This window comes from Pseudomonas sp. NPDC088368, assembly GCF_044753445.1.
Classification (GTDB): Bacteria; Pseudomonadota; Gammaproteobacteria; order Pseudomonadales; family Pseudomonadaceae; genus Aquipseudomonas; species Aquipseudomonas bambusae.
In genome coordinates this window covers 1-55,998 of sequence record NZ_JBIVNG010000018.1, presented here as the reverse complement: position 1 = coordinate 55,998, position 55,998 = coordinate 1, and the positions used below count along the sequence as shown (strand labels likewise).

At 59.4% G+C, this 55,998-nt stretch carries 52 protein-coding genes and 1 rRNA gene (1 of these 53 only partly in view); 19 read left to right on the top strand and 34 right to left on the bottom strand.

Annotated features, from left to right (window positions below; translation table 11 throughout):
* Window positions 1–857, top strand: partial view of a homoserine kinase gene (locus ACIQAL_RS29855; RefSeq protein ID WP_401151934.1) — the 3' portion only. The gene continues 94 nt to the left of window position 1, outside the view; the window shows 857 of its 951 coding nt (coding positions 95–951); its start codon lies beyond the left edge, outside the window; its stop codon occupies window positions 855–857.
* A 163-nt stretch (window positions 858–1,020) separates the two neighbouring features.
* Here the strand turns inward: ACIQAL_RS29855 and ACIQAL_RS29850 are convergent, their stop codons facing one another.
* Complete coding sequence (locus ACIQAL_RS29850) at window positions 1,021–1,944, bottom strand: zinc ABC transporter substrate-binding protein (RefSeq protein WP_401151931.1); 924 nt, start codon at window positions 1,942–1,944, stop codon at window positions 1,021–1,023.
* A 66-nt stretch (window positions 1,945–2,010) separates the two neighbouring features.
* On the opposite strand from ACIQAL_RS29850, the gene ACIQAL_RS29845 reads away from it, so the two are divergent.
* The 4 genes from ACIQAL_RS29845 to ACIQAL_RS29830 all read left to right on the top strand — a co-directional run bounded on the left by ACIQAL_RS29845 (window position 2,011) and on the right by ACIQAL_RS29830 (window position 4,948).
* The gene (locus tag ACIQAL_RS29845; protein WP_166593871.1) at window positions 2,011–2,493 is read left to right on the top strand and encodes a Fur family transcriptional regulator; all 483 of its coding nucleotides are present in this window, start codon (window positions 2,011–2,013) and stop codon (window positions 2,491–2,493) included.
* A complete protein-coding gene (gene znuC, locus ACIQAL_RS29840; protein WP_401151928.1) occupies window positions 2,493–3,302 on the top strand; it encodes a zinc ABC transporter ATP-binding protein ZnuC in 810 nt (269 codons plus the stop codon). The genes ACIQAL_RS29845 and znuC overlap by 1 nt, the downstream gene beginning before the upstream one ends.
* Window positions 3,295–4,077, top strand: coding sequence for a zinc ABC transporter permease subunit ZnuB (gene znuB / locus ACIQAL_RS29835; RefSeq protein ID WP_401151926.1), 783 nt, complete (start codon window positions 3,295–3,297; stop codon window positions 4,075–4,077). Before znuC ends, znuB begins: the two co-directional genes overlap by 8 nt.
* Window positions 4,078–4,234: 157 nt before the next feature.
* Complete coding sequence (locus ACIQAL_RS29830; protein WP_401151923.1) at window positions 4,235–4,948, top strand: PA5502 family lipoprotein; 714 nt, start codon at window positions 4,235–4,237, stop codon at window positions 4,946–4,948.
* A gap of 148 nt (window positions 4,949–5,096) precedes the next feature.
* Here the strand turns inward: ACIQAL_RS29830 and katE are convergent, their stop codons facing one another.
* Entirely contained in the window at window positions 5,097–7,256 is a 2,160-nt protein-coding gene (gene katE, locus ACIQAL_RS29825; protein WP_401151921.1) for a catalase HPII, read from the bottom strand.
* Window positions 7,257–7,650: 394 nt separating this feature from the next.
* Here katE and ACIQAL_RS29820 point away from each other — a divergent pair, with 394 nt between their 5' ends.
* The 3 genes from ACIQAL_RS29820 to ACIQAL_RS29810 all read left to right on the top strand — a co-directional run bounded on the left by ACIQAL_RS29820 (window position 7,651) and on the right by ACIQAL_RS29810 (window position 10,185).
* Entirely contained in the window at window positions 7,651–8,658 is a 1,008-nt protein-coding gene (locus ACIQAL_RS29820; protein ID WP_401151918.1) for a methionine ABC transporter ATP-binding protein, read from the top strand.
* Window positions 8,658–9,332: a methionine ABC transporter permease gene (locus ACIQAL_RS29815; protein WP_166593865.1), complete on the top strand. Its 675-nt coding sequence runs from the start codon at window positions 8,658–8,660 to the stop codon at window positions 9,330–9,332. Before ACIQAL_RS29820 ends, ACIQAL_RS29815 begins: the two co-directional genes overlap by 1 nt.
* Before the next feature lie 79 nt (window positions 9,333–9,411).
* The gene (locus ACIQAL_RS29810) at window positions 9,412–10,185 is read left to right on the top strand and encodes a MetQ/NlpA family ABC transporter substrate-binding protein (RefSeq protein ID WP_401151915.1); all 774 of its coding nucleotides are present in this window, start codon (window positions 9,412–9,414) and stop codon (window positions 10,183–10,185) included.
* Between the two features lie 342 nt (window positions 10,186–10,527).
* On the opposite strand, the gene ACIQAL_RS29805 is transcribed toward ACIQAL_RS29810, so the two are convergent.
* From ACIQAL_RS29805 to ACIQAL_RS29790, 4 genes are all read right to left on the bottom strand, one after another.
* Window positions 10,528–11,160, bottom strand: coding sequence for an SCO family protein (locus ACIQAL_RS29805; protein ID WP_401151912.1), 633 nt, complete (start codon window positions 11,158–11,160; stop codon window positions 10,528–10,530).
* A 146-nt stretch (window positions 11,161–11,306) separates the two neighbouring features.
* Window positions 11,307–12,362, bottom strand: a complete 1,056-nt coding sequence (locus tag ACIQAL_RS29800) for a heme A synthase (RefSeq protein ID WP_401151909.1) — start codon at window positions 12,360–12,362, stop codon at window positions 11,307–11,309.
* A 13-nt stretch (window positions 12,363–12,375) separates the two neighbouring features.
* Window positions 12,376–12,969, bottom strand: a complete 594-nt coding sequence (locus ACIQAL_RS29795) for a hypothetical protein (protein ID WP_401151906.1) — start codon at window positions 12,967–12,969, stop codon at window positions 12,376–12,378.
* Window positions 12,935–13,699, bottom strand: coding sequence for an SURF1 family protein (locus ACIQAL_RS29790; RefSeq protein ID WP_401151903.1), 765 nt, complete (start codon window positions 13,697–13,699; stop codon window positions 12,935–12,937). The genes ACIQAL_RS29795 and ACIQAL_RS29790 overlap by 35 nt, the downstream gene beginning before the upstream one ends.
* A 71-nt stretch (window positions 13,700–13,770) precedes the next feature.
* On the opposite strand from ACIQAL_RS29790, the gene ACIQAL_RS29785 reads away from it, so the two are divergent.
* A complete protein-coding gene (locus tag ACIQAL_RS29785; protein ID WP_401151901.1) occupies window positions 13,771–13,974 on the top strand; it encodes a twin transmembrane helix small protein in 204 nt (67 codons plus the stop codon).
* A 13-nt stretch (window positions 13,975–13,987) separates the two neighbouring features.
* On the opposite strand, the gene ACIQAL_RS29780 is transcribed toward ACIQAL_RS29785, so the two are convergent.
* The 4 genes from ACIQAL_RS29780 to coxB all read right to left on the bottom strand — a co-directional run bounded on the left by ACIQAL_RS29780 (window position 13,988) and on the right by coxB (window position 18,501).
* Window positions 13,988–14,872 (bottom strand): cytochrome c oxidase subunit 3, encoded by an 885-nt coding sequence (locus ACIQAL_RS29780; protein ID WP_401151898.1) that lies wholly within the window; start codon window positions 14,870–14,872, stop codon window positions 13,988–13,990.
* Window positions 14,873–14,899: 27 nt separating this feature from the next.
* Window positions 14,900–15,463: a cytochrome c oxidase assembly protein gene (locus ACIQAL_RS29775; protein ID WP_401151896.1), complete on the bottom strand. Its 564-nt coding sequence runs from the start codon at window positions 15,461–15,463 to the stop codon at window positions 14,900–14,902.
* 1 nt (window position 15,464) lies between these two features.
* Window positions 15,465–17,060 carry a cytochrome c oxidase subunit I gene (ctaD, locus tag ACIQAL_RS29770; protein ID WP_401151893.1) on the bottom strand — a complete coding sequence of 532 codons (1,596 nt, stop codon included), beginning with the start codon at window positions 17,058–17,060 and terminating at the stop codon, window positions 15,465–15,467.
* A gap of 313 nt (window positions 17,061–17,373) precedes the next feature.
* Entirely contained in the window at window positions 17,374–18,501 is a 1,128-nt protein-coding gene (gene coxB, locus ACIQAL_RS29765) for a cytochrome c oxidase subunit II (protein ID WP_401151890.1), read from the bottom strand.
* Window positions 18,502–18,854: 353 nt separating this feature from the next.
* On the opposite strand from coxB, the gene ACIQAL_RS29760 reads away from it, so the two are divergent.
* Window positions 18,855–19,505, top strand: coding sequence for a hypothetical protein (locus ACIQAL_RS29760; protein ID WP_401151888.1), 651 nt, complete (start codon window positions 18,855–18,857; stop codon window positions 19,503–19,505).
* Between the two features lie 136 nt (window positions 19,506–19,641).
* Here ACIQAL_RS29760 and ACIQAL_RS29755 read toward each other — a convergent pair whose 3' ends face one another.
* From ACIQAL_RS29755 to ACIQAL_RS29745, 3 genes are all read right to left on the bottom strand, one after another.
* Window positions 19,642–21,171: a SulP family inorganic anion transporter gene (locus ACIQAL_RS29755; RefSeq protein ID WP_401151886.1), complete on the bottom strand. Its 1,530-nt coding sequence runs from the start codon at window positions 21,169–21,171 to the stop codon at window positions 19,642–19,644.
* Between the two features lie 147 nt (window positions 21,172–21,318).
* A complete protein-coding gene (locus ACIQAL_RS29750; protein WP_401151883.1) occupies window positions 21,319–22,053 on the bottom strand; it encodes a carbonic anhydrase in 735 nt (244 codons plus the stop codon).
* 240 nt (window positions 22,054–22,293) lie between these two features.
* Window positions 22,294–23,352 (bottom strand): PA0069 family radical SAM protein, encoded by a 1,059-nt coding sequence (locus ACIQAL_RS29745; protein ID WP_401151880.1) that lies wholly within the window; start codon window positions 23,350–23,352, stop codon window positions 22,294–22,296.
* 250 nt (window positions 23,353–23,602) lie between these two features.
* Between ACIQAL_RS29745 and ACIQAL_RS29740 the strand changes: the two genes are divergently transcribed.
* Together ACIQAL_RS29740 and ACIQAL_RS29735 are read left to right on the top strand one after the other, a co-directional pair.
* Window positions 23,603–25,294, top strand: a complete 1,692-nt coding sequence (locus ACIQAL_RS29740) for a hypothetical protein (protein ID WP_401151878.1) — start codon at window positions 23,603–23,605, stop codon at window positions 25,292–25,294.
* Between the two features lie 165 nt (window positions 25,295–25,459).
* On the top strand, window positions 25,460–26,134 hold the full coding sequence (locus tag ACIQAL_RS29735) for a dual specificity protein phosphatase family protein (RefSeq protein ID WP_401151875.1): 675 nt from the start codon (window positions 25,460–25,462) through the stop codon (window positions 26,132–26,134).
* Window positions 26,135–26,220: 86 nt separating this feature from the next.
* On the opposite strand, the gene ACIQAL_RS29730 is transcribed toward ACIQAL_RS29735, so the two are convergent.
* Both ACIQAL_RS29730 and prlC read right to left on the bottom strand, forming a co-directional pair.
* Window positions 26,221–26,508 carry a YheV family putative zinc ribbon protein gene (locus ACIQAL_RS29730; RefSeq protein ID WP_166593850.1) on the bottom strand — a complete coding sequence of 96 codons (288 nt, stop codon included), beginning with the start codon at window positions 26,506–26,508 and terminating at the stop codon, window positions 26,221–26,223.
* Window positions 26,505–28,592 (bottom strand): oligopeptidase A, encoded by a 2,088-nt coding sequence (gene prlC, locus ACIQAL_RS29725; protein ID WP_401151872.1) that lies wholly within the window; start codon window positions 28,590–28,592, stop codon window positions 26,505–26,507. The genes ACIQAL_RS29730 and prlC overlap by 4 nt, the downstream gene beginning before the upstream one ends.
* Window positions 28,593–28,668: 76 nt before the next feature.
* Between prlC and ACIQAL_RS29720 the strand changes: the two genes are divergently transcribed.
* The 3 genes from ACIQAL_RS29720 to ACIQAL_RS29710 all read left to right on the top strand — a co-directional run bounded on the left by ACIQAL_RS29720 (window position 28,669) and on the right by ACIQAL_RS29710 (window position 31,415).
* Window positions 28,669–29,214 (top strand): gamma carbonic anhydrase family protein, encoded by a 546-nt coding sequence (locus tag ACIQAL_RS29720; protein ID WP_401151870.1) that lies wholly within the window; start codon window positions 28,669–28,671, stop codon window positions 29,212–29,214.
* A 182-nt stretch (window positions 29,215–29,396) separates the two neighbouring features.
* Complete coding sequence (locus ACIQAL_RS29715) at window positions 29,397–30,050, top strand: HAD family hydrolase (protein WP_401151867.1); 654 nt, start codon at window positions 29,397–29,399, stop codon at window positions 30,048–30,050.
* Between the two features lie 126 nt (window positions 30,051–30,176).
* Window positions 30,177–31,415 (top strand): nucleoside recognition domain-containing protein, encoded by a 1,239-nt coding sequence (locus tag ACIQAL_RS29710; protein ID WP_341961192.1) that lies wholly within the window; start codon window positions 30,177–30,179, stop codon window positions 31,413–31,415.
* Here ACIQAL_RS29710 and ACIQAL_RS29705 read toward each other — a convergent pair.
* The 9 genes from ACIQAL_RS29705 to ACIQAL_RS29665 form a co-directional block, all read right to left on the bottom strand.
* Window positions 31,388–32,038 (bottom strand): ABC-type transport auxiliary lipoprotein family protein, encoded by a 651-nt coding sequence (locus tag ACIQAL_RS29705; protein ID WP_401151864.1) that lies wholly within the window; start codon window positions 32,036–32,038, stop codon window positions 31,388–31,390. The genes ACIQAL_RS29710 and ACIQAL_RS29705 overlap by 28 nt on opposite strands.
* Window positions 32,035–32,973, bottom strand: coding sequence for an MlaD family protein (locus tag ACIQAL_RS29700; protein ID WP_401151998.1), 939 nt, complete (start codon window positions 32,971–32,973; stop codon window positions 32,035–32,037). The genes ACIQAL_RS29705 and ACIQAL_RS29700 overlap by 4 nt, the downstream gene beginning before the upstream one ends.
* Window positions 32,973–33,779, bottom strand: coding sequence for an ABC transporter ATP-binding protein (locus ACIQAL_RS29695; RefSeq protein ID WP_401151862.1), 807 nt, complete (start codon window positions 33,777–33,779; stop codon window positions 32,973–32,975). The genes ACIQAL_RS29700 and ACIQAL_RS29695 overlap by 1 nt, the downstream gene beginning before the upstream one ends.
* The gene (locus ACIQAL_RS29690; RefSeq protein WP_401151860.1) at window positions 33,776–34,945 is read right to left on the bottom strand and encodes an MlaE family lipid ABC transporter permease subunit; all 1,170 of its coding nucleotides are present in this window, start codon (window positions 34,943–34,945) and stop codon (window positions 33,776–33,778) included. The genes ACIQAL_RS29695 and ACIQAL_RS29690 overlap by 4 nt, the downstream gene beginning before the upstream one ends.
* A 10-nt stretch (window positions 34,946–34,955) precedes the next feature.
* Window positions 34,956–36,131 (bottom strand): DUF5924 family protein, encoded by a 1,176-nt coding sequence (locus ACIQAL_RS29685; protein WP_401151858.1) that lies wholly within the window; start codon window positions 36,129–36,131, stop codon window positions 34,956–34,958.
* Window positions 36,132–36,251: 120 nt separating this feature from the next.
* Window positions 36,252–37,634 (bottom strand): M16 family metallopeptidase, encoded by a 1,383-nt coding sequence (locus tag ACIQAL_RS29680; RefSeq protein WP_401151856.1) that lies wholly within the window; start codon window positions 37,632–37,634, stop codon window positions 36,252–36,254.
* Window positions 37,635–37,701: 67 nt separating this feature from the next.
* Entirely contained in the window at window positions 37,702–39,345 is a 1,644-nt protein-coding gene (locus ACIQAL_RS29675; RefSeq protein ID WP_401151853.1) for a Na/Pi cotransporter family protein, read from the bottom strand.
* A gap of 267 nt (window positions 39,346–39,612) precedes the next feature.
* Window positions 39,613–40,380 (bottom strand): TerC family protein, encoded by a 768-nt coding sequence (locus tag ACIQAL_RS29670; RefSeq protein WP_166593840.1) that lies wholly within the window; start codon window positions 40,378–40,380, stop codon window positions 39,613–39,615.
* A gap of 66 nt (window positions 40,381–40,446) precedes the next feature.
* Entirely contained in the window at window positions 40,447–41,754 is a 1,308-nt protein-coding gene (locus ACIQAL_RS29665) for a CitMHS family transporter (RefSeq protein WP_401151849.1), read from the bottom strand.
* A gap of 326 nt (window positions 41,755–42,080) precedes the next feature.
* Here ACIQAL_RS29665 and ACIQAL_RS29660 point away from each other — a divergent pair, with 326 nt between their 5' ends.
* A complete protein-coding gene (locus tag ACIQAL_RS29660) occupies window positions 42,081–42,482 on the top strand; it encodes a GFA family protein (protein WP_401151846.1) in 402 nt (133 codons plus the stop codon).
* Between the two features lie 302 nt (window positions 42,483–42,784).
* Here the strand turns inward: ACIQAL_RS29660 and ACIQAL_RS29655 are convergent, their stop codons facing one another.
* The 10 genes from ACIQAL_RS29655 to ACIQAL_RS29610 all read right to left on the bottom strand — a co-directional run bounded on the left by ACIQAL_RS29655 (window position 42,785) and on the right by ACIQAL_RS29610 (window position 52,727).
* On the bottom strand, window positions 42,785–44,746 hold the full coding sequence (locus tag ACIQAL_RS29655; protein ID WP_401151843.1) for a DUF4105 domain-containing protein: 1,962 nt from the start codon (window positions 44,744–44,746) through the stop codon (window positions 42,785–42,787).
* Window positions 44,743–45,063, bottom strand: a complete 321-nt coding sequence (locus tag ACIQAL_RS29650; RefSeq protein ID WP_401151840.1) for a DUF2388 domain-containing protein — start codon at window positions 45,061–45,063, stop codon at window positions 44,743–44,745. The genes ACIQAL_RS29655 and ACIQAL_RS29650 overlap by 4 nt, the downstream gene beginning before the upstream one ends.
* A gap of 36 nt (window positions 45,064–45,099) precedes the next feature.
* The gene (locus ACIQAL_RS29645; protein ID WP_166593835.1) at window positions 45,100–45,405 is read right to left on the bottom strand and encodes a DUF2388 domain-containing protein; all 306 of its coding nucleotides are present in this window, start codon (window positions 45,403–45,405) and stop codon (window positions 45,100–45,102) included.
* A 106-nt stretch (window positions 45,406–45,511) separates the two neighbouring features.
* Window positions 45,512–45,829, bottom strand: coding sequence for a DUF2388 domain-containing protein (locus ACIQAL_RS29640; RefSeq protein ID WP_166593834.1), 318 nt, complete (start codon window positions 45,827–45,829; stop codon window positions 45,512–45,514).
* Window positions 45,830–46,263: 434 nt separating this feature from the next.
* Window positions 46,264–46,479 (bottom strand): DUF1127 domain-containing protein, encoded by a 216-nt coding sequence (locus ACIQAL_RS29635; RefSeq protein ID WP_166593833.1) that lies wholly within the window; start codon window positions 46,477–46,479, stop codon window positions 46,264–46,266.
* 319 nt (window positions 46,480–46,798) lie between these two features.
* Entirely contained in the window at window positions 46,799–48,292 is a 1,494-nt protein-coding gene (locus ACIQAL_RS29630) for an acetyl-CoA hydrolase/transferase family protein (RefSeq protein WP_401151836.1), read from the bottom strand.
* Window positions 48,293–48,480: 188 nt separating this feature from the next.
* Complete coding sequence (locus ACIQAL_RS29625; RefSeq protein ID WP_401151834.1) at window positions 48,481–49,926, bottom strand: NAD(P)(+) transhydrogenase (Re/Si-specific) subunit beta; 1,446 nt, start codon at window positions 49,924–49,926, stop codon at window positions 48,481–48,483.
* Entirely contained in the window at window positions 49,923–50,261 is a 339-nt protein-coding gene (locus tag ACIQAL_RS29620; protein WP_166593830.1) for an NAD(P) transhydrogenase subunit alpha, read from the bottom strand. Before ACIQAL_RS29620 ends, ACIQAL_RS29625 begins: the two co-directional genes overlap by 4 nt.
* Window positions 50,262–50,272: 11 nt before the next feature.
* Window positions 50,273–51,394 (bottom strand): Re/Si-specific NAD(P)(+) transhydrogenase subunit alpha, encoded by a 1,122-nt coding sequence (locus ACIQAL_RS29615; RefSeq protein WP_401151830.1) that lies wholly within the window; start codon window positions 51,392–51,394, stop codon window positions 50,273–50,275.
* 436 nt (window positions 51,395–51,830) lie between these two features.
* Window positions 51,831–52,727 (bottom strand): LysR family transcriptional regulator, encoded by an 897-nt coding sequence (locus tag ACIQAL_RS29610; RefSeq protein ID WP_166593828.1) that lies wholly within the window; start codon window positions 52,725–52,727, stop codon window positions 51,831–51,833.
* A gap of 174 nt (window positions 52,728–52,901) precedes the next feature.
* Here ACIQAL_RS29610 and ACIQAL_RS29605 point away from each other — a divergent pair, with 174 nt between their 5' ends.
* From ACIQAL_RS29605 to ACIQAL_RS29595, 3 genes are all read left to right on the top strand, one after another.
* On the top strand, window positions 52,902–54,083 hold the full coding sequence (locus ACIQAL_RS29605) for an acyl-CoA dehydrogenase (RefSeq protein WP_341961209.1): 1,182 nt from the start codon (window positions 52,902–52,904) through the stop codon (window positions 54,081–54,083).
* A gap of 10 nt (window positions 54,084–54,093) precedes the next feature.
* Window positions 54,094–55,314 (top strand): CaiB/BaiF CoA transferase family protein, encoded by a 1,221-nt coding sequence (locus tag ACIQAL_RS29600; protein WP_401151826.1) that lies wholly within the window; start codon window positions 54,094–54,096, stop codon window positions 55,312–55,314.
* A gap of 600 nt (window positions 55,315–55,914) precedes the next feature.
* A 16S ribosomal RNA gene (locus ACIQAL_RS29595) occupies window positions 55,915–55,998 on the top strand; the annotation flags it as partial.

Genomic DNA, 55,998 nt, shown 5'->3' with positions numbered 1-55,998 from the left:
CCGGAAGTGAAAACACCAACTTCTTCATCAGCATGGAACAGGGCGAGTTCGTGCTGACATTGGTCGAGCGCGGCCCGGTGCAGGAGATGCCGTTTTTCATCGAACTGCTGGACGTGCTGCATGACGCCAATTTGCCTGTGCCCTACGCCCTGCGTACCACCGACGGTCATGCATTGCGTGAGCTGAAAGGCAAGCCGGCGCTGTTGCAACCGCGCCTGTCGGGCAAACACCCGACCGATCCGAATACCCAGCATTGCGTGCAGATCGGCGAACTGTTGGCGCACATGCATCTGGCGACACGCGAGAAGATCATTGAGCGCCGCACCGACCGGGGCCTGGACTGGATGCTGAAAGAGGGCGGCAACTTCATTTCGCATCTGGGTGAAGCAGAAGGCGCGCTGTTGAAGGCTTCAGTGGAAGAGATCGCCCGCGAGCAGGCGAAAATCATGGCCCTTCCACGGGCCAACGTGCACGCCGACCTGTTCCGCGACAACACGCTGTTCGAAGGCACACACCTGACCGGCGTGATCGACTTCTACAACGCCTGTTCGGCGCCGATGCTGTACGACGTGGCGATTGCAGTGAATGACTGGTGTTCGTTCGAAGACGGCAAGATCGATGCGCCACGGGCCCGCGCCTTGCTGGGCGCTTATGCGGCACTGCGCCCGTTCACGGCGGCTGAGGCTGAACTGTGGTCGACGATGTTGCGCGTGGGTTGCGTGCGGTTCTGGCTGTCTCGGTTGATCGCGGCCGAGAGCTTTGCCGGGCAGGACGTGCTGATCCATGACCCCGGCGAATTCCGCAAGCGTCTGGAACAGCGTCAGGTAACGCACATTCCGCTGCCGTTTGCCCTGTAACACCTGACCTGCAAACTCCGATCACCTGTGGGAGCGAATTCATTCGCGATGCCATCTCCCAGCCGACACATTTGTTGCGAATGTACCGGCCTCTCGCGAATGAATTCGCTCCCACAGGGGAATCGCGTTTCATTGTCGGAACGCGCATGAGGTTCATCAGGCGCTAAAGGCTCTCCAGACACCCCGCCAGATCGTCCGCCAGCTTGCTCAACAACTGCTCATATCCTTGCGCCGTCGCAGGTGTGTAGCCGCCCAAACCGTCCAGCTCCGCCAGTTTCACCGGTAATCCGGCGCTCAGGGTGTCAGCCAATTTCGGGCGAAGGGGCGGTTCGCTGAACACGCAGGTCTTGCCGTATTCGGCCAACCGCGCACGCATGGCCGCGACGTGCTGCGCGCCGGGCTGGACTTCGTGGCTGACCGCGAAAACACCGGCGTGCTTCAAGCCATAAGCCTCTTCGAAATAATCGAACGCCTCATGGAACACGAAATATTTCCTGTCGGAGATGCCCGCCACGCGCTGCTTGATCTTCGCGTCCAGTGCGTCCATCTGCGCGTCAAAAGCTTTGACGTTGCTGGTATAGCGAGCGGCATTGGTGGGATCGATCTGACTCAAATCCGCGGCCATCTTCGCGGCGATCACCCGCGCATTGACGGTCGAGAGCCACAGGTGCGCATCGATGCTGCCGGGGCGGTGATCATGATCGTGCTCGTCGTCATCGCCATCGTCGTGATGTTCGGCATTGGCAGTGAATGTCCGCAGATGCATGCCTGGCAACGACTGAACCGGCACCGAGGCTTTGGTGCGACCTGCCAGGACCCGTGGCAGGAAAGTTTCCATGTCAGGACCGATCCAATAGAGCAGATCGACCTCTTGCACGCGCCGTACGTCGGAAGGGCGCAGCGCGTAGTTATGCGGCGAAGCCCCCGGTGGCAGCAACACTTCCGGCACGGCGATTCCGTCCTGCACCGCTGCTGCGATCAGCTGTAGCGGCTTGATGCTGGTCAGCACTCGAACGTCGGCCTGGGCGGCGGCAATGGCAGAAAAACCGGTGATAAAAACGACAAAAAGTAAAAAAAGTCGGGACACGATGACCACTCATGGGGGCAGGAACGGGTAACATAATAACGTCTCTCACAAAAGCCGTCGCCGCCCATGTCTAAAACACCGCTGGCCAGTCGCCCCCACGATCATTCTCACTGCGTGCACAGCGCACTCACTGAAGCCGATGCGCTCTGCACTGGCAAAGGCTTGCGCCTGACCGCTTTGCGTCGTCGCGTGCTGGAACTGGTCTGGCAAAGCCATAAGCCACTGGGCGCTTACGACATCCTGGCTGTCCTGAGCGAGGAAGACGGCCGTCGTGCCGCGCCGCCGACGGTCTACCGTGCGCTGGATTTCCTGCTGGAAAACGGCCTGGTGCATCGCATCGCATCGCTCAACGCCTTCGCGGGCTGCAACCACCCGACGCACGCGCATCAGGGCCAGTTCCTGATCTGTCGCGCCTGTCACGCCGCCATCGAATTGCAGCACGGCGCCATCAGCTCAGCCATCGTCAGCGCCGCCAACGAAGTCGGCTTCGATGTTGAAACCCAGACCGTCGAAATCGTTGGGGTGTGTGCTGGCTGCAAGGCCGCTTGATGAGCGACGCACTGATCCGTCTGCAAGGCGTCAGCGTCACTCGCTCGGGCCAGAACGTGCTCGACAACATTCAGTTGAGCGTCAGCTCCGGCGAAATCGTGACCCTGATCGGCCCCAACGGCGCGGGCAAAACCACGCTGGTGCGCGCCGTCCTCGGATTGCTCAAGCCGGACGCGGGCGATGTCTGGCGCAAGCCAAAGCTGCGTGTGGGCTACATGCCGCAAAAACTGCACGTTGATGCGACGCTGCCGCTCTCGGTTCTGCGTTTTCTGCGTCTCGTGCCGGGGGTCGATCGCAGCACTGCACTCGCCGCATTGGTGGAAGTCGGCGCCGAGAAAGTCATCGACAGCCCGTTACAAGGCATTTCCGGCGGCGAGATGCAGCGGGTCCTGCTGGCCCGTGCGTTGCTGCGTGAGCCCGAACTGCTGGTCCTCGACGAACCCGTGCAGGGCGTGGATGTGGCCGGACAGGCCGAGCTGTATGCGCTGATCACTCAATTGCGCAATCGTCACAAATGCGGCGTGCTGATGGTGTCCCACGATCTGCACCTGGTGATGAGCACGACCGATCAGGTGGTCTGCCTCAATCGCCATGTCTGCTGCTCCGGCCATCCCGAGCAAGTCAGCAACGATCCGGCGTTCGTTGAGCTGTTCGGCCAGAACGCGCCGAGCCTGGCGATTTATCACCACCATCACGACCACGCTCACGACCTGCACGGCGAAGTCTGCCAGCCCGCCGAGCACGCACACGATCACACCCATCCACACGCCCACAACCATGACCACGGGGACAGCTGCAAGCATGGCTGATTTTCTTCTCTACGCCTTGCTCGCAGGCCTCGCGCTGGCCGTGGTTGCAGGCCCCTTGGGTTCGTTTGTGGTCTGGCGGCGCATGGCCTATTTTGGCGATACCCTGTCCCACGCCGCCCTGCTCGGCGTCGCGCTGGGGTTTCTGCTGGACATCAGCCCGACCATCGCTGTGACCGTGGGCTGCCTGCTGCTCGCGATTCTGCTGGTCACGCTGCAACAGCGTCAGCCGCTGGCCTCGGACACCCTGCTGGGGATTCTCGCGCCGAGTACATTGTCTCTTGGGCTGGTGGTGCTGAGTTTCATGCGCGAAGTCCGCATTGACCTGATGGGCTACCTGTTTGGCGATCTGCTGGCGATCAGCCCCACCGACCTGGCCTGGATTCTCGGCGGTAGCGCGGCCGTGCTGGTGTTGATTTGCGCGCTGTGGCGCCTACTGCTGGCGATTACTGTGCATGAAGAACTGGCGACCGTCGAAGGCCTGCCTGTTGCCGCGCTGCGCATGACGCTGATGTTGTTGATTGCCGTGGTGATCGCTGTGGCGATGAAAATCGTCGGTGTGTTGCTGATCACCTCGCTACTGATCATCCCCGCCGCTGCGGCACAACGTCACGCCCGCTCACCGGAGCAAATGGCCCTCGGTGCCAGCGTGATCGGTGTTCTGGCAGTTTGCGGCGGACTGGCGCTGTCGTGGTTCAAGGATACGCCCGCAGGCCCCTCGATCGTGGTTTGCGCCGCTGCGCTGTTCCTGCTCAGCTTCCTTTTGCCCAAGCGGTAGAACCTTGTTCCGAAAGTCGAGTCATACTCCGCAATCATTGAATGGCGGCAATGTGCAATGATTCGGTTCAGCGCCGCCGATGGTGATCTGTTATTTTCGGTGCAAGTCACTTATGTGTAGACTTGCTCGTTTTTTGCGCAAATAGAGAATCGCAGGAATGAAGCCGTTCGCATCCCGTTATCTGCTGCTTGCTGCATTTTCCATTCTGTTGGCCGCTTGTCAGAGCAAGCCCGTCGAGCAGCCCGCGCCCGTCGCGGCGCCCGACGCCTATCAACAGTTGGAACAGAACATCGCCAGCAGCGAATTGGCCACCGCTGAAGATCAGCTCGCCGCTCTGCAAAGCAAGAATGCCGATGATCCGCGTCTTGAGCAGTATCAACGTCAATTGGCCGAGGCTTATCTGAGCCGCAGCCAGATCGTCTTGCAGAAAGGCGACGTTAACGCTGCCGCCACCGCCCTGAGCCGCGCCCGCGCACTGATGCCGAAGGCCCCGGCGCTGACCAGCGGCGTCAACGGCGCCATCGCCAATGCGCGCAAAGCCGAGCTGGAGAAAGCCGAAGCTGAGCTGCGTGCTGCCGAAGCAAAACGCAGCGCCAAAATCATCGACCCGACCGTTGAAAGCACGACCATTGCGCTGAAAATCACCGATTCGAAGCAGCTGCGTCGCCAACTTAACGACATCGCCGCCGATGTGACTGCGTTCAACTGTGACGTAACGGTCCAAGTGCCTCGCACCGACGATTACCCATGGCTGGCAACGCTGTTGACCAAGCGCGTGGCGAAGATCAACCCGGATTTCGAATTGCAGATTCAGCGCGAGATCGAGAAGACCGAGCCTGCGCAGATCATTTTGAAACCTGCGAAGCTCTGATCGCTTTTTAACCAAGCGAGAGGATCAAAAGAAAGGCGTTGCCCTCGCAGGCAACGCCTTTTTTATTCGCAAGACCGGCTTATGACTTCACTGTGGCAGCGAATTCATTCGCTCCCACAGGAGCACTCCGCATCCTCGCAATCTCAACTCACGCTGGAATCGCCTTGGCCTTCGGCTCACGCGCCCAGACCCGATGCTGTTTGATCGCATCGAAGAAGGCGTTGAACGACTTGCTGTCCGAGACCGCCAACAGCCCCGCATCCGCTTCAAGACGCAGTAGGTCGATCAGCTCTTTCGCTTCCCCTGCGTAGGAAATGGCCTTGAGATGTTTGTACGCCTCCAACACGTAATGCAGCGCCACCCCGTTGCCGCTCAACGCTTTGATCGACGCCGCCCCGCCCGGAATGAACACAGCATCGAAGGCAATCGAAGGCAGCCCTTCGATCGACGCATCCACAGCCAACGTTTTGCCGCCCGCCGTTTTGACTGGCGCCGAGGTTGGGCCGAGGATCTTGGCATGCGCCGCTTCGGCTTCAAGCGCCGCTTTCATCGCTGCGACGGCTTTGTCGTCCACACCGTCCGCGACGATGATCGCCACTTTGCGCGAGGCGATGTCGCCCGACAGCAGATTCGTCTGACTCAGCAGCGGGGATTTATCCACTGTCGGTTTGCCCGTTTTCTGCGCTTTGACGGTCGGGCCTTTCGGCGCGGGCAGACCCAGATTGGCAGCCACGCGACTCGCCAGCGTCATGTCGATATTCGCTAGAATCTCGTTCACCTGACGCGCACGAATATGTTCGCGCTCGACCTTACCTAGTTCGAAGCTGTACGCCGCGATGATGTGCTCTTTCTCGTGCTCGCTCATGCTGTTGAAAAACAGCGTGGCTTGGGAGAAGTGATCGGCAAATGACGGGCTGCGTTCACGGACCTTGTGCGCTTCGACGCGCTCCTGGTAGGTCTCGAAGCCGCCATCTTCCGGGCCTGCCGGTGTTTCTTTCGGCCAGCCGCCATCAATGGAATTCGGCTCGTAAGCAGCGCGGCCCTTGTCGATGGTCATGCGGTGTTGCGCGTCACGCTGGCCACTGTGATTTGGCGAGACCGGACGGTTGATCGGGATCTCGTGAAAGTTCGGTCCACCGAGTCGGCTGATCTGCGTATCGGTGTAGGAAAACAGACGACCTTGCAGCAGTGGGTCGTTGGAGAAGTCGATGCCCGGCACCACATGACCCGGGCAGAACGCGACCTGCTCGGTTTCGGCAAAGTAATTGTCCGGGTTGCGGTTGAGCACCATTTTGCCTAACGGCGTTACAGGCACCATCTCTTCAGGGATGATCTTGGTTGGGTCCAGCAGGTCGAAGTCGAACTTGTGCTCATCCTCTTCGGGAACGATCTGCACACCCAATTCCCACTCGGGATAGTCGCCCGATTCGATGGATTCCCACAGGTCACGACGGTGGAAATCGGTGTCTTTACCGGCAAGCTTTTGTGCTTCATCCCACAACAGCGAACAGGTGCCGTACTTGGGTTTCCAGTGGAATTTCACGAACGAAGATTTACCCTCGGTATTAATCATGCGGAAGGTATGAATGCCGAAACCCTGCATGGTGCGCAGGCTTTTCGGGATCGCACGGTCGGACATGGCCCAGATCACCATGTGCGCCGACTCCGGCACGAGCGAAACGAAGTCCCAGAAGGTGTCGTGTGCCGAGCCGCCTGTAGGAATCTCGTTGTGCGGCTCGGGTTTTACGGCGTGCACGAAGTCAGGAAACTTGATCGCGTCCTGAATGAAAAATACCGGCATGTTGTTGCCGACCAAATCGTAGTTCCCTTCGCCGGTGTAGAATTTCACGGCGAAACCGCGCACGTCACGCACGGTATCGCCCGAACCGCGTGGCCCTTGAACGGTGGAAAAGCGCACGAAGACCGGTGTCTTTTTCCCCGGATCACGCAGGAACTCGGCTTTGCTCAGCTTCGAGTGATTTTCATAGCTCTGGAAATAGCCGTGGGCCGCCGTGCCGCGAGCGTGGACGATGCGCTCTGGAATGCGCTCGTGGTCAAAGTGCGTGATTTTTTCACGCATGATGAAGTCTTCAAGCAGCGAAGGGCCGCGATTGCCGACCTTGAGCGTGTTCTGGTTATCGGAGACCTTCACGCCCTGATTGGTGCGCAGGGCCTGGCCCGTGGCATCGGAGCGAAACTGTTCGAGGCTGTCGAGCTTTTCGTTGGTGTTGCCCCGATCCAGAGTGTCGGTGCCTGCCATTTCGCTTTTGGGGGTGCTGCTTACAGGTGTCATTTTTTTCGTGGCCATCAGTCAAAGACTCCTCGGTTCAGGCAGCTCTTTTCTCGTTCTTCCGTGGGGAAAGGCGGTATGAGCTTGGTAAGCAGGAAATTTCCTGACAAAAGACAGGGGGAAATCCCGGCGCTTACTTAGTGACTGAAGATAAAAATGGCCGTTCCGTGTTTTTTCAGACCTTTGGTCTACCGTTGCATCATCTGACCGATCCGCGCGATATGACCGTTCGGCAGGTGACCCACCAAATAAATGCTAAGAATTCTCGGCCTAATCCCGGCCCGACAGGCTAAAATGCGCGCCCGGTTTTACCCAGCCGAGGCGATAGACGGCGCCATTTCGCGTATCGCCCAGTAGCGTTCGAGATTGATCTCACGCTGAATTTCCAACGCGCCCCCACAAGGTTCGCTACGTGATCGAGTTTCAAAACGTCCATAAAACCTATCGGGTTGCCGACAGGGAAATCCCAGCGCTGCATCCCACCAGCCTGCGAATCGAAAACGGCCAGGTCTTTGGCCTGATTGGCCATTCCGGCGCGGGCAAAAGTACGATGCTGCGCCTGATCAACCGCCTGGAGGCCCCAAGTGGCGGCACGATCCGCGTCGATGACGTCGACGTCACTTCATTGGACGCAGACGGCTTGCGAGGCTTTCGCCGTCAGGTCGGGATGATCTTCCAGCACTTCAACCTGCTGTCGTCCAAGACCGTGGCCGACAACGTCGCCATGCCGCTGACGCTGGCCGGGGACATGTCCCGGGCGCAGATCGACCAGCGCGTGGCCGAGTTGCTGGCGCGAGTTGGCCTGTCCGACCACGCGAAGAAGTACCCGGCGCAGCTGTCGGGCGGCCAGAAACAGCGCGTCGGCATTGCCCGTGCGTTGGCGACCAAGCCGAAAATCCTGCTGTGCGACGAGGCCACCAGCGCCCTCGACCCGCAAACCACCGCCTCGGTCCTACAACTGCTGGCCGAAATCAACCGCGAGTTAAAGCTGACCATCGTGCTGATCACCCATGAGATGGACGTGATTCGTCGCGTCTGTGATCAGGTGGCGGTGATGGACGCGGGCGTGATCGTCGAGCAAGGCGCTGTGGCCGATGTGTTCCTGCACCCAAAGCACCCGACCACGCGCCGTTTCGTGCAGGAAGACGAACAGGTCGATGAGAACGATCAGAACTCCGACTTCGCCCACGTTCAAGGCCGCATTGTGCGTCTGACGTTCCAGGGCGACGCGACCTACGCGCCGCTGTTAGGCACTGTCGCCCGGGAAACGGGTGTGGACTACAGCATCCTGGCCGGTCGTATCGACCGCATCAAGGACACTCCCTATGGGCAACTGACGCTGGCCATCACTGGCGGCGACATGGACGCCGCGTTCGCTCGCTTTACCGCGGCTGACGTTCACATGGAGGTCCTGCGCTGATGGAAACTCTGGCTGCTCTGTTTTCCAACGTCGACTGGTACGAAATCTGGGTCGCGACCGGCGACACCCTGATCATGCTCGGCATTTCCCTGGCCTTCACCGTGCTGCTGGGCCTGCCCCTCGGCGTGTTGATGTTCCTGACCTCCCCGCGCCAACTGCTCGAAAACAAGCCGGTCTACGCCACCATTGGCCTGATCGTGAACATGTTGCGGGCGCTGCCTTTCATCATTCTGTTGATCGTGATGATGCCGTTGACCGAAATCATTACCGGCACTTCGCTGGGGATTCTCGGGACGCTGCCACCGCTGATCGCAGGTGCGACGCCGTTCTTCGCCCGTCTGGTAGAAACCGCGCTACGCGAGGTGGATCGCGGGATCATCGAAGCGACGCAAGCGATGGGTGCCACGACGCGGCAGATCATCGTCAAGGCGCTGCTCCCGGAAGCACGTCCGGGCATTCTGGCGGCCATCACGGTCACCGCCATTGCGCTGGTGTCGTTCACGGCCATGGCGGGTGCAGTGGGTGCGGGCGGCTTGGGCGACCTGGCGATTCGCTACGGTTACCAGCGCTTCCAGAACGATGTGATGTTCGTGACGGTCGTATTGCTGCTGGTGCTGGTGCAGATCCTGCAAACCGTGGGCGATCGTCTGGTTGCGCACTTTTCACACCGTTAACCGTATTCGCCGGTCCTGCTCAACGGTATGGACCGGCACATGCCCGCCGCCCGGCGTGCATTTCAAGGAGTCGATACACATGAAGAAGCTGTTGGCCGTATTCGCTGCTGTGGCTGCACTGTCCGCCCACGCCGATGAAACCCTGACTGTCGCTGCCACTGCCGTGCCGCACGCCGAGATCCTCGAGTTCGTGAAACCGGCACTCGCCAAAGAAGGCGTGACGTTGAACGTGAAGGTGTTCAACGACTACATCCAGCCAAACGTGCAGGTCGATCAGAAGCGCATGGACGCCAACTTCTTCCAGCACCAGCCGTATCTGGATGAGTTCAACAAGGGCAAGGGCACGCACCTGGTAAGCGTGGCCAAGGTGCACGTCGAGCCGTTTGGCGCGTACTCGGACAAGATCAAGAACCTGGCCGACCTGCCGGATGGCGCGACCGTGGCGCTGCCGAACGATGCCACCAATGAAGGCCGTGCGTTCCTGCTGCTCGTGAAAGCGGGTCTGATCACCCTGAAAGACCCGACCAGCATCACCGCCAAGCCAAGCGATGTGCTGCAGAACCCGAAAGCCCTGAAGTTCCGCGAGCTGGAAGCGGCGACCCTGCCGCGTGTGCTGACTCAGGTTGACCTGGCGCTGATCAACACCAACTACGCACTGACCGCCAAGCTCGATCCGACCAAGGATGCGCTGATCATCGAAGGTCAGGAATCGCCGTACGCCAACATTCTGGTGACCCGCGAAGATAACAAGGACGCGCCAGCGATCCAGAAGCTGGTCGCCGCGCTGCACAGCCCCGAGACCAAGCAGTTCATCGAGACCCAATACAAAGGCGCTGTGGTTCCGGCGTTCTGATCAACGCCGCGTGAGATCGTGCCCACGCAGAGCGTGGGAACGATCTATAGCGTCTGCCGAAGGCGTAGGAGCTGGCTTGCCTGCGATCTGCCGGGAACCGGCAGCAAAATCATGCGCATTCGTTGTGCCAGACAGTCCGCATGCACCGGGTTTGCCACCGCTACGCGATGGATCGCAGGCAAGCCAGCTCCTACGGCCTTCGGCCAGAATCGGAAATATCGGCTTTGATCGTGCCCACGCTCCGCGTCACAGTGGCCGCAGAGCGTGGGAACGAGCACCAAGGCCTTCGGCCAGAATCGAAAGCGCCGCCGCCGACAAGCCGTGCGGCTACAGCTTCGCCCTTCACTTTCTCTCAACCAACCCCGGCAACTGCGCCGTCAGTTTCTGGTTGTTGATCGGCGCGCGGATGAAGCCGCGCTGTGTGCCGTCCGGGCCAAGGAGGGCGAGGTTGCCGCTGTGATCCACCGTGTAATTCGGCTTGCTGGTATCGGCCGGAATAAATGGAATGCTCATGGCATTGGCGAGTTTCTGAATGGTATCCACTGGCGCGGTCAGGCCGAGGAACTGCTTGTCGAAATACCCCAGATACGTCTTCAACTGTTGCGGTGTGTCCCGATTGGGGTCAACGCTGACAAACACCACGCGCAATTTATCCACCGCCTCTTTCGGCAAGTCGCTCTTGATCTGGCGCAGTTGGGCGAGTGTGGTGGGGCAAATGTCCGGGCAGAAGGTGTAACCGAAAAACAGCAGTGTCCACTTGTCCTTCAATGAATCCAGCGACACCGGCTGGCCGTCCTGATCGGTCAGTTTCAGGTCCGGTACGTTACGGCTTTGCGGCAACAGGATCACCCCGGCGTCGATCAGCGCGGTCTGGTCGCCCTGGCCGCTGCCGGACAATACGCGGTTGACGGTCAGGCCCAGTACCAACGCGACGATGGCCACAAGGATGAAGACGGTTTTTTGGGTTCGGGTCATGAGTTCAACATCGAAAAGTGATCGTCAAGCAGCGCGACCCACCACGGGAAAAGCTCCAACGTGTCGATCACGGCATGCGGCCGGGCTGCCACGGTACAACACCCTTGGCCTGGGCAGAAAGTGAATCGCGCCCTGGGATTCACATCTCAGCGATGCGGCCCGAGGTGAAGGCGCACATGGGCGTGCTGCCAGAAGCTCGACACCCGCCTGGAAGTCACGGCGAACGGGACCCGGATGCGGTAATTGATCAGGCACAGCGTCAGCACCAGTCCCGCCGCTCCAGCGTTATGCGCCACAGCCAGTTCGAGCGGCAGATGAAAGATCACGTTGCCCAACCCCAGCGTAATCTGCGTACCCAGCGCGATCACCAACAGCTTCGCCATCCCACCGAGTCCTGCGCGATTCAGTCGCCACGCCAACGACAGCAACGAAAGGCTCACCAGTACCGCGCCGACACGGTGGGTCAGGTGAATCGCCGTGCGCGCTTCACTGTCGAGTTTTCCGCCCAGGTAATTGGGGCCGATGTGTTGGGTCAGGTGAAAGCCGTTGGCGAAATCTGCGTCTGGCCACCACTGGCCCTGACAGGTCGGCAGATCTGTACACGCCATGGCGGCGTAGTTGGCGCTGACCCAACCGCCCAGCGCGACTTGTATCACCACCAATGCCAAACCGACGGCCGCCAGATGTCGCACGCGTGGGTGCAACTGCGGCATCGGTTTGAATCGCCCGCTCAAACGCAGGGTCAGCAGAAACAGCAGGCTCAGGGTGGTTAGCCCGCCCAGCAAATGCGCCGTGACCACCTGCGGCCAGAGCTTGAGCGTGACGGTCCACATGCCGAAGGCCGCTTGGGCGAACACCACGCCCACCAGCAGCAACGGCAAGGCCACCGGCTGTCCGGCCATGTGGCGCCGATGCCAGGCCTGTACGCCGAGAATTATGATCAGCAGCCCCAAACCGCCGGCGAAATAGCGGTGGACCATCTCGTTTCGGCCCTTGTGTTCGATCACGGGCGAATCCGGGTAGTGCAGCTCGGCATGGGCCAATTGCGCTTCGGTCTTGGGCACGCTGATGAAGCCGTAACAGCCTGGCCAATCCGGACAGCCCAACCCGGCATGGGTCAGACGGGTGTAGGCGCCGAGCAGCACGACCATGAGCGCCAAAAGCGTTGCGCAGAGGGCGAGACGAAATCCGGGCTTGGTCATCATGGCCTCCCCTTTATCCGATGTTCGACAGTTTCAGCAGTTGGCGCAGGTCGTTGAGCAGGTCCTTGCCGTTGACCTCCGCCCCGTAACGCAACACCAGATTGCCGTGGGGATCGACGATCCACAGCTGCGGCAGTTCGATGCCCGGCGCCATCCGCTGGTAGCGCTTGAGGTCGAGGGGGTAGCGCTGCAATTGAGGGTATTCGTGAGTGAGTTTGGCGGCGTATTCGCCGGTGATCGGTTGTGCCGTGGTGAGCGCGTGGCTGGCGCGAGACGCATCGCGCCCCAAGCCGATCTGCACCTGCCGCGCCAGGTACACCAATTGCTGGCAATCGGCGTCGCATTCCCGAGGCGCTGTCACCAGGAGCTGCCAGCGCTTTTCGTCCGTCTGCACGCCCAACTCGGTGCGGCTTTCGCCATTGCCGATCAGCTCGCCATGGTAGCTGCGACTCTCAGGCACCCAGAACTTGAGCTTGTACATGGCGGTTGCGAGCACCATCGGGCCAATCGCCACGAGAAACACCAGGATCAACTGCACGCGCCCGCGCCGTCGGCTTTTCCGAGGACGAGCTTCAGACGTGCTGGCTGGATTCATCGCCGTTCCCATGAGCGGCCTCCTTCTTTTTATTGTGTTTTGTCGGGCTGGGCGGCCTGAAACTCAGGTACAGGTAGAGCCCGGTCAGCGCCGTGGCCATGGCGAACCACTGCACCGCGTAGCCCATGTGTTTCTCCGGCCCCATGGCGACAACGGGCCAGTCAGTGCGGTACGCGGCAGGACCGGCCTCAAGTCGCAGCTCATGGGCAAACCCTTCACGGTTCAGCTCGGGCCAGACCTTCGCTGGATCGATGGCCGTCACCAACTTCGGCCACACATCGCTCTGCGCATCCGGGTGCAGCTGAAACGTTGCGCCGGGGGCAACGTAGACCCAGGCGTCGAGGTTCAGCGGCTGAGTGGGTGTGTCGAACGTCGGCGGAGTGCGCCGATCCGACCACGGCAGCCAGCCGCGATTGACCATCAGCCACAGCCCGCTCCCTTGATCATGGAACGGCTGGATCAGCTCGACCCCGACCTTTCCCCCTCGGGTGCTGTTGTCGAGGATCAGGCTGTGTTCGGCATCAAAGCTGCCGCGCAACTGGACCCGGCGATAGGCTGGGTCAGGCGTGTTAGGCAGCAATTCCGCCGACATGGGCGGGGCTGCGCGACGTTCGGCGTAGTGGGCGAGCATCACGCGCTTCTCTTCCCCACGCCCCAGTTGCCAGACGCCCAGCGAAATCAGCACCGGCAGCAACACAAAAACAACCAGCGTGGGGGCGATACCCGGCCGAAAGCGTCTCATCACGCCTCCTGCGTCAGCTGTTGCGCGACACCTATACTCCTTTGCATAGCGTTCGCTCCCGGAGTCACCCGATGCTCAAAGCCGCGATTGTCTTCATGCTTCTGGCCACTGTGGTGAGCCTGTTCAGCGGCCTGTTTTTTCTGGTCAAGGACGACGCGTCATCCACTCGCCTGCTCAAAGCCCTGACCGTCCGCGTGGGCTGTGCCGCGATTACCCTGGCGTTGATTGCCTATGGGTATTTCAGCGGTGAGCTGGTGTGGCATCCGCCTTGGTAAAGGCTGCCAAGGGTCACAGCACATACACAAAAACAAACAATCCCACCCACACCACGTCCACAAAGTGCCAATACCAACTCGCCGCCTCGAAACCGAATTGATGCTCGGCATCGAAATGCCCGCGCATGACCCGCATCAGCATTACAAACAGAATGATCGTGCCGATGGTGACGTGGGCGCCGTGGAATCCGGTGAGCATGAAGAACGTCGCGCCGTAGATGCCTGAACCCAAGGTCAGGCCAAGCTCGGTGTAGGCTTCGTGATACTCGACGGCCTGTAGCGCAAGAAATGACAGACCGAGAAGAATCGTCAGCCCCAACCACAGTTTCAACGCAGCGCGATGGCCGCTCTTAAGCGCATGGTGGGCAATGGTCACGGTGACGCTCGAACTGACGAGCAATACGGTGTTGATCAACGGCAGGTGCCAAGGGTCGATGACCTCTTTGGGCGGCGGAAAGAGTTTCGGATCGGGCGTGTGCAGCAACGGCCAAGTGTTCTGAAATTCCGGCCAGAGCATGTGGGCGATGGCCTTTGTGCCCTCGCCACCCAAGGCAGGCAAGCTGACGTGGCGCACGTAAAACAGCGCGCCGAAGAACGCCACAAAGAACATGACTTCCGAAAAGATGAACCAGCTCATGCCCCAGCGGAACGAGCGGTCCATCTGACTGCTGTACAACCCGGCCCGACCTTCGCGCACGACAGTGCCGAACCAGCCGAACATCATGTAGGCCACCATCAGCGCGCCCACACAGAATATCCACGCGCCATGTGTTTCGCGGCCCGCTTTCAGGTCCACCAGCCAGGTGCCCAATCCGTACATCGTGACGAACATGCCGACGGTGGCGATGATCGGCCACTTGCTCTGCGCCGGGACGTAGTAATGCTCATGGGTTGCCATCTTCCAGATCTCCTCAGGCCGTGGGGCCTAACCGCCATTGGCCGCGACAGGGCGGACGATGGGCGGCATGCGCGCGGTGATGTCGAACAGCGTGTAAGCGAGCGTCAGGTGTTTCACGTCCTTGGGCAGGTCGCGGTCAACGATGAAGCGCACCGGCATTTCGATGCGCTCGCCCGGTTGCAGCATTTGCTGGGTGAAACAGAAGCACTCGGTCTTGTGGAAATACACGGCGGCGGTGCTGGGCGCGATGCTTGGGATCGCCTGGGCAGTCATCGCCTTGCTGGTCGGGTTCTGCGCGACGAACAGCATTTCGTTGACCGCGCCGGGATGAACGTTCAGCTCCTCGCCCTTGGGATAGAAGCCCCAGACCATTTCTGCCGAGTTGGTGGCCAGAAACTGCACGCGCACCTCACGACTGGCATCGACCTGCTGACTTTGGGTGTACTGATCGCCGGTCTTGCCGTTGATGCCCAGCGCTTTGCACATCACGTCGTACAGCGGCACCAAGGCGAAGCCGAACGCGAACATCGCCGCCACCAGCATCAGCAGGCGAATGACGAGTCGCGTGTTCGGACGCTCTGCGCAAGTCATGTCATTCGACGTCCGGCGGCGTGACGAAAGTGTGATACGGCGCAGGTGAGGGCACGGTCCACTCAAGGCCATCGGCGCCATCCCAAGGCTTGGCCGGCGCAGGCGGCCCGCCGCGAATGGTCTTGATCACGATGAAGAGAAAGAAAATCTGCGTCGCGCCAAACGTGAATGCGCCAATCGACGAGACCATGTTGAAGTTGGCGAATTGCAGGTTGTAGTCCGGGACCCGGCGAGGCATTCCGGCCAGCCCTACGAAGTGCATCGGGAAGAACGCCATGTTCATGCCGACGAAGGACAGCCAGAAATGCAGCTTGCCCAGGGTTTCGTCGTACATGTGGCCGGTCCACTTAGGCAGCCAATAGTAGGCCGACGCGAAGATGCCGAAGATCGCCCCCGGCACCAATACGTAGTGAAAATGCGCTACGACGAAGTAGGTGTCCTGGTACTGGAAGTCGGCGGGCGCAATCGCCAGCATCAGCCCGGAAAAGCCGCCGATGGTGAACAGAATCACGAAGGCCACGGCGAACAGCATGGGCGTCTCGAAGGTCAGCTCGCCCTGCCACATGGTGCTGATCCAGTTGAACACCTTCACGCCCGTGGGGACTGCAATCAGCATGGTCGCGTACATGAAGAACAGCTCGCCCACCAACGGGATGCCGACCACGAACATGTGGTGCGCCCAGACGATGAACGACAGGAACGCAATGCTCGCCGTGGCGTAAACCATCGAGGTGTAGCCGAACAGCGGCTTGCGCGAGAAGGCCGGAATGATCGAACTGACCGCGCCGAACGCGGGCAGGATCATGATGTACACCTCGGGGTGGCCGAAGAACCAGAACACGTGCTGGAACAGCACTGGATCGCCGCCGCCTGCTGCGCTGAAAAAGCTGGTATGGAAATGAATGTCCATCAGCATCATCGTCACGCACCCGGCGAGCACCGGCATCACGGCGATGAGCAAGAAGGCGGTGATCAGCCAGGTCCAGACGAACAGCGGCATTTTCATCAGGCTCATGCCGGGGGCGCGCAGGTTGAGGATGGTGGCGATGACGTTGATCGCGCCCATGATCGAGCTGATGCCCATCAAGTGAATGGCGAAGATGAAGTAGGTGACGCTTTCGGGGGCGTACGTGGTGGAGAGCGGGGCATAGAAGGTCCAGCCAAAATTCGGGCCGCCGCCGGGGGTGAACAAGGTTGAGACCAACAGCAGGAACGCAGCAGGCAGGAGCCAGAAACTGAAGTTGTTCATGCGCGGCAGGGCCATGTCCGGCGCGCCGATCATCAGCGGGATCATCCAGTTTGCCAGCCCGACGAACGCAGGCATCACGGCACCGAACACCATCACCAGGCCGTGCATCGTGGTCATCTGGTTGAAGAAGGCGGGTTCGACGATCTGCAGGCCGGGCTGAAACAGCTCTGCGCGAATCACCATCGCAAACGATCCACCGAGCAGGAACATGCAGAAGCTGAACCACAGGTACAGCGTGCCGATGTCCTTGTGGTTGGTGGTGAGCACCCAGCGCATCAGGCCCTTGGAGGGACCGTGGGTGTGGCCGGCGTGGTCTTCGTGACGGGGATCGTCAATCACTGCGCTCATGTTCTGTCTCCTGCGTAAATCCCGCGCCAAGCCTGAAGCTGTCTAACGCCCCCGAAACCTGTAGGAGCGAATTCATTCGCGATGCGGCGGCGTGGCCGATAGAGATGCGTGGGATGCACGGCCCTTTCGCGAATGAACTCGCTCCTACAGTTGTTTTTCCGTCGGACGCAAAGTCTTGTGGCGCCCTGATGTCCTGTGGGAGCGAATTCATTCGCGATGCGGTCGTCTGGCCGATAGAGATGCGTGGGATGTACGGCCCTTTCGCGAATAAATTCGCTCCCACAGGTCAAAACGCGTACATCTGGCAAACGGTTCATTTCGCACCCGCCTGTTTCAGCGCCAGCACGTCTTTAGGGGTGACCATGTCGCCTTTGTTGTTGCCCCACGCGTTGCGTTCGTAGGTGACGACGGCGGCGATATCGACCTCCGACAGCTGTTTGCCAAACGCAGCCATGGCCGTGCCTGGCCGACCGTTGAAAACGGTGGCCAGGTGTTCTTCTTTAGGTCCGGTGACCGTTTTAGACCCCTTGAGCGCCGGAAACATCGGCGGCAGGCCCTGACCTTCGGCCTGATGACAGGCCACGCAGGTGGTGTGATAAACCTTGTCGCCCTGGGCCACGAGTTCTTCCAGCGTCCAGTCCTTGCTGGTCAGCTCTTTGAGCTTGGCGGCTTCAGCTTTACGATCGGCAAGCCAGGTGTCGTAGTCGGCTTGGGTCTTGGCCTCGACCACGATGGGCATGAAGCCGTGATCCTTGCCGCACAATTCCGAACATTGGCCGCGATAGATGCCGGGCTTATCGATCCGGGTCCAGGCCTCGTTAACAAAACCCGGGATGGCATCGCGCTTGACGGCAAACGCGGGTACCCACCAGGAATGGATGACGTCAGCCGCCGTCACCAAAAAGCGGATTTTTACCCCGACCGGCACCACCAGCGGCTGATCCACCTCCAGCAGGTAGTGTTCGCCCTTGGCTTCCTTGTTGTGGATCTGATCCTGAGGGGTGGCCAGGTTGCTGAAGAATTCGACGTCCTGACCCAGATATTTGTAATGCCACTTCCACTGATAGCCGGTGATCTGGATGTCCAGCCCCGACTCCGTGCTGTCGTACATCTGGATCAGGGTTTTGGTGGCGGGGATCGCCATGACGACGAGGATCAGCAGCGGCACGATGGTCCAGAGGATTTCCACCGTGGTGCTTTCATGGAATTTGGCGGCCACCTGCCCGGTCGAGCGGCGATGCAAAATCATCGACCAGAACATCGCGCCAAACACGATGATTCCGATCACCACACATATCCAGAAAATGGTCATGTGCAGGCCGAAGACTTCGTGACTGACCTCGGTCGCTCCCGGCGCCATATTCGTGGTCCAGGCGCCGTGCGCCGGACTGAATACCGACCACAACAGGAGCGCCATCCAAACGTGTGGATGTCGCTTCATTGCGGGTTTCCCTCATTGTTCTTCTTATTTTCTGCCACAGCGGGCGAGGGAGCGGTCATCAAAGTGCGGTGGACCGGGGCCAGGCCAGCAAATCCGGTGGAGCTACTGCATCACAGACCGAGTATAGACACGCCGTCGCGCTGAGCACGCGGTGGCGTTTTCGCAAAACCGGGCTATACAAGCACGCGTGTAACAAGTTTTTGGCCGGAAAAGCCGCGAAAGTGGCGTTTTAATAGCCAATGCACATAACTGTGAAGTTGTTATGACAATTACGTCTTAGCGCCTTTCATAAGCCAGCTAACGTATGACTTCCCTATAATGACAGCCTGGTTTTATTGCCTTATGGAGCATTCATGAACACCGCCGCGTTGCGCGAGCAGATCACACGAGCACAGGAACACGAGACCCAAACCGGTCAGCTATTGCGCCAACTCGAAGTGCAACTCCCCCACCTGCACCCTGCCATTCACCTTCCTGACGTTGATGCGCGGGGTGTTTTGGCGCGCTTTGTCATCGCTTATATCGATCAGGTTCCAGATTTGCTGGACGCCGCCAATGACGTGGCCGTGCAAGCCGGAATCGAAAACCAGATCAAACCGGTGCTGAAAATCGCCGAACAGTTTTTCAGCGCACCGCCCGCCATCATGCACGGGCACGAAGGGCTCGACAGCCTGCTCGACGAGGCCTATCTGGCTCATCGTCTAGTGGAAGAAGTGAACGACCTCTACATCGTGCATTTCGCCCAACCGCTGATCCCGGTGAACACCACCGTGGCCAGCGTCATCGCTCATCAGTTGATCGGTGAAACGTTTGCGAACCAGCTGGACGAGGTGGTCCACCACGCCATCGATCAATTGCTGGACGAAGACAGCTTTTCGCTTGAGTCAGTGGAAGCCTATCGCGACAAACTCGCCAGCCCCGACACCGACGCCGCGTGGAAACGCTGGCCGAGCCTGTCCCGGCAACTGGGCGTAGGGCTTGAGATGGAATGCGCGAAGGATTGATTCGCCGGCAGACTCTCACATAACACCTGTAGGAGTGAGCTTGCTCGCGATAGCGTCCGGCCTGACAGCCCAGATGCGTCAGACATGCCTGATCGCGAGCAAGCTCACTCCTACAGAGAGGACGCCTGCCTACACATCAATGCAACGCCGCGCCTCCAATCGACGTGCGTATGCGTCCTTCAACCCTCCGTTTCAACAGGCGCTGCTCCAGCAACAGGCGCGAGCCCTGTGCTGCATTGGCACGGCCCCATTCTTCCAGCAGCTCCAGGCAGGAGTGGTCGATGTAGCTGAGATTGCTCAGCGGCACATGTAACGTCGTGCCGGGCGGAACGTTGCCCAGTGCCTGAGTCAGCGCGGGAACCTTCAGGAACGTCGCAGCGCCGTTCAAACGCAGTTCCATCTCCCCCTCCGCTTCCAGATCCACCAGATTGATCTTCAACCGCGACGCGTTCAGCGCCAGTTTCACCAGCGTCAGACCAAAGCCGATCAGTACGCCCGTCAGCAAGTCGGTCAGGATGATCGCATTCGCCGTCGCGCCATAAATGAACATCGGCATACGCCCATACCGCCCCAGCCCGCGCAGCGCCTTGAGGTCCACCAATTTCACCCCGGTGTAAACCAGCACACCCGCCAGACTCGCCACCGGGATGCTTTGCAGCACGCTGGACAGCAGCAACACGAACGCCAGCAACCAAAGCCCGTGGAACATTGCCGACATCCGCGTTTTCGCCCCGGCCTGAACGTTCGCCGAGCTGCGCACGATCACGCCGGTCATCGGCAATGCACCGACCAGACCGCACAGCATGTTGCCGACGCCTTGGGCGCTGAGTTCCTTGTCGAAGTCAGAGCGCGGACCGTCATGCATGCGATCCACCGCAGCGGCCGAGAGCAGGGTTTCGGCGCTGGCAATGAAAGCGACGGCAATGGCGGCAATGAGAATCGCCGGATCGGTGAGATTCAGCAGGTCCGCCGGACGCAGCCAGTCGATGGCCTCTGCGAGGTTGGCCGGGACTTCGACCCGCTTCACGTCGAGGGCCATCGCCAGGCTCACCGCCGTGGCAATCCCCACACCGAGCAAGGCGCCTGGCACGAACCGCAGTGCTTGAGGCCGCCGTTTTTCCCACAACCACATCACGGCGATGGTGCCCAACCCCAACAGACCCGCTTGCATACCGCTGCCAGGGCCGATAGCGCCGAAGAGGGTTTGCGGGAAGGCTATCAGGTTGTCCAGACCGGACGGCTTAGGGCTGCTGTCGAACATCACATGGGCCTGGGAGAGCACGATCAGCACGCCAATCCCCGCGAGCATGCCGTACACCACGGCCGGAGCGGTCACGCGAAACCAGCAGCCCAGCTTGAGGCGACCGGCCAGCAATTGCAGCAGACCCGCTAACAGTAGAATCGGCCCCAGCATCGCCATGCCATGTTCACGCACCAACTCGAAGACCAACACTGCCAGCCCCGCTGCAGGACCGCTGACCTGCAACGGCGAACCCGCCAACCAACCCACGACGATGCCGCCGATGATGCCCGTGATCAGTCCTTTTGCCGGAGGCATGCCAGACGCGATAGCGATCCCCATGCACAACGGCAGGGCCACCAGAAACACCACCACGGAAGCCAGCAGCTCCCGTGGTAACAAGGATTTCAGATCTGTACTAGCCATGACGACTCTCCGCAAAAACTTCAGACGTGACAAAGCCGACAGCACGCGCAGTGCGCGGCCGTGAAGGGCGTGATAGAGGGTTGAACCGTCAGGGACGGCGCAGCGTCACAGGGGTGGCGCTGCGCTCATCCAGTGATCAATCAATGATCAGTAACGTCCGCGAGGCAGCGTGGCCATCGGGATTTTGTGGTCGCCGTCCAGGGGCAGGAAGCCGTCCTGTTCAGCGTCGTAAGCGCGGATTTCGCTGGTCTCGATGTCGTAGACCCAGCCGTGGATGAACAGTTGGCCGCTCGCCAGTTTCGACGCCACCGACGGGTGAGTCCGCAAATGTTGCAACTGGGCAATGACGTTCTCTTCGGTGAGGACGTGCATGGTTTCGTGTTCGCCGGTGCAGCTGCAGTTGTCCTGGACGACCGTCTTGGCAACTTCGGCATGGCGCAGCCAGGCTTTGACCGTGGGCATCTTTTCCAGCGTGTCCGGGTTCAGCACCGCACGCATCGCGCCGCAATCGGAGTGGCCACAAACGATGATGTGTTGCACGCCCAACGCCAGTACCGCGTATTCGATGGCCGTGGAAACGCCGCCGTTCATCGGGCCATAAGGCGGCACGACGTTACCGACGTTACGGGTCACGAACAGGTCGCCCGGGGAGCTTTGCGTAATGAGTTCGGGAACGATGCGCGAATCCGCACAGGTGATGAACATGGCTCGCGGATGCTGGGCGGTCGCCAGCTTCTTGAACAGCTCTTCCTGCTGAGGGAAGACGTCATGACGAAAATGTTTGAAGCCGTCGACGATATGCTGAAGCGCCTCGTCAGCGGATTCAGCCTTGGCCGAGGCTGGGGCCGTGGAAGCTTGAGGTTGTTTATCCCTGTTGCTCATGTCTCATCCTCTCTGTCGGATTGAAGTGGAGTTTCCAGTGATTCCCGTGGATGTCCCACTTTTTTCTGGCATGACGGACAATTCCATCTGTGCGCGACCAGCCGGTCACTTGCGAAACACCTTAGCGATAAAAACTTAATTGAAACTGAATGCATCGCTCTAGATCGCGGGTCTGGCTTTAGAAAATCTAAAGCGATGGCGATACACGCTCCTGTATCAGCTAATGAGACGCCACCCGAGTCACAACAGCGACATCTGACCACCCGGCGGGCAGAACGCTTCACAATCGAGCTTGAAGCTCTCGCGCTGATTCAGCCCCAGTTTCTTCACCGCCATACTGTAGCGTTGCGCCAGCAGTTCAGCGAATACCCCTTCTCCGCGCATTCGAGAACCGAAACGGCTGTCATACACCTGGCCTCCACGGCTTTGCCGAACCAGACTCATCACATGTTCGGCCCGTTGCGGGTAATGCGCCTGCAACCACTCCTCAAACAGCGGCGCGACCTCCAGTGGCAGCCGCAGCATCACGTAGCTTGCGCTCAATGCGCCGGCAGCCTTGGCTTCGGCCATGAGTTTCTCCAGCTCCATGTCGTTGATCATCGGAATCATCGGCGCCAGCAGCACCCCGACCGGCACCCCGGCATCGCGCAACACTCGAATCGCCCGCAGCCTGGCCTTGGGAGCGGCGGCCCGGGGCTCAAGGATGCGTTTGAGCTCATCGTCCAGCGACGTGAGGCTGATGAACACTGACACGAGGTTCAGCTTGGCGAGTTCTGACAGCAGGTCCAGATCGCGCAGGATCAACGAGCCTTTGGTGATGATCGTTACGGGATGGCGATAACGCAGCAGCACTTCCAGCGTGGCGCGGGTGATTTTGTATTCGCGCTCGATGGGCTGATACGGATCGGTGTTGGCGCCCAGGGTGATGGGGGCCACGCTGTAGCCGGGCTTCGACAGTTGCTGTTCGAGCAGGGCAGCGGCGTTGGTCTTGGCGATCAGTTTCGTCTCGAAATCCAGCCCCGGCGACATGTCCCAGTACGCGTGGCTGGGGCGTGCGTAGCAATAAATGCAGCCGTGCTCGCAACCGCGATACGGATTGATCGACCGGTCGAAGGGAATGTCGGGAGACGAATTGCGCGCGATGATGCTTTTGGCGGTTTCAAGCGTGACAGTCGTGCCTTGTGTCACAGGCACTTCCTGATACCAGCCGTCGTCTTCGGCCACCGAACGATTGGGGGCAAACCGGTTGTGGGGATTGGTGGCGGTGCCGCGACCGCGGGGTGGCAATGGCGTGGACATGCGAGCATTCCCGATTACTGTTTATGCATACAGTATAGTATTGCACGCGCCTGTTCTAGCCGATCCGCCCCTCACGCCCTCCGGCCCAGACAAGCGGTGGCCGTCACTCAAGGCCGGTTACAAATGATCGACGCTGCAAAATAGCCGGTTTCAAAAGCCCCACTAATACTCTCGTCACCTCCAGGAAGGAGTTCATTACCAAGCTGATATCGGTACAACCTGTGCCGATGAAACGAAAAGGATTTCGACCGTGAAACTCAGGAAAACATCTTCAGCCGTTATTGGCAGTTGTCTCACGTTGGTAGTAGCGACCCATGCGAATAGCAGCGTGTTTGACGCGCTGGCTGCAGCGTTGGCCGCTCAACAGCAGAACACTGCGCATCTCGCTGAGAAAGACCTGCCATTTGACCAACTCAGTTGGGTCACCACCCACAATTCATACGAAAAGATAAATCAGAACCTCAAGGAAATTCCGCAACAGCTCAACGACGGTATTCGGGGGTTCATGCTCGATCTTTATCACCAGAACAACTATTCAGCCCGGTACGCCGTGAGGGTATGTCACGAGAAGATATGCTACGGCAGCTTTGCCAATCAGTTGGGCAACGAGATCTTGCCCTTTCTGAATAAACACAAAAAAGAAATCGTGACGCTGTTTCTGGAAACCTACATCAACCGTGATCAACTGCAGAAGTTTCTGAACAGCTTCCCGCAAGTCGCCACTGTTGCGTTCAACCCCGACAATTTCCCGGCCCATAGTTGGCCAACTCGCGAACAGATGGTTCAGAAGAACAATAGGCTGCTTTTGTTTACCGACGATTCGAAACTCGTGGGTACATACACCGTGAATGGGCGTCCGATCAAGGTGCTGTTCGATCAGGATTGGCTGGTGCAAAACCACTGGGACACCCTCGGGCTTTCCGCTTCCAGCATTCTGGCCACCCATGATTTTTCCTGCCCTACACGATGGGGCCACTTGCCACTCAATACCCGGAAAGTCTCGCCAGGCACGGGCAAGCAATGGAATCGTCTATTCGTAATGAATCAGTTTCATCACGGCACATCGACGGCACCCGATTCAGCCAAATACGACAACAACCTCACCTACCTGATGCGCCGCACTGCCAACTGCGGTCTTGCTCCGAACTTTATAGCCATCAACAACTACCGCAATGGCGACACGCTGCCTTACACGCAAGCATTGAGTCAGGGAGGGATCTACCTGTGGGAGCAGAATAATGCCAGCACCGCAGGAGATACCGTGTGCGTCATTCCCCGCAGTGCCCGGACTTTGAGGTTGCCCGCCGACGGTTGTGAAAACGATGAAGCACGATCGGTGTCGCTGTCTGGCATCGACAAGGGAACACGCATCACGCTGTACGATGATGCGTCAGGCAATCGCGAAGATGACCATATCGTTATCGATGTCACGCGCAACATTGGCACTTACGAAAAAGTGGTCATCGGGACTCTGGAGCAAAATCGAACAACCGATGCTTATCGTGCGGTCTACATACGCAACAACGGCTTGAACGGCAAAGTGTCACGCGTGGAAGTCAGCACGACGCCCACCGATTTTTCCGACGCAGCCATTGCGATGTATGAAGGAAACAACGCCAGCCAGAATCTGGATTGCATCGTGCCGTTTCATTACGCGCACAATCTTCAAATGAAGAACAACCGCTTCGGCTGCTCCAATGACGAAATCCGCTCTGCCAAAATACTCAAGGCAAAAGCCGGAGCAGAATTCACGCTGACAGGTCATCCCGGTGGCAACTTCAACGAAGGACGGACGAATGTCATCGTCAAACGAAACATCACGACCCCGGTGGTCATTCCGAGCTTCAACCGTTCGTATGAGAACGATGACGTCAAGGTGATCAATTACACCAAGGCTGTCGATGGGTGGATCTCGTTCGGGTATTTTTACGGCGGAAAATAATCGGTCTTATCAGGGGCGACTAGCATCGACCCCTGTTTTGCCCGGTCCTCCATCACCCCGTGAATGTGCTCAACGAAGTTTTGACATTTGCCTCACATCGCCTTGACCCCGTAGCGCAGAAACTCGCCGCACTCCCATTCCTGCACGCTTGAACGGTACTGCTCAATGCGCCTTCGATTGATCGCTCCGCTGCTTGCCACGCTGTTGGCGACATCTTTTTGCGCGCTCGCTCAGGCTGGCGACACGTCCTCATCCACGCCGCGCCCCAGCCAGTGGGCGCAGCCGATCGACACGCATTACAACCTCTATCAAATGACCCCAACGCTGTATCGGAGCCGTCAGCCCGACGCTGCTGCACAGCCGCTTTTGAAACAACTGGGCGTGGCAACGGTGTTGGATTTCATTAAGGAAAGTGACAGCAAGTGGCTGTCCGACCCGTCAGTGGCGCAGGTGCAGATTCCGCTGCAGACCGTTCATGTCGACGACGCGGACATTATCCAGAGCCTGCGCGCCATTCAAACGGCGCAGGAAAAGGGGCCGGTGCTGATGCACTGCAAACACGGGCTTGACCGGACGGGTCTGGTGGCCGCGATGTACCGCATTGTCGTGCAGGGTTGGACCAAGCAGGCCGCGCTGGACGAGATGGAACATGGGGGATTTGGGGATGAAGACAGCCTCAAGCATGGCATCGATTACATCAACAAGGTCGATGTGGATGCTTTGAAAACTGCGCTCAACAGCGGCGCATGCAGCACCAGCGCGTTTGCAAGCTGCGCAATCAAAGGCTGGTTTCAGAAGACAGATGTGGTGGGCGTCCAGACGATTCTCTGGCGATTGTAGCGCCGCGTATCAGCACGGCTTGCCGACGGCGGATTTGAAATCGCTGCCGTCCGCAAGCCGGACTGCTTGGGCCTCAGAGAAGAAGACTACTGAGGATCTACCGGCTTCTTGAGCTTCGGATTCGGGAAGAACTGCACCCCTTGCACCTTCGGATCCGCCGGTTTCACCGCAGGTTTGTTGACCCGCGTGCCCAACTCTTTCGGAATCGACTGCCCTTGCGCGTTCAGCGTGTCGGAGTACCCGCAATTCACGCATTCGCGGTGCGGGACGTCGTCTTCGCTCCACATCATCAACTTGTCAGGTTCGCTGCACGCCGGGCAAACCGCCCCGGCGATGAAGCGTTTTTTTGTAATCACGTGCGGTGTATCGGTCATGCTGCCGCGTCCTCGCTCAAGCCGGAATGGCGCAAGAGTGCGTCAATCGAAGGCTCGCGTCCGCGGAAGTCGACGAACAGCACCATCGGCGCCTGCGAACCGCCACGGGCCAAAATCGCCTCGCGGAACGCGCGACCAGTTTCGGCATTGAGCACGCCGTCTTCTTCGAACTTGGAGAAAGCATCCGCAGACAACACTTCGGCCCACTTGTAGCTGTAGTAACCCGCTGCGTAACCGCCCGCGAAAATGTGCGCGAAGCTGTTCGGGAAGCGGTTGTACGCCGGTGGACGCATCACCGAAACCTCGTCACGCACGCCTTCGAGCACTTGCAGGGTGGTGCGACCATCACCGTGGGTAGCGTGCAGTTCGAAGTCGAACAGCGAGAATTCCAGCTGGCGGACCATCATCAGGCCGGACTGGAAGTTCTTCGCCGCGAGCATTTTTTCCAGCAGATCCTGAGGCAGCGGCTCGCCGGTTTCGTAATGACCGGAGATCAGCGCCAGGCCTTCCGGCTCCCAGCACCAGTTTTCCATGAACTGACTTGGCAGCTCGACCGCATCCCACGCCACGCCGTTGATGCCCGACGCGCCCGCGTGTTCGACGCGGGTCAACAGGTGGTGCAGGCCATGGCCGAACTCGTGGAACAGGGTAGTCACTTCATCGTGGGTCAGCAGGGCTGGTTTGCCCGAATCCGCCGGAGTGAAGTTGCACACCAGATTGGCGACCGGGCTTTGCAGCGAGCCCGCCGAGGTGCGCCGACGGTCACGGGCGCCGTCCATCCACGCGCCGCCGCGCTTGTTGGCGCGGGCATAGAGGTCGAAGAAGAAGCGGCCGACATGCTGGCCGTTTTCCTTGATTTCGAAGAGGCGAACGTCCGGGTGCCAGGTGTCGAAACCTTTCTGCTCGGCGATTTCGATGCCGTACAGTTTTTGTACGATGGCGAACAGGCCGCTCAGCACTTTGTCGATCGGGAAGTAGGCGCGCAGGGTTTCCTGGGAAACGCTGTAACGCTGCTCGCGTAGCTTCTCGCCGTAGAAACCGCTGTCCCAGCTTTGCAGGTCCGGGCAGCCTTGCTCGGCGGCATAGGCCTTCAGCTGTTGCAGGTCCTGTGCGGCGAACGGCTTGCTGCGCTTGGCCAGATCGCGCAGGAAGCTCAGCACCTGATCGCTGGATTCAGCCATCTTGGTCGCCAGGCTTAACTCGGAGAAGCTGGCGAACCCCAGAAGCTTGGCGAGTTCCTGACGCAGATCGAGGATCTGTTCCATCACCGGGCCGTTATCGTTCTTACCGGCGTTCGGGCCTTGGTCTGACGCACGAGTGCAGTACGCAGCGTAAACTTCTTCACGCAGCGCACGGTCCTGGGCATAGGTCATCACCGCGTAGTAGCTCGGGAATTCCAGCGTGATCAGGTAGCCGTCGAGGTCTTTGGCCTGAGCCGCAGCGGCCATTTGCGCCTTGGCCGAATCGGTCAGACCGGCGAGGGCAGCCTCATCAGTGATGTGCTTGGTCCAGGCCTGAGTCGCGTCGAGCAGTTGGTTGGAGAACTGGCTGCCCAGCTCCGACAGCTTGCTCTGCACTTCGGCATAGCGCTTCTGCTGCTCGGGCGGAAGGTCGATGCCCGACAGGCGGAAATCACGCAGCGAGTGTTCCAGAATGGTTTTTTGCGCAACGTCGAAACCGGCAGCTTCCGGGCTGTTCGCCAGGGCTTCGAAGGCCTGGAACAGCTCACGGTTCTGGCCCATTTCGGTCGAGTACGCGCTCAACGCAGGCAGGCACGACTCGTAGGCTTCGCGCAATTCGGCGCTGTTGCGCACGGCGTTGAGGTGGCTGACCGGGCTCCAGGCGGCGCCCAGACGATCATTCAGTTCGTCCATCGCCAACACCAGGCCAGCCCATGTAGGCTGCGTGCCTTGCTTGGCGAGGATGTCGGCAATCGCGGCGCGGTTGTCGGCCAGAATCTGGTCAATGGCAGGTTTTACGTGCTCGGCGCGAATCGCCGAGAAAGGTGGCAGGTCGTAGGATTGCAAAAGAGGGTTGTTCGCGCTCACGGTTTGGCACCTTGGCTGGAAGAAACACCCGAGCATCTTAATTACAATCGGCGCTGACCGCAGCTATCTAACAGGGATAGCCTTGCTATCAATGCCAGAGAAGGAGCCTATCGTGGCCATTCGCACGTTCCAGAGTCACACGCCAGCCCTTGGCGAACGGGCCTTTGTCGATCATTCGGCGGTTGTCATCGGCGATGTCGAAATCGGCGCCGACAGTTCGGTCTGGCCGCTGACGGTGGTTCGCGGCGACATGCACCGCATCCGCATCGGCGCACGTACCAGTGTTCAGGACGGCAGCGTGCTGCACATCACCCATGCCGGGCCGTTCAACCCGGACGGTTTTCCGCTGCTGATCGGCGATGAAGTGACCATTGGCCACAAGGCGATGTTGCATGGCTGCACGGTGGGTAACCGCATTCTGATCGGCATGGGCACGACCATCATGGACGGTGCTGTCGTAGAGGATCAGGTGATTATCGGTGCGGGCAGTCTGGTGCCGCCAGGCAAACGTCTGGAAAGCGGATTTCTGTACGTGGGCCGTCCGGTGAAACAGGTTCGCCCGCTGACGGAAAAGGAAATCGCCTTCTTCCCTTATAGCGCGACCAATTACGTGAAGCTCAAGGATCAGCATTTGGCTGAGGGTTTCGACAAGCCTTGATTGACAACGTCAATGTCCCTGAACACTGATTAACCTGTGGGAGCGAATTCATTCGCGATACGTCGGTACAGCCAAAAAATATCTATCGGCCTCTCGCGAATAAATTCGCTCCCACAGGGTTGTGTGGTCCCACAGGGTTCGTGCGTCACCAAGCGATTCACTTCACGCTTTTGAGAGACGACATGCATTACCAGAATATTCTGTTCGACCTGGACGGCACTCTGACCGATCCGCGCGAAGGCATTACCCGCTCGATTCAGTTCGCCTTGAGCAAACTGGGCATCGACGAACCTGACATCACACAGCTTGAACACTTCATCGGGCCGCCGCTGCTTCAGCAATTCATGCGCGCCTATGACTTTGACGAGGCGAAGGCCTGGCAGGCGGTGGGGTTCTACCGCGAGCGCTTCAAGGTCACCGGGCTGTACGAAAACCTTGTGTTCGATGGCGTGTTCGAACTGCTCGACCTGCTGTCGGATCAAGGCCGCACGCTGTTCATCGCGACGTCCAAGCCGTGGGTGTTCGCCCATGAGATCGCTCGCCATTTTGACTTCGCCCGGCACTTCAAGCTGATCTACGGCAGTGAGCTGGACGGCACCCGGACTGACAAGGTCGAGTTGATCCGGCATGTGCTGCACGAGGAAAAGCTCGACCCCAAGCAGACCTTGATGATCGGCGACCGCAAGCACGATTTGATCGGTGGCAAACGCAACGGGCTGGATGTGGCGGCGGTGGGGTATGGGTTTGGCAGTCGGGAGGAACTGGCGGCCGAAGCGCCGACGTTTCATTTCGAATCGTTGAAAGCACTGCACGAAGCGTTTCTCAATTCCCGGTAAGGCTGCGTAACGGATAACACCGCAGAAGCGCAATCTCGGCAGCCAGAGGAATCGGCAAACAACCAGAGGTTTGTTGTTTGCGCCCCCGCCGCTATCATCCCTCGCATCTTGCGAGGGGATTGACTGATGCTTAACGGCCTATGGCTTGGTTTTTTTGTGGTCGCAGCCATTTCCGCGCTGGCGCAATGGCTGGTGGGAGGGAACGCCGGGATCTTCGCCGCGATGGTCGAAAGCATCTTCGCGATGGCCAAGCTCTCCGTCGAGGTCATGGTTCTGCTGTTCGGCACCCTCACCCTCTGGCTCGGCTTTCTCAACATCGCTGAAAAGGCGGGAATCGTCGATTGGCTCGGTAAAGTCCTCGCGCCGCTGTTTCATCGTCTGATGCCCGAAGTCCCTCGCGGCCACCCGGCTTTGGGCCTGATCACCCTCAACTTTGCGGCCAATGCGCTCGGTCTGGACAACGCGGCAACGCCCATCGGGCTAAAGGCCATGCGCTCGTTGCAGGAACTGAACCCCAGCCAGACCGTCGCCAGCAATGCGCAGATCCTGTTTCTGGTGCTCAACGCCTCTTCCCTGACTCTGCTCCCCGTCACCATCTTCATGTACCGCGCCCAACAAGGCGCGCTCGATCCGACCATGGTTTTCCTGCCGATCCTGCTGGCCACCAGCGCTTCGACCCTCGTCGGCCTGCTCTCGGTGGCGTTCATGCAGCGACTGCGTCTGTGGGACCCGGTGGTGCTGGCTTATCTGATTCCCGGCGCGCTGCTGTTGGGCGGTTTCATGGCGATCCTCGCCGGTTTGTCTGCCACGGCACTGTCGAGCCTGTCGTCAATCCTGGGCAACGTCACGCTGTTCGGCATCATCATGCTGTTTCTGGTGGTCGGCGCGCTGCGCAAGGTCAAGGTGTACGAAACCTTCGTCGAGGGCGCAAAAGAAGGCTTCGACGTGGCGAAAAACCTGCTGCCGTATCTGGTGGCGATGCTCTGTGCAGTGGGCGTGTTACGTGCGTCCGGAGCGTTGGACTTGATTCTGGAAGGCATCCGTCATGGCATTCAGTGGATGGGCCTGGACACCCGTTTTGTCGATGCCCTGCCCACCGCGCTGGTCAAGCCGTTCTCAGGCAGCGCGGCGCGGGCCATGCTCATCGAGACCATGAAAACCCAAGGCGTGGACAGCTTCCCGGCGTTGGTAGCCGCAACCATTCAGGGCAGCACGGAAACCACCTTCTACGTGCTGGCCGTTTACTTCGGCGCAGTCGGTATCCAGCGCGCCCGTCACGCCGTGGGTTGCGCCTTGCTGGCGGAACTGTCCGGTGTGATCGCGGCTATCGCGGTCTGCTACTGGTTCTTCGGCTCGGCAGCGTAACGCCGCTGGCCCTGCTCCACGGTCCATTGCAGCACTTGGCCGGTCAGCGTATCGCTGGCCTGTCCGAAGCCCGCTACCACGGCTGAGACGGGCTTGTCGGCCGCCGGCTGATGCACCTCGAAGCGGCGGCTGGCGATGATGCGCTGATGATCATCGACAAGCCGCGCGTCCAAACGAATCACCACGTCGACGGCGGTGCCCCGGTATTCGCTCTGAAACGCCTGCAACTCCCCGCCCAGCTCGAAATCTGCCTGCAAGTTGCTTTCGTCAGTGCTGATCGATTGCACGCGACCATCGCGGTAGAACGCATCGGTCAGCCGGTTGCGCAACAGCACAGGGGCCGGATCGCTCCATCGCGCGCCTTTATAGCTGCTGATCACGTCGCCTTGGGGGATAACCGCGATGCGCGGGCTGTCCAGCGTCTCGCTGGCTTTGGGTCTCGCCACGCGCAATGACCAATCGACAGGGGTCGTGCCCATGCTGGCGGTCGAGGCCGTGGGTAAGCGGTATACGTCTGATGGTTCCTGTTTGGGCAAGATCGAACAGGCCGTCATCGACAAGGCCGAGGACAGCAGCGCACTCGCGAGCAACAGCCGGGTAAAGGAATGACGGGCAAGCCTCATGGCTCGAACTCCTTGTTCTTGTCGCTACCAAGCAGGTAGCCGCTGGGGTTGGCGTTCAGGCTGCGGGAAATCGTCTTGAGCGAGGCCAGCGTTTCACGCAGCTCGCGAATCGCCGGACCCAGTTCACCCAGCCCCTGAAGCCCGCCATCCACCGACCCTTTATTCGCCTTGATCAACTGATTGATGGTATCGGTGCTCTGCTGCAACGACACCATCGCCGCCTGCCCGGTGGCGATGGCCTGTTTGCCATCGACCGTGAACAGAATGTTGGCGTTGCGCATTGCAGTGGATGTCTGATCCAGCGTGCTGCTGGCCTGCTTGCTCAGCGCCAGCAATTGCTTGAGGGTCTGACGAATGTCGTCGCGCTGGTCAGCAATCACCGCCGTGGTCTGCTCCAGATGATCCATGATCTTGGTCAGCGCCTGAACGTTCTTGGACGACAAGAGCTCGTTGGCGTTGTGCAGCAGCGTGTTGATTCCGGTGAGCAGGTCGTTGCTGTCATTGAGCAGACGCGAGATGGGCGACGGCGAGGCAATGATTTCCGGCAAATTGCCGTCTTCGCCCTTGAGCGGTTCGCTCTGGGGCGTGCCGCCGCTGAGCTGAATGATAGACGTGCCGGTGATCCCGGCGAGGGCCAGTTTGGCGAAGGTGTCGCGCTTGATCGGGGTTTCTCCGGCGACGCGAATCTGCGCCAGCACGCGGCGCGGGTCTTGCGGGTCCAGCCGCAGATTGACCACGTCACCCACCTTGATCCCGCTGTACTGCACGGGGCTGCCCCGGGACAGACCGGTGACGGCCTCGTTAAACACCACCTGATAATCCTTGAACGCCGTGTCCACGCTGGACTTGGCCAGCCACAGGCCGAACAGCAAGGCAGCGGCGACCACGATCACCGTGAACAGGCCGATCAAAACGTGATGGGCGCGGGTTTCCATCATGAGACCTCGTGTGGGTGGGTGGCCGCTGCATAGGCCGAGCGGCCGCGCGGGCCGTGGAAGTATTCGTGAATCCAGTCGTCTCTGTAGGCCGACACCTTGTCGATGTTGTCGGCCACCAGCACCCGTTTCTGGGCTAGCACGGCGACCCGGTCGGTGATGGTGTAGAGGGTGTCCAGGTCGTGCGTGACCATGAACACGCTCAAGCCCAGCGCGTCACGCAGGGTCAGGATCAGTTGATCGAAGGCGCCTGCGCCAATCGGGTCGAGCCCGGCGGTAGGTTCATCGAGAAACAGAATGTCCGGGTCCAGCGCCAGCGCCCGGGCCAGCGCGGCACGCTTGATCATCCCGCCGGACAGCGATGCCGGGTACTTATGCGCCGCAGACAACGGCAAGCCGGACAGGGCCATTTTGATGCCGGCGAGATGTTCGGCTTCTTCGCGGCTCAGCCCCGCATGCTCGATCAGCGGCAGAGCAACGTTCTCAGTAATGGTCAACGAAGAAAACAACGCGCCTTTCTGAAACAGCACGCCGAAACGTCGCTCAACCTGCGAGCGCGCTTTGTCCGGGAGATTCAGCAAATCCTGACCCAACACTCGGACATTTCCCTCAGCCGGTCGCTGCAAGCCGACGATGCTGCGCAGCAATACCGATTTGCCACTGCCGGAGCCGCCCACCACGGCGAGGATTTCCCCGCGATAAAGGTCCAGATCGAGGTTTTCGTGCACCACCTGCGGGCCGAAGCGGTTGCACAGGCCGCGCACCTGAATCACGGCTTCGGTGGGTTGAACGCAACGTCGGGTCACCAGCCAATCTCCATGAAGAACATCGCCGCCAGTGCGTCCAGCACGATGACGACGAAAATCGACTGCACCACGCTTGAAGTCGTGTGAGCGCCCACCGACTCCGCGCTGCCCTCGACCTTGAAGCCTTCCAGGCACCCAATCGCGGCAATGAAGAAAGCGAAGATCGGCGCTTTGACGATCCCCACCAGAAAATGCTGCACGCCGATGTCCGCCTGCATCAGCGACAGAAACATCGCGGGGGAAATCCCCAGCGAGAGCGCGCACACCACGCCACCGCCTACGATGCCGCAGATCATCGCCAGAAAGGTCAGTATTGGCAGCGAGATGAGCAAGGCAAGCACGCGGGGCAAGACCAGCATTTCTGTAGGACTCAGCCCCAATGTCTGTAGAGCATCCAGTTCTTCGTTGGCCTTCATCGAGCCGATCTGTGCCGTGAAGGCGCTGGCGGTGCGGCCTGCCAACAGAATCGCCGTCAGCAGCACCGCGAACTCCCGCAGGAACGAGAAGCCGATGAGATCGACGGTGAAGATCGTCGCGCCGAATGCCTTGAGCACCGTCGCACCGAGAAACGCCACCACAGCACCGACCATGAACGTCAGCAGCGCGACGATGGGCGCGGCGTCCAGCCCGATCTGTTCGATGTGGGCGATCACCGACGTGGTGCGCCAGCGCCGGGGACGCAACATCGTCGCGACGAAGGTTTGCAGAATCAGCCCAATAAAACCGAGCAGTTGCAACGTGTCGCGCCACAGCACCTCCACCGCCGAACCGACACGCGCCAGCAGTTGAGTGCCGACGGCGACTTCCGGGTCTTTCAGTGGCTGGCAGTAATCGTGGAGCGCGCTCTGGATCGTCTGCATCAGGGCGCGGCTGGACTCCGGAAGATTGGGAGCCTGAACCGCCAGAAGGCGCAAGCGTTGCGCCCCCAACAACTCGACCAGCAGCGACGCCCCGGCCGTATCAAGCGCGCCCAATCGGCTCATGTCCACGTGAGTTGCGGGGCTGAAACCGTCGCTCAAGGCATCGGTCTGCCGCTTCAGATCGTGATAATGGGCGAGCGTCCAGTCCCCGACTATCCACAGCTGCGTGGGTTGAGTCGAAGTATCCAGTGAGGCGCTGCCCGGTGCCTTGGGCGTGTGGGTAACCAGGTCGGTCGTTGGGGTCATGGGCACGAGCTTAGTTGGTTTTGGCCGGTGCGGGCGAGTTCGATGATGGCTTATCGTCATCGGCCTTGGCGTCATCCGAATCAGACGAACCCAACGTATCTGCATTGGGCTTCAAACCTGCTGGTTTGATCTTTTTGCGAGTCACCGCAGGCTGATCGGTGTCGGTCACCTGGAAGCGCAGTACGCCGATCATCTGGCCATCCTCTGTCAGCACCCTCACCTGCCATTTGCCGAGCACGTCCGGCGGGAAATTCTGTTTGTGTGTCCACGCCCGATAGCCTTCCTTACGTCCGCCGTGAATGTCTAGAGCGATTCGGTCCACTTCTTCGCCGTTGTGGCGCCAAACGTGATAAATCCGCTCGTCCAAACCGCGAGGCGCGTTGATCGAGGTGTAAGCGTAAAGGCCGCTGCTGCGCAGTTGGTTGACGCCGATTTCCTGAATGCTTTCGCCGGGAGTGCGGTTCTGGTTGTCGAACTGAGTGCTCACGGCCACTTCGGTCATCCACAGCGTCGCCGGTGGCACCCACGATCGCAGCAACCAGCCCGCGCCGCCGATGGCCAGCGTCAGGATCACCAAGCCGACGCCGCGCTTCCAGTTGGTGACGGGGAAGCTCGACGCGAGACTCGGAATGGACAGCAGCATGGCGGTCGCCAACGCCAGTTTGTAACTCTCGGCGGTGGTCAGGTGCAGGATGATCGGCAGCGCGGTGAGCATCGCCGCAAACAGCGTCAGGGTGTGCAGCGCCAGAAACAGCCAGCGCCGGGGCGCTAGCCATTTGTAATACAGCGGATCGATGATCGAAATCAGTCCTGCCACGGCTAGCAATCCAGTGAACGCGAGCTGGCCGCTGTTCCAGGTCGTGGTGATGGAAAAGAACGGCAGGACAAAAAACAGACTTTCCTGGTGGATCATCTGCGTGGCGTAGCGCAACAGCGGCTGAGGGATTTCGCGTTTGAGGAGTCTGGCGATAAGCCTGACAGCGCTGTTTTCCACCATCAACCAAAGCCAACTGATCAGCAGGATGATCGCGATCCAGCTGGCGGGCCGTGCCTGGCGATCAACGAGGATGAAGCTGCCAACACCAGAGCAGAACCCGAACAGCGCGATCAGGCCCGGATAGCGTTTAATGAACTCCAGCACGCGCTGTACGAGGGAGTTCTGCATCAGGGCGTTGAGGTCCGGCATTTCGGTGATCACTTTGGCTGTAGGAAAAAATCCTTGGCAGGATACCAATGCTGAGACGTAGCGTTGACTGCTTTTGATTCTGCCGAACGCTACTGGGCCTCCGGCCAAAAGCGATCTTCCTCACAGCGGTCGTTTTTTATACACCTGCCAGCGCCACGCGATCAGCAGCGCGGTCAATACCGCTAACGCGACGCCGATTTCGTACAACTCGTCATAACTGACCAGCGGTTCCTCGATGCGCAGATACCCCGGCTGTGCCAACAGCTGGCGCATGGCCCTGTTCGCCAAATCCAGGCTCACGCCGCGCAGGCGTTTGGTCGGGTCATCGAAGCGGCCGTCGTCGTAATCGTTGATCGCGCCCCAGTAATAGTCCGCCAACGCGCTGTTGCCTTGAGCGGCCCACGCCTCCTTGGCAATCGCCGCCTGCTGCAACCGGGCAAACGTCGCCGGGTCCATGCCATCCTTGCGCAGCCGCTCCAGCATCCCGCGCACAGCACTGACGGCCGCGTCGACGTCATCCCGATCCAGATCGGCGTTCAGGCTGAGAAACCCCGTATCGCCGAAGGCTTCGCGGTCCGCCCATGGGCCGTATGAATACCCCTGCTTCAGACGCAGTTCGCTGTAGAGCGCCCAGTCCAGGTAGGCCTTCACCAAGTCCAGGGTCTCATCGTGCTGGTCGCCCAGGTCCGGCTCGGTAAACAGCAGGTGCAGTTTCGCGCCGTCGCCCAATGCCCCGCGAATCAATGTGCGCTCCGCGTCGGCTTTTTCGGTGATGGTTGCCAGCGGCGGATGCTCGGTCGGGTCCACGGCATTCAGCTGGCCGAAGGTGCGCTCCAGATAGGCGGGCAGTAGCTTGTCGAGGTCACCGACGATGATCAGCGTCATGTTGTTGGCCGCATACCAGTTGTCGTGGATGGACTCGATCTGATCCAGCGTGATGTGATCGACTTCCGGACGCTCAGCGCATTTGAGGCCCAGCTCCACCGCCAATTGACTGCTGGCGCTGTGGCCGAGGTCGCGCTTGTCCAGCCAGCGCTGTAAATGCGAGTAATGCCCGCCGTCTTCGCGCTCGACGATGCGTTTGACCGTGTCCAGATTGGCTTGGGTGATCTGCGTGTGCGTCAGCACACTGATCAGCAGGTCCAGCACCTTGCGCTGGTTTTGCGCGGGCGCCTCGATCACGAACGTGGTGTCGGTGTTGCTGGTGAACGCGTTCCACTCGCCACCCAGTGCCTGCATCTGCTGTTCAAGCCCGCCTTCGCCGGAATCGTCGACGCCGCTAAACAGCAAGTGCTCTAGCAAGTGCGGCAATTCCTTGTCGGCGCAGGGGAAATCATCGAAGCCAATGCCCACGACCAGGCGAATCGACACATGCCCCTTCTCGGCAGGCTTGAGCACCAGTTGCAAACCGTTCGGCAACACATAGCCTTCCACTTGAAAGCGGTCGATCGCCATGGACGGAAGGGATATCAGAAACAGGACAGCGAACAGCAGGCAACGCATAAAAACGGGCTTCCTTGCGGGCCGGTATGTGTAACAGACTGCTGACCGGCCCCGGCGTTCACCGCGATTACTCTGGCTGGCTTTCGCTGGACAAGGCGCCAGTGTTTGAGGTTTCGAGGACGACATAGGCGCTGCTGCAGAACAGTGAATTGAGTCGTTTCATGTCGGCGATCAGCTCAAGGTGTAACGAACTGGTCTCGATACTCTGCACGATTTTACGTTGCAGTCTGCTGACATGGGCATGGGCCAGGCGTCGCTCCTGTGCCCGGAAACGACGTTTCTCGCGCAGCAATTGACGAGCACTTTCCGGGTCGCCGCTCAGGAACACCGACAGGCCCAGACGCAAGTTGGCCATTAATTGTTCGTGCAGACCGGAGAGTTCTTCCAGTCCCACGTCGGAAAACGACCGGCGTTGCGACGTCTTCTGCTGCTGCACCTTGCGCAGCATACGCTCGATCAGGCCGCTGGCCAGTTCGAGGTTGATCGCCAGCTCGATGATTTCGGCCCAACGGCGGTTGTCCTGATCACTCAAGTCTTCGCGGGGCATTTGCGCCAGGTACAGCTTGATGGCGTTGTACAGCACCTCGACTTCATCGTTGAGGCGGCGGACTTCTTGGGTGACCGCTGTCTGGTTACCGCGCAGCACCTCTTGCATCGCATTGAGCATGCTGTCGATCAGATCGCCCATGCGCAGGGTTTCTCGCACGGCATTGGCCAGCGCCAGGCTCGGCGTTGCCAGCGCGGTCAGGTCCAGATGACGAGGCTTGTTTTGACCGTTGACCTCAGCCGCTTGAGGGAGGAGCGACGCGCACAGTCGCCCCATCGGGCCCACCGTGGGCAGCATGATCAGGCAGCGCAGCGAGTTGTAGATCACGTGAAAACTGATGACCAGGCTCGACGGGCTGGCGTCCAGCGTTTCCATCCAGTGCACCAGCGGTGTTAGCACGGGGAAGATCAGCAGCAGGCCGATCAGTTTGTACAGCAGGCTGCCCAGCGCGACCTGACGCCCGGCGACGTTCTGCATGCTGGTGCTGAGGAAGGCCAGCAGTCCGCTGCCGATGTTGGCGCCGATCACCAGACCAATCGCGACCGGCAAGCCGATGATTTCAGCGCCTGCGAGCGTGGCGGTCAGCAGGACGGCGGCCAGGCTGGAGTAGGAAATCAGCGCGAACATCGCGCCAACCAGGGCGTCGAGCAGCAAGTCGCCGGTCAGCGAGGCGAACAGCACTTTCACGCCAGCCGCTTGGGTGATCGGCGCGGCGGCAGTCACGATCAGCTGCAATGCCAGAATGATCAGGCCCAGGCCGATCCCGACGCGGCCGAGCTGACCGACGCGGGTCTGTTTGCGCGACAGGAAGAAGATCACGCCGAGGAAGATCAAAAGCGGCGAGAGCCACGACAGGTCGAACGTCAGGATTCGCGACATCACGGCCGTACCGACGTCGGCGCCGAGCATGATCGCCAAGGCCGGCGTGAGCCCCATCAGGCTTTGGCCGACGAAGGACGTCACCAGCATGGCGGTGGCGTTACTGCTTTGCACCAAGGCGGTGACGAGAATCCCGGCGACGAAGGCCAGCGGGCGTTTGGACATGTTCTGGCTCAGCACGCGGCGCAACTGCGTGCCATAAACGCGCAGAATGCCAGTCCGAACGATGTGCGTGCCCCAGATCAACAGCGCTACGGCGGAAAGCAAATCGAGCAGGGTCAGCATACGGAAAGCCCCCTGTTGGTTGCCCGGCGGGCCAGACTGGCCGGCACTCATGGGCAAAAGATTGAAAGTGCAGCGTGTAGCGAGCGAAAGCGCGTGCCCATCTGACGTGGTCAGCACACTCAACTAAAGCTTTTAGTCGGCTTGAAGCCTTAATGCCAGCATGGCACAGACGATTATTTCTTGAAACAAATCTGTCACAAATCAGCCGTTTGGCAAGTCGTCCGCAATACGAACTGTGGGAGCGAATGAGTTCGCTCCCGCAGGATGTTATTGACCCGGAACGTCCTTGCGAAGTTTCACCGGCTCTTTCATCGCCTTCTTCTTGGCCATCGACGTGCGCATCTTGATGTTGATCGCTTCTACCGCCAGCGAGAACGCCATGGCGAAGTACACATAGCCTTTAGGCACGTGCACGTCGAACGACTCGGCGATCAGCACCGTACCCACCACGATCAGGAACGACAGCGCCAGCATCTTCAGCGAAGGGTGTTTCTCGATGAAGTCACTGATGACCCCTGCACACAGCATCATGATCAGCACGGCGACGATGATCGCAGCGACCATGACCGGCACATGAGACACCATGCCGACCGCCGTGATCACCGAGTCCAGCGAGAACACGATATCGATGATGGCGATCTGGATGATGGTGTACAGGAACATGCCGCCCTTGCCTTTCGGCTCGTCGATCTCCTCCTCTTCGCCTTCCATGCCGTGGTAGATCTCTTGCGAGCTTTTCCACAGCAGGAACAGGCCACCGAAGAACAGGATCAGATCGCGGCCCGAGATGCCTTGGCCGAGCACCACGAACAGATCGTCCGTCAGGCGCATGACCCAGGTGATCGACAGCAACAGCAGGATGCGCGTGACCATCGCCAGCGCGAGGCCGAAAATCCGGGTGCGCGGTTGCATCGCCTTGGGCATGCGGCTGACCAGAATCGAGATCATGATGATGTTGTCGATCCCTAGAACGATCTCCAGGGCAGTCAGGGTGAAGAAAGCAACCCAGATCTCAGGGTTGGTCAGCCATTCCATTAGGTTTTCCTTTGAGCTTGTCAGATCCCCGCTGTCACTCGCGCGGCAGCGGGGGAGTAATGTGCCTTATAGACTGCTGAAGACCGGGAATATCCCCATCAGCAGTGCTGCGACCATTATGCATATGCACACCAGCACGGCCCACTTGAGGGTAAAGCGCTGGTGATCGCCAAATTCGATACCCGCCAGGGCCACCAAGAGATAAGTCGATGGCACCAGTGGGCTCAACAGGTGGACGGGCTGGCCGACGATTGAGGCACGTGCCATTTCCACCGGGGTGATGCCGTAATGCGACGCGGCCTCGGACAGCACCGGCAAGACGCCATAGTAAAACGCATCGTTGGACATGAAAAAGGTGAACGGCATGCTGACGATGGCGGTAATGACGGCCAGATACGGCCCCATCGCGTCCGGAATCACCGCCAGCAAACTTTTGGACATCGCATCGACCATACCGGTGCCGGTCAGGATACCGGTGAAAATCCCCGCCGCGAAAATCAACCCGACCACTGCCAGCACGCTACCGGCATGGGCGGCGATACGATCCTTCTGCGCTTGCAGGCAGGGATAGTTGACGATCATCGCAATACTGAACGCGATCATGAACAGCACCGGCAGTGGCAACAGGCCCATGATCAGCGCGACCATCAGCGCCAGGGTCAACGCACCGTTGAACCAGATCAGTTTGGGACGGCGAGCGTCGGGAAATTGCGAGACACTGATTTCGCTGTGATCGACCTCATCGCCTGGGAGATGCAGTTCGCCCAGACGTGCGCGCTCGCGTTTGCCGTAGAAATAGGCGATCGCCAGAATCGCGATCACACCGGCAAGCATGGCCGGAATCATCGGCACGAAAATATCGGAGGGGTCGACATGCAGAGCGCTGGCGGCGCGAGCGGTCGGACCACCCCACGGCGTCATGTTCATCACGCCACCCGCCAGGATGATCAGGCCCGCCATGATGCGCGGGCTCATGCCCAGGCGGCTGTACAGCGGGAGCATCGCTGCGACACAGATCATGTAAGTGGTTGCACCGTCGCCGTCCAGCGAGACGACCAACGCCAACACGGCGGTGCCAACCGACACTTTGACCGGGTCACCTTTGACGAGCTTGAGGATCTTGCGCACGGCCGGGTCGAACAGGCCTGAGTCGATCATCAGCGCAAAGTAGAGAATGGCGAACATCAGCATCACGCCGGTCGGCGCGAGTTTGGTGATGCCGGCGAGCATCATCGGACCGATACCTGCCGCAAAACCGCCGAACAGCGCAAATACGATAGGTACGATGATCAGGGCAATGAGCGCGGACAGGCGTTTGCTCATGATCAGGTACATGAAGGCAACGACCATGGCGAAGCCGAGGAAGGTCAACATAGAAATACTCCAGGCAGGACGCGACGTGGGAACGGACGTTATGAAGCGATCAGTTCAAGACGAGCTGCGCGTTGCGTTGGAGAGCGTGCGAGGGGTACTGCGGAGCGAAAGCGAGCATCAGAATCACCGAATTGTTGTTGTAGATGGGCCGGGCCGCTTTTAAACGTGCTGCCCTGGCTTGGCCGGTCTGCCGCCGGCGGTGGGGGGATGCTAAAGGGCTTAGCTTTCAGCCAGCTTTCGACGCCTTTCCGCTGATCGCTGTAGGAAAAGATGAAGTAAAACGCCCCTGCGAGAGTCAGACGTTAAACACGAACGGGAGATGCGACATGAGTGAAAGGCACACCGGCGGCTGCCATTGCGGGAACCTGCGTTATCAACTCGACGCGCCTCTGCGGGACATCGCTCATTGTCACTGCTCGATCTGTCGGCGGACATCGGGCGGGATCGTGGTGACCTGGATCACCGTGCCGATGGAGGTGTTCACGTGGACGGCAGGCAGCCCGGCGGCGTATGACTCAAGCCCGACGTGCGTACGTTATTTCTGCAATAACTGTGGGGCACAGGTCGCGCTGTTCACCCGAAACAGCCCCGAAACCATGGACGTCACCATCGCCACCCTCGACCAACCCGAGTTGGCAGCGGCTGAGCGGCATATCTGGACCGACAACCGCTTGCCTTGGCTGCATCTGGATGAGCATTTGCCGGGCGAGCCAGGCGAGACGGCATGAACGCCTGGGAGCGCATCCGATCCAAGCGGCAGTAAATCCTGCAATCGCGTTCATCCTGATACTGCGCAGTCGGCTGGTTTTGCTGTCGCTTCGCAACAGATCGCAGGCAAGCCAGCTCCCACGCCTTCGGCAGAAGCGGAAGCGCGGCGTGATTCAGGCTTTTGATTCTGGCCAAAGGCCGTGTGAGCTGGCTTGCCTGCGATCTGCCGGGGACCGGCAGTAAATCCCGATACCTCGGTTGTTTCAGTCAGTTGCTCCCATGGCCCGCGGCCGGAATCACAAGGCTTGCTGCAGCCTGACCGTTAAGGCAACTCCAACCCACCCGCCGCTTTGTGCAGCGCCCGCAGGTGCTCGCCGACCTGCTTGAGGTTTTCCTCGGTCGCTGCAATTTCGGCCGCGCGGTCTGGCTCCAGTAGCGCCCTCACCTCTTTGTCCAGATCACCCGTCAGCCGTTGCAACTGCTGCTGACGCTGGGTGCTTTCCGCTTCCAGCCGTCCCCATTCGCCTTCTTGCGGCAGGCCATAACCGCCGCTGCCGAGCAATTCAGCCGGGCGACTGAGGAAGCCGCTGTTCGCGAGAATGTCCTGCAATGTGCCAGTCGCCTTGGAGACGCCTTTGTCCTTCTGTTCCACCGCGCTGAGGTAACGCTGCTTCACCTCGTCCTGCGCGAGCAGCAACTGCCGACGCATGCTCGCCTGTTCCAGCAGTAACATCGCCGCGCTGGTGCGTAAATCCGCCTTGGCGAAATACGGCTGGCGTTCTTTCGCGGGCAAGCCTAGCCAGTCTTCCACCGTTGTTTCCTTCACGTCGGTGGTCTTGCGCAGCACGTCGAACATCGCTTGATAACGGTCGCGATAGGAGTCGAATCGGTAGCCCATCCGCAAGGCTTTCTTCGGATCGTCCAGCACGCTGGTGTCGGCTAATCCCCTGCCCTTCAGCACCTCCAGCAAGCCGTTAGGCAGAATGCTGTCCAACCCGACGAGTCTTGGATCGTCAGTCCCGCTGCGCAGCAACTTGAGGTTTTCCACCGCGCAGTTGTTGGAGATGAACCAATAGTTGCCGTCGTAGGCCCAGTGCATTTCGGCAGCGTGCTGCACCAACCCGTTGATTTGCTCCCGGGACAGTTTCAGCGGCACCGACGCCAGGCTGCGCAGTTCGGTCTTGGTGTACTCATCGATGACCTGCCCCAGCGGCAGCACGAACAGACGCGATGGATACGCCCCGGTCAGGCCGCTCCAGCTGGACAGCTGCAGGTCATTAACGAACGCGCGGTACGACAGCACCAGATGCTGATCCAGATCCAGTCGGCAATCCGGCCCACGGGGGCGACCCGGTTTGCAGATCACCAGCCGCAACATGCTGTGGCCCCAGCGACTCACCAGATTCTGGTTGGCTTCGGCGAGCAGGTAGTCGACCTCGTACACGCGTTCGGGATCGAGTTTGCCGAGTGGCTCGCGGGCGAAGTCGTTGCCTGCGTTGAGGTAAGGGTAAGACGTCGGGCATTCGTCCTTGGACGCAGGCGCCCAGTTGAACAGCTTCTTGTAGTAGTCATACAGCGAAGGCCGACGGCAGGCATACGCGGGGTCGAGCAGGAAGTACTCCATGTTCACTGCAACGAATTCCAGCGGGCTGCTGATTTCGTAGATGTCCGGGCTGCGTGCGACCTGGCCGTTGCGCTCTTCGCGCTCCCCTCGCCGGCCCACATATTGCGGCCAGCCTGCGAGGTCCAGCAGGCGCGGGTCGTCGCTGAAGGTGAAATGCCGATCCGTCTGGCCGCGACAACTGTCGCGCAGGCCGACTTTGCCCATGCTGTTGGCTTGGCGGGTGCAGGCGATGATCAGCTTGCGCTCTTCCGGTGACCACAATTGGGCATGGTCATAAATGTGGGTGAGCTCGTGTAGCACAGTCGCCAGCATTTCTTCGCGCACGGTGCCGTGTGGGCGATTGGTCCGGGTGGTGGCAGCAGTGCCGTCAGTCAGCCCCGCTAGCAGGTGTTGATTCAGATCGAGTCTGTAAGGCCCGTCAGCGCGGCCATAGGCATTGGACGGCATGTCATCCGTCCAGTGGACTTCGACCTTGCGGTCCAGCTTGCTGATGAACATTGGCGGCAGGTGCGCCATGGCTTCGTCGAGCAGCGTCTGGCTGGCTTTCTGTTGCGCGGCATCAAGCCCGTCGGTATGCAGCGACAGGCTCAGATCGGCGAAGGCGCTTGTGCAGATCAGCGAAAGCGCCGAAGCCAGCAGCCAGGCGGCCAGACGCCTCACAGTGCGAGGATGGCTTCGGCGAGGTCCTGATCGGAGGCAGTGCGGGCTTCAGGCAGACGCTCGCGCAACGTAACAAACGCAGCGTCCAGACGAGCGCCATGGATGTTGCCGTTGCTGGCGACGTAGCTGGCGGCGTCGTCTTGAGCTTCGACGATCAGTTTCCAGTTGCGAACGGAGGATGTGGTGTCGGAAGTGAAATCGACACTGCGACCCAAGGCGCGGACAACAATGTTACTGGTGGCCTTGAGGGTTTGAGCCTGTGCCATATCGGTCAGCAGCAGCAAACCAAGGGCAGCGGCAATCAGCGGGGTACGCATGGAACGTCTCCAAAAATTCGGGGATGCAAAAAGTGACTATTGGACGAGGATTGCTTGCGCCAGTTCAAGGTCGCTTGCATGAAGTTTTGGAGAGGTTTGACGGAGGTATATCAATGCCGACTCCAGTTGTGCTCCTCGCAGTTGGCCATCAGTGGCAATGAACGCTGCTGCATCATCCTGGGCGGCAAGTATCAGTTTGTTCTCGAAAGGCCCGGTCGTCACCTGGCTGGTGGCGTACCCGCTTTTGATCAAGCTTTGTGTGGTTGTGTCGAACGCGTGAGCCTGGGTGCTACCCATCAGGCTGACAGTCGCTGCAAACAACAGGCGAGACAATGAACGCATGAGTCTTCGGTATTGGCAAAACGAGTCGCAAGGCTAGCGCAAATGCCCCGGCCAGAGCCAGTGAAGGTGTCGGGGCTAGCGGTATGAAAGTTGTCGCGGGGCTGAATCAGATCGCCAGAATGGCTTGAGCCAGTTGTGCGTCAGTGGCGTTCAGGCCGGGGCTGACTTCGCGAATGTGTTGAAACGCGCCTTCCAGATGCACGCCGCGAATATCGCCATTACTTGCCACGAAGCTGGCGGCATCGTCACGTGCGGCCAAAACGATTTTGTCGTCATGGAAAGACGACGAAATTTTCGACGTGGCGTTGGACGAAGCGTCCAGTGCACGCACGAGGGTATCGGTAGTGACCACGAAGCTGGACGCCTGAGCGCCAGTGGCTGCAATCAAAAGGGCTGCAGCGCTCAGCAGGCGAAGACGTGACATATTTGAACTCCAAGGAAGGGAAAATCTAAAACCACATCGGCGAATGAGCGGAACGGCTGACAGCGATGGGTACGGAAAGTGGTGCAAGACTAGCGTATGCGGGACCGGGAGAACCAGAACGGCTAATTGCCAGCTCGCAAAGAGTAGTCCTTCCGCGCCGCTGGAGGCCGCACGGCTACGGCACTGTACCTGTACTAATCTGAATTTTAAAAACTGTACCTGTTGGCGATTTTTCGTCCTTGGCAGCAAAGCTTCTCTACGGCGGCATCATCCGAAAGACTATTGCTGGCAGGTCGAAAAGCTAACGCGGCCCTTTCCCGGATATCAGGACCCAGAAACGACGAAACCCGTCAGCAGTCACCTGCGACGGGTTTCGTTTGAACAATTCGGGTTGCTGGTGAGAGGCTCGTAGCCTGGGACCAGCAGACGCTAACTTAGCGCCAGAACGGCTTGCTCAGCTCTTCGTAACGCTGGGATTCGCTGATACCGGCGTCAGCCAGCAGACGAGCATCCAGACGTGCCAACTGGTGGCGGCTGGACAGACGGCGCTGCCAGAGCATCAGGTTGGCGAACATACGCAGCGGCAGGGAGCCTTGAGCGGATTTTGCGGTTTCTTCGTAGAACAGTTCGGAACTTACGGTGCGTTCCATGGTGCTTCTTCCTTCCGCTTGTGGCGGGATTAGATAGTGACTTGATTGGTGCCCATCTTCCTCTCGTTGCCCTGCTCTCTCCAGACACAGTTCACTTGTATTGTGCTGCTCCAGTTAACTGTGGAGGGGCACTGTTTTGTTCATATATGGGGCAACTGTACCGGTAAGCACCGAAATGGAGCATTTTGTGCGTCGAAATGGTGAAATCTGCGTTTTCGACCCTAAAATCAACCGGTACAGCAGTACAGTTTTTGCTAGAAATGCGTTCAGCCAGTCGGAAGCGGCGACGAAAGGTCGTCGCCAATCCCAAACTGTTTTCTCACACCGCCAGCATGCGGCCGGTTTCTTCGAGGTTGAGGTGCCAACTGAGTGCATCGCGCAGCACGTGAGGGGTGTGTCCACCCATTGCGCAAGCACGGCGGAAATAGTCGTTCAACGCCTCGCGGTATGCGGGGTGCACGCAGTTATCGATGATCACGCGAGCACGCTCGCGAGGGGCCAGACCACGCAGGTCGGCGAGTCCTTGTTCGGTGACCAGGATGTCCACGTCGTGTTCGGTGTGATCGACGTGGCTGACCATCGGCACCACGCTGGAAATCGCACCGCCCTTGGCGATCGACTTGGTAACGAAGATCGCCAAATGCGCGTTGCGGGCAAAGTCGCCGGAGCCACCGATCCCGTTCATCATCCGTGTGCCGCCAACGTGCGTGGAGTTCACGTTGCCGTACAGGTCGAACTCCAGCGCAGTGTTGATGCCGATGATCCCGAGGCGCCGAACGACCTCGGGGTGGTTGGAGATTTCCTGAGGGCGCAATAACAGTTTCGGTCTGTACTGCTCAAGGTTGTCGTAGACCACATTGTGCTTGCGTTCGGACAGGGTCATTGAGCAGCCCGAAGCGAAATCCAGCTTCCCGGCTTCGAACAGATCGAATGTGGAATCCTGCAATACCTCCGAATACATCGCCATGCCGCGGAACGGCGAGTCGATAAGCCCGGTCATCACCGCGTTGGCGATGGTGCCGACGCCCGCTTGCAGCGGCATCAATTGATTGGTCAGACGGTTCTGGCGCACTTCGTTCTTGAAGAACTCCACCAAATGCCCAGCGATGGCCTGAGTTTCTTCGTCAGCAGGCAGTACAGTTGAAGGTGAGTCAGCCTGATCACTGAACACGATGCCTACGATCTTAGCCGGGTCGATTTTCACGGCGTGGCTGCCAATTCGGCTGTCAGCCTTGAGCACCGGAATCGGCAGGCGTGTCGGGCGGTAAGTCGGTATATAGATGTCGTGCAAGCCTTCGAGCGCCAGAGGCTGTGCGATGTTGATCTCAATGATCACTTGCTCGGCGAGGATTGCGAAGCTGGCCGAGTTGCCCACGGACGAGCTCAGCACCAGATGACCTTCTTCGGTGATCGCCACGCATTCGATGACAGCAATGTCCACCGGCTTGATCTGGCGATTGCGCAGTTGCTCGACCGTGTCGGAGAGGTGCTGGTCGATGAACATCACCGAGCCATCATTGATCGCCTTGCGCAAGGTGCTGTCGACCTGAAACGGCATGCGGCGGGACAGCACGCCCGCTTCGGTCAGCTGCTTGTCGAGATCGTTGCCCAGGCTGGCGCCGGTCATCAGGCTGATCTTCAGTGGCGACACCTTCGCGCGCTCAGCCAGCGCCTTGGGTACAGCCTTGGCTTCGCCGGCGCGGGTAAAGCCGCTCATGCCGACGGTCATGCCGTCTTTGATCAGGGAAGCGGCGTCGGCCGCGCTCATTACCTTACTCATCAAAGACGGCAGGCGAATACGTTCACGGTGCATGGTGTTCTTATCTCAAGACAAGGATGCGAGCAGCAAAGTCTAGAGAGTTGGGTATGGCGCGTCCCATGACTTAGGTCGTATTGGAGGCTCTAAACGGCGGCTCTCAGCGTAAAACACTGTTACAGAAGATGTAAAAAACCCTCGACCGATAGACGCGTCGAGGGTTCGTTCAGCCGCGGGCCAGAGCCTTATTCGACGGCTTTCACCATGTCTTCGATGACCTTCTTCGCGTCACCGAACACCATCATGGTTTTGTCGAGGTAGAACAGTTCGTTGTCCAGACCGGCATAACCGCTGGCCATCGAGCGCTTGTTGACGATGATGGTTTTGGCCTTGAAGGCTTCCAGAATCGGCATGCCCGCAATCGGCGACTTGGGATCGTTCTTCGCTGCCGGGTTGACCACGTCGTTGGCGCCAAGCACCAGCACCACGTCGGCCTGACCGAACTCAGAGTTGATGTCTTCCATCTCGAACACTTGGTCGTAAGGCACTTCAGCCTCGGCGAGCAGGACGTTCATGTGGCCCGGCATCCGGCCGGCCACCGGATGGATTGCATACTTCACGGTCACGCCAGCGTGGGTCAGTTTCTCGGTCAGCTCTTTCAGGGCGTGCTGGGCACGTGCCACTGCCAAACCGTAGCCTGGAACGATGATCACGGTGTCTGCGTTGGTCAGCAGGAAGGTCGCATCATCAGCCGAACCGGATTTCACTGGACGGGCTTCTTTCGCGCCGTCGGCTGCACCTGCGTCTGCCGCGCCGCCGAAGCCGCCGCCGATCACGTTGAAGAACGAGCGGTTCATGGCCTTGCACATGATGTAGGACAGAATCGCACCGCTTGAGCCCACCAGTGAGCCTGCGATGATCAGCATCGAGTTGTTCAGCGAGAACCCGATACCGGCTGCTGCCCAGCCCGAGTAGCTGTTGAGCATCGACACGACCACAGGCATGTCCGCGCCGCCAATCGGGATGATCAGCAGCACGCCAATGACGAACGCCAGGATCAGCATGACGCTGAAGGCGAACAGGCTGCCGGTGAACATGAACGTCAGGCCGAAGAACAAGGTGGCCAGACCCAGAATCAGGTTCAGCTTGTGCTGACCGGCGAACTGCACAGGCGCGCCCTGGAACAGGCGGAACTTGTACTTGCCTGACAGCTTGCCGAAGGCAATGACCGAACCGGAGAAAGTGATCGCGCCGATGGCGGCACCGAGGAACAGTTCCAGACGGTTACCGGCCGGGATCGACTCGCCCAGGTGCGCAACGATGCCCAGGGATTGAGGCTCCACGACGGCCGCGATGGCAATGAACACCGCCGCCAGACCGATCATGCTGTGCATGAAGGCCACCAGCTCCGGCATCTTGGTCATTTCAACGCGCTTGGCCATGATCGAACCGGCGGTGCCGCCGACCAGCAAGCCCACGATGATGTAACCGATGCCCGCGCTGGCGCCATCGGTGGACAGCGCTGCCAGTTTGAACACCAGGCCGATGGTGGTCAGCACCGCCAGTCCCATGCCGAGCATGCCGAACAGGTTGCCGCGACGCGACGTGGTCGGGTGCGACAGTCCTTTAAGGGCCTGAATAAAGCAGATCGCTGAAACGAGGTACAACAGGGTGACGAGGTTCATGCTCATTGCTTCGGCACCTCAGTTTTGGCTGGGCTCTTATTAGGAGCAGCCTTTTTCTTGAACATTTCAAGCATGCGGCGGGTGACCAGAAAGCCACCGAACACGTTGACGGCTGCCAGCGCGACCGCCAGGGTGCCCATGGTTTTGCCCAGTGGGGTGACGGTCAACGCAGCGGCCAGCATGGCGCCCACGATGACGATCGCCGAAATGGCGTTGGTAACAGCCATCAGTGGGGTGTGCAGCGCAGGGGTGACGTTCCAGACCACGTGGTAGCCGACGTAGATCGCCAGCACGAAGATGATCAGGTTGTAGACGCCGTGAGAGATCAGCATGTCTTCCATTATTTTTATCCTCAGCCGTTCTTGCGGACAATCTGGCCGTCGCGGCACATCAGGCACGCGGCGACGATGTCGTCTTCGAGGTTGATCTCGAACTGGCCTTCCTTGGTGAAGACCAGCTTCAGGAAATCCAGCAGGTTACGTGCATAAAGAGCGGACGCGTCAGCCGCCACCATCGCAGGCAGGTTGGTGTGGCCGACGATGGTCACGCCGTGCTCGATCACCACTTGGTCAGCCACAGTCAGCGGGCAGTTGCCGCCCTGGGCCGCCGCGAGGTCAATGACCACCGAGCCTGGTTTCATCTGCGAGACCGTTTCTGCGCTCAACAGCACCGGTGCCTTGCGACCCGGAATCAGTGCGGTGGTGATCACGATGTCCGCCTGCTTGGCACGCTCGTGAACGGCCACGGCCTGGCGCTGCATCCAACTGGCTGGCATCGGACGCGCATAACCGCCCACACCGACCGCCGCTTCGCGCTCTTCATCAGTCTCATAAGGCACGTCGACGAACTTGGCGCCGAGGGACTCGATCTGCTCCTTCACCGCAGGGCGGACGTCAGAGGCCTCGATCACTGCGCCCAGGCGTTTGGCGGTGGCGATGGCCTGCAGACCGGCAACGCCTGCACCGAGGATCAACACGCGGGCAGCCTTAACCGTACCGGCAGCGGTCATCAGCATCGGCATGAAGCGCGGGTAGTGATGCGCGGCCAGCAGCACCGATTTGTATCCGGCGATGTTGGCTTGCGAGGACAGCACATCGAGACTTTGCGCGCGCGAGGTGCGCGGTGCTGCTTCAAGGGCAAAGGCGGTAATCCCGCGCTCGGCCATCTTGGCGATGATCTCGTTGTTGAAGGGGTTGAGCATCCCGATGACAACGGTCCCGCTCTTGATCAGAGCCAGCTCGCTGTCGCTGGGCGCGACGACCTTGAGGATCAGCTCGGCGCCAAAGGCGTCGCCAACGCTGCCAATCGAAGCACCTGCCACTTCATAGGCACTGTCCGTGACACTGGCGGTAATGCCGGCGCCTGACTGGACGGTGACCTTATGACCCTGGCCAATGAGCTTCTTGATGGTTTCCGGAGTTGCAGCAACCCGAGTTTCACCGGACTGGGTTTCTAGAGGGACTCCAATGTGCACGTCAAATCTCCTGCGTGATCTTTTTATCTTTGAAAATAGGCCAGCGCGCTGCGGATGGCGCGTCTGGGGCAGCGATCACCACGTCCCCGCTAGACAAGACGGGGGCGCGGCATTTTGCAGGCGGAATTCGGGGGCTTCAAGGAATTCTGTAACGCGACGGGTACTTAACTACAAGTCACCCTGTGACCGTTTGACGCAATAAAACGCCACAGGCCATATGTTTAAAGGCCTGTAGCGATACAGGTGACATTTTGACTTTTTTTAAAGCCCCTGATGAAAGTGAGGGGTAATCAGGCTGTAAGCCGCGCACATCGCAGCCTTCAGCGTGTTTTGTATAAAGAACAGAGGTGTTTCTTAAATGCGACATTACGAGATATCTGTAGCGCTTTAAATTTACTAACTACAAAGTCAGCATTTGAATAGAATCAGGCGCAAATCAAGGCAGAGCGTAGGTTTCAGCCTGATGCACCAGCCAGTCCCGAAAGGCTTTCAAAGATGCGGATTCGACTTTCCGCTCCGGAATCATCAAGTAATAGGCTTTTACGCTCGACAGCGCATGCGGGTTGGCAATCACCAGTCGCTTTTCGGCCAGTTCTCGCTGGATCAGAAAAGGTGGAATCAGCGCGACTCCCATGTCATGCATAGCCGCTTGAGCGAGCATGGAGAATAGCTCGTATCGCGCGCCTGTCATGTCGCGGGCCACATTCATGTCCATCGAGCCGAACCACTGTCGCCATGCGTAAGGCCTCGTGGTCTGCTGCAGCAACGGCATTTCCGATAATTCACGCGCGCTGAGTCGGGGTTTGTTGCCCAGCAAAGCAGGACTACAAACCGGCATGGGGTTTTCGCTCATCAAGCGATGAGATTCCGTACCGGACCAGTCGGCATCGCCGAAATAGATGGCGGCGTCAAAGTCGGTGTCCGCGAACAGGAACGGCCGCGTCCGGTTGGTCAGATTGATCGTGACGTCAGGGTTCTGTTGCTGAAAATCCTTGAGGCGAGGCAGCAACCATTGAGTTCCGAAGGTCGGAACCACGGCCAGTTCAATCACGTTCGCGCCTTGATGGCCCATGACGGAGAGCGTGTCCCGTTCAACTGCATCGAGTTGAGTGGCGACACGGCGGCTGTAGGAAAGGCCTGCTTCTGTCAGCTTCACGCCCCTTCGTGAGCGTCGGAACAGCTCCACATTCAAGAATTCTTCGAGGCCGCCAATCTGTCGGCAAATCGCGCTTTGCGTGAGCGAAAGCTCATCCGCAGCCTTGGTAAAGCTTTCGTGACGCGCTGCCGCCTCGAAGCTGACCAGTGCGGCGGTGCTGGGGATTTTGCGGCGCATGTACCTGAACCTCACTCATTGGCTTGCAATATGGCGCTTTGCACATTCTCGGAATGAGAAATTAGCACAACACTATGCGAAATCGTCGTTTGCCCATGGGCCAATCCGCGCCTAGCATCAACCCACGACTTTTCCCGGCAATGTCCGGGAGCATCATTGAGCGAGGAGAACGTCATGGGCGGTAAGGCAAGCTTCAACTGGATTGATCCCCTGTTGCTGGACCAGCAGCTCACTGAAGAAGAGCGCATGGTTCGCGACAGCGCCGAGCAGTTCGCCCAAGACAAACTCGCCCCCCGCGTCCTTGAAGCGTTTCGTCATGAGCAAACCGACCCTGCGATCTTTCGCGAAATGGGCGAGGTCGGCCTGTTGGGCGCGACTATTCCTGAGCAATACGGTGGCAGTGGCCTGAACTACGTCTGCTACGGCCTGATTGCTCGCGAAGTTGAGCGCGTCGATTCCGGCTATCGCTCGATGATGAGTGTGCAGTCGTCGCTGGTGATGGTGCCGATTAATGAATTCGGCACCGAAGCACAAAAACAGAAATATCTGCCCAAGCTGGCCTCCGGCGAATGGATTGGTTGCTTCGGCCTGACCGAGCCGAACCACGGTTCCGATCCAGGTGCGATGATCACCCGTGCTCGCAAGGTCGACGGCGGCTATCGTCTGACCGGCAGCAAGATGTGGATCACCAACAGCCCGATTGCTGACGTGTTTGTGGTTTGGGGCAAAGACGATGCCGGTGACATCCGTGGCTTCGTGCTCGAAAAAGGCTGGCAAGGCCTGAGCGCTCCGGCTATCCACGGGAAGGTCGGTTTGCGCGCCTCCATCACGGGTGAAATCGTCATGGATAACGTGTTCGTCCCTGAAGAAAACATTTTCCCGGATGTGCGAGGTCTGAAAGGCCCGTTCACCTGCCTGAACTCTGCGCGTTATGGCATCTCTTGGGGCGCATTGGGCGCGGCTGAGTTCTGCTGGCACACCGCTCGCCAGTACACGCTGGATCGTCAACAGTTCGGGCGTCCTCTGGCAGCCAATCAGCTGATCCAGAAAAAACTCGCCGACATGCAGACTGAAATCACGCTCGCCCTGCAAGGCTGCTTGCGTTTGGGACGTATGAAGGACGAAGGCACTGCGGCGGTGGAAATCACGTCGATCATGAAGCGTAACTCGTGCGGCAAGTCGCTGGACATCGCACGCATGGCTCGGGACATGCTTGGCGGCAATGGGATCTCTGACGAGTTCGGTATTGCCCGTCATCTGGTGAACCTGGAAGTCGTGAACACCTATGAAGGAACGCACGACGTGCATGCGCTGATTCTTGGGCGTGCGCAAACTGGCATTCAGGCGTTCTATTAAGGAGCCAGTCATGGGCGCGCTATCGCATTTGCGGGTGCTGGACCTGTCTCGCGTTTTGGCTGGTCCGTGGGCGGGCCAGATACTCGCAGATCTGGGTGCCGACGTGATCAAGATCGAGCGCCCGGGCAATGGCGACGACACTCGCGCTTGGGGGCCTCCTTTTCTGAAGGACCCAAGGGGCGAGAACACGTCCGAGGCTGCCTATTACCTGTCGGCCAATCGGAACAAGCAGTCCGTCACGATCGACTTCACACGTCCGGAAGGTCAGAAGCTGGTGCGTGAGCTGGCGGCAAAGTCAGACATCGTCATTGAGAATTTCAAGGTCGGTGGGCTCAAGGCGTATGGCTTGGACTACGCGTCGCTGCAAGTCGAGAACCCGCGGCTTATTTATTGCTCGATCACGGGGTTCGGGCAGACCGGGCCTTATGCAAAGCGCGCGGGCTATGACTTCATGATCCAGGGGCTCGGTGGACTGATGAGCCTGACCGGTCGACCTGAGGGCGAAGACGGTGCTGGGCCTGTGAAGGTCGGGGTCGCTCTGACTGACATTTTGACTGGGCTGTATTCGACGTCAGCCATTCTGGCCACCCTCGCCCATCGGGATCAGAGCGGCATTGGCCAGCATATCGACATGGCGCTGCTGGATGTTCAAGTCGCGTGTTTGGCGAATCAGGCCATGAATTACCTGACAACGGGCGCACCGCCTCGCCGTCTGGGCAATGCGCATCCGAACATCGTGCCGTACCAGGATTTTCCCACTGCCGATGGCGACTTCATTCTTACCGTAGGAAACGACAGTCAGTTCCGTAAGTTCGCGGAAGTTGCCGGTCAGGCGCAATGGGCAGACGATCCGCGGTTCGCTACCAACAAGCAGCGTGTGGCGCATCGGACTGAGCTGATTCCGCTGATTCGCCAGGCGACGGTCTTCAAGACTACGGCTGAGTGGGTGGCTGCGCTTGAAGGGGCGGGTGTTCCGTGTGGACCGATCAATGATGTGGCTCAGGTGTTTGCCGACCCGCAGGTCCAGGCGCGAGGTTTGAGAATTGAGCTGCCCCATGCATTGGGCGGAACGGTACCTCAGGTGGCCAGCCCTATTCGGTTGTCGGGTACGCCGGTGGAGTATCGCCGAGCGCCACCGTTGTTGGGGGAACATACGTCGGAGGTTCTGACCCATCTATTGGGGCTGTCGGGCGAGACAGTTATGGCCTTGCGTGAGGCTGGCGTGCTTTAGCGACTCTTCTATATAGGGTGGCAGGAGTGCTGCCCTATATAAACAGAAGGAACTCGCTGATTTTGTTCATGTTTTGGTTTTCTGACATAAATTTGAAATTAAGTGTTGACGCCCCTCTGGATGTGTCTATAATTCGCCCCACTTCCGGCGCAGTTGTAACCGAAAACTCCTTGAAGATCAACGGGTTACAGGTTCAGGATGGCGAGGAAGTGCTTCGGTTCTGGTGTTTGAATCGACAGCGGTGAAAAAGGTGGTTGACAGCAGGTTGTAACGCTGTAGAATTCGCCTCCCGCTGACATGAGACGCCAAGTCGAACGAAGCGCAAGTGGTTGAAGTTGATAAGGAAACTTTGAAAACTTCTGAAAATAACCGCTTGACAGATTGAGACGCTGCTGTAGAATGCGCGCCTCGGTTGAGACGAAAAACTCTTAACCAACCGCTCTTTAACAATTGAATCAAGCAATTCGTGTGGGTGCTTGTGCTGTAAGACTGAAGTCAACTGATTATCAGCATCGCAAGTTACTCCACGAGAAATCATGGTTTAACCAACGATTGCTGAGCCAAGTTTATAGGGTTTTCTCAAAACCCGATTGCAGTATTGAACTGAAGAGTTTGATCATGGCTCAGATTGAACGCTGGCGGCAGGCCTAACACATGCAAGTCGAGCGGATGAAGGGAGCTTGC

Excerpts from the sequence above, each read along its gene's own strand:
- ACIQAL_RS29685 (WP_401151858.1), bottom strand. The coding sequence starts at position 36,131 with ATGCCGGACCTCAACGCCCTGATGCAGAACTCCCTCGTACAGCGCGTG.
- prlC (WP_401151872.1), bottom strand. The coding sequence starts at position 28,592 with ATGCTCGGGTGTTTCTTCCAGCCAAGGTGCCAAACCGTGAGCGCGAAC.
- ACIQAL_RS29790 (WP_401151903.1), bottom strand. The coding sequence starts at position 13,699 with ATGAGACGCTTTCGGCCGGGTATCGCCCCCACGCTGGTTGTTTTTGTG.
- katE (WP_401151921.1), bottom strand. The coding sequence starts at position 7,256 with ATGGCCACGAAAAAAATGACACCTGTAAGCAGCACCCCCAAAAGCGAA.
- ACIQAL_RS29760 (WP_401151888.1), top strand. The coding sequence starts at position 18,855 with ATGAACACCGCCGCGTTGCGCGAGCAGATCACACGAGCACAGGAACAC.
- ACIQAL_RS29800 (WP_401151909.1), bottom strand. The coding sequence starts at position 12,362 with ATGACCAAGCCCGGATTTCGTCTCGCCCTCTGCGCAACGCTTTTGGCG.
- ACIQAL_RS29780 (WP_401151898.1), bottom strand. The coding sequence starts at position 14,872 with ATGGCAACCCATGAGCATTACTACGTCCCGGCGCAGAGCAAGTGGCCG.
- ACIQAL_RS29810 (WP_401151915.1), top strand. The coding sequence starts at position 9,412 with ATGAAGAAGCTGTTGGCCGTATTCGCTGCTGTGGCTGCACTGTCCGCC.
- ACIQAL_RS29755 (WP_401151886.1), bottom strand. The coding sequence starts at position 21,171 with ATGGCTAGTACAGATCTGAAATCCTTGTTACCACGGGAGCTGCTGGCT.
- ACIQAL_RS29830 (WP_401151923.1), top strand. The coding sequence starts at position 4,235 with ATGAAGCCGTTCGCATCCCGTTATCTGCTGCTTGCTGCATTTTCCATT.
- ACIQAL_RS29660 (WP_401151846.1), top strand. The coding sequence starts at position 42,081 with ATGAGTGAAAGGCACACCGGCGGCTGCCATTGCGGGAACCTGCGTTAT.
- ACIQAL_RS29730 (WP_166593850.1), bottom strand. The coding sequence starts at position 26,508 with ATGACCGATACACCGCACGTGATTACAAAAAAACGCTTCATCGCCGGG.
- ACIQAL_RS29675 (WP_401151853.1), bottom strand. The coding sequence starts at position 39,345 with ATGCTGACCCTGCTCGATTTGCTTTCCGCCGTAGCGCTGTTGATCTGG.
- ACIQAL_RS29795 (WP_401151906.1), bottom strand. The coding sequence starts at position 12,969 with ATGGGAACGGCGATGAATCCAGCCAGCACGTCTGAAGCTCGTCCTCGG.
- ACIQAL_RS29650 (WP_401151840.1), bottom strand. The coding sequence starts at position 45,063 with ATGCGTACCCCGCTGATTGCCGCTGCCCTTGGTTTGCTGCTGCTGACC.
- ACIQAL_RS29845 (WP_166593871.1), top strand. The coding sequence starts at position 2,011 with ATGTCTAAAACACCGCTGGCCAGTCGCCCCCACGATCATTCTCACTGC.
- znuB (WP_401151926.1), top strand. The coding sequence starts at position 3,295 with ATGGCTGATTTTCTTCTCTACGCCTTGCTCGCAGGCCTCGCGCTGGCC.
- ACIQAL_RS29600 (WP_401151826.1), top strand. The coding sequence starts at position 54,094 with ATGGGCGCGCTATCGCATTTGCGGGTGCTGGACCTGTCTCGCGTTTTG.
- ACIQAL_RS29700 (WP_401151998.1), bottom strand. The coding sequence starts at position 32,973 with ATGGAAACCCGCGCCCATCACGTTTTGATCGGCCTGTTCACGGTGATC.
- ACIQAL_RS29710 (WP_341961192.1), top strand. The coding sequence starts at position 30,177 with ATGCTTAACGGCCTATGGCTTGGTTTTTTTGTGGTCGCAGCCATTTCC.
- ACIQAL_RS29665 (WP_401151849.1), bottom strand. The coding sequence starts at position 41,754 with ATGTTGACCTTCCTCGGCTTCGCCATGGTCGTTGCCTTCATGTACCTG.
- ACIQAL_RS29670 (WP_166593840.1), bottom strand. The coding sequence starts at position 40,380 with ATGGAATGGCTGACCAACCCTGAGATCTGGGTTGCTTTCTTCACCCTG.
- ACIQAL_RS29610 (WP_166593828.1), bottom strand. The coding sequence starts at position 52,727 with ATGCGCCGCAAAATCCCCAGCACCGCCGCACTGGTCAGCTTCGAGGCG.
- ACIQAL_RS29715 (WP_401151867.1), top strand. The coding sequence starts at position 29,397 with ATGCATTACCAGAATATTCTGTTCGACCTGGACGGCACTCTGACCGAT.
- ACIQAL_RS29645 (WP_166593835.1), bottom strand. The coding sequence starts at position 45,405 with ATGCGTTCATTGTCTCGCCTGTTGTTTGCAGCGACTGTCAGCCTGATG.
- ACIQAL_RS29705 (WP_401151864.1), bottom strand. The coding sequence starts at position 32,038 with ATGAGGCTTGCCCGTCATTCCTTTACCCGGCTGTTGCTCGCGAGTGCG.
- ACIQAL_RS29690 (WP_401151860.1), bottom strand. The coding sequence starts at position 34,945 with ATGACCCCAACGACCGACCTGGTTACCCACACGCCCAAGGCACCGGGC.
- ACIQAL_RS29635 (WP_166593833.1), bottom strand. The coding sequence starts at position 46,479 with ATGGAACGCACCGTAAGTTCCGAACTGTTCTACGAAGAAACCGCAAAA.
- ACIQAL_RS29785 (WP_401151901.1), top strand. The coding sequence starts at position 13,771 with ATGCTCAAAGCCGCGATTGTCTTCATGCTTCTGGCCACTGTGGTGAGC.
- ctaD (WP_401151893.1), bottom strand. The coding sequence starts at position 17,060 with ATGAGCGCAGTGATTGACGATCCCCGTCACGAAGACCACGCCGGCCAC.
- ACIQAL_RS29750 (WP_401151883.1), bottom strand. The coding sequence starts at position 22,053 with ATGAGCAACAGGGATAAACAACCTCAAGCTTCCACGGCCCCAGCCTCG.
- ACIQAL_RS29630 (WP_401151836.1), bottom strand. The coding sequence starts at position 48,292 with ATGCACCGTGAACGTATTCGCCTGCCGTCTTTGATGAGTAAGGTAATG.
- ACIQAL_RS29815 (WP_166593865.1), top strand. The coding sequence starts at position 8,658 with ATGGAAACTCTGGCTGCTCTGTTTTCCAACGTCGACTGGTACGAAATC.
- coxB (WP_401151890.1), bottom strand. The coding sequence starts at position 18,501 with ATGAAGCGACATCCACACGTTTGGATGGCGCTCCTGTTGTGGTCGGTA.
- ACIQAL_RS29680 (WP_401151856.1), bottom strand. The coding sequence starts at position 37,634 with ATGCGTTGCCTGCTGTTCGCTGTCCTGTTTCTGATATCCCTTCCGTCC.
- ACIQAL_RS29735 (WP_401151875.1), top strand. The coding sequence starts at position 25,460 with ATGCGCCTTCGATTGATCGCTCCGCTGCTTGCCACGCTGTTGGCGACA.
- ACIQAL_RS29620 (WP_166593830.1), bottom strand. The coding sequence starts at position 50,261 with ATGGAAGACATGCTGATCTCTCACGGCGTCTACAACCTGATCATCTTC.
- ACIQAL_RS29775 (WP_401151896.1), bottom strand. The coding sequence starts at position 15,463 with ATGACTTGCGCAGAGCGTCCGAACACGCGACTCGTCATTCGCCTGCTG.
- ACIQAL_RS29745 (WP_401151880.1), bottom strand. The coding sequence starts at position 23,352 with ATGTCCACGCCATTGCCACCCCGCGGTCGCGGCACCGCCACCAATCCC.
- znuC (WP_401151928.1), top strand. The coding sequence starts at position 2,493 with ATGAGCGACGCACTGATCCGTCTGCAAGGCGTCAGCGTCACTCGCTCG.
- ACIQAL_RS29805 (WP_401151912.1), bottom strand. The coding sequence starts at position 11,160 with ATGACCCGAACCCAAAAAACCGTCTTCATCCTTGTGGCCATCGTCGCG.
- ACIQAL_RS29605 (WP_341961209.1), top strand. The coding sequence starts at position 52,902 with ATGGGCGGTAAGGCAAGCTTCAACTGGATTGATCCCCTGTTGCTGGAC.
- ACIQAL_RS29625 (WP_401151834.1), bottom strand. The coding sequence starts at position 49,926 with ATGAGCATGAACCTCGTCACCCTGTTGTACCTCGTTTCAGCGATCTGC.
- ACIQAL_RS29640 (WP_166593834.1), bottom strand. The coding sequence starts at position 45,829 with ATGTCACGTCTTCGCCTGCTGAGCGCTGCAGCCCTTTTGATTGCAGCC.